Raw genomic sequence first — 57,671 nt, 5'->3', positions numbered from 1 at the left:
GTCCAAGCCGTAGGCCGGCCCGGTGAACATCCGCCCCACCGGCTGCTGCAGCAGCGGCACGATCGCGCCAAGTTCCTGTTTGGTCGCGGCCAGGGCCGGCAAGGCCGCGCCGATGTAGAGCACGTACAACCCGAGGCCGGCGATCCACAGCGGCAGCTTGATCCGGTCGCGGCGCAACATCAGCCGCACCAGGGTTCCGGTTCCTGTGTGCGGCCGCGCCGGTCCGGTGGCCCGGGCGGGGGAGAGGGTGGCGGTGGTCATCAGCGCACTTCCTCGAGGTCGGCCCGGTCGGCTCGGTCGCGGGCGGGGAGGTCATCGCCGTAGTGCCGCATCAGCAACTGTTCCAGCGTGGGCGGGTGGGCGACGATCGAGCGCAGCCCCAGGCCCGCGAGTTCGCGCAGCACCGGATCGACCCGGTCTCCGTCGACGTCCAGACGCACCTGATGGTCGTGGGCGCGCAGGTCGTGCACACCGGGAAGCCCGGCGAGGGAATCGGCGGGCCGGTCGGTCTCGGCGGTGATCGTGGTGCGGCTCATGTGCTGCATCTGCCGCAGGGTGCCGCTCTCGACAATGCGGCCCTTGCGGATGATCGAGATCTGGTCGGCGAGCACCTCGACCTGGGCCAGGATGTGCGACGACAGCAGCACGGTGGTGCCGGCCTGCTTGGCCTCGCGGATGCAGTCCTGGAAGACGACCTCCATCAGCGGGTCCAGCCCGGCAGTGGGCTCGTCGAGCAACAGCAGGTCGACCGGTGAGGCGAGCGCGGAGATCAGCGCCACCTTCTGCCGGTTGCCCTTCGAGTAGGTGCGCGCCTTCTTGCTCGGGTCGAGATCGAACCGGTCGCACAACTCGTCGCGACGGGCTTTGTCGAGCTTGCCGCGCAGCCGGGCGAAGAGGTCGATTGCCTCACCACCGGTCAGATTGGGCCACAGTTCGACATCGCCGGGCACATAGGCCAAACGTCGGTGCAGGCTGACCGCCTCGGTCCACGGGTCGGCGCCGAAGAGGCGGGCGGTGCCGCCGTCGGCGCGCAACAGACCCAGCAGGACGCGGATCGTGGTGGATTTGCCGGCGCCGTTGGGGCCGAGAAAGCCATGTACCTCACCCGATTCGACCCGTAGGTTCAGGCCTGCCAGGGCGGTGGTGGAACCGAACTTCTTGACGAGCTCGACGGTTTCGACAACCGGGCGGTCGTTGCTGGTGCCCTCGTTCATGGGGCGTCCTTTCGTGAAGGATTGGTTTGTGGGGCGACCGGTTGGTCGCCGTTGTAGTTGCCGTGGGGCAAGTGGCCCTCAGTGGCTGGGTTGGTTCCCAGGTGGGGTGCGAAGATCCTGGTAGGCCGTCTCGGCGATCACGCCGTCGGTGAGAATCTCCATTGCGGTGGACATGTAGGGCATCACGTCGCTGTTCTCGTCGAACAGGTCGACGCCCAGCAGGCGCGCCATGTGCTCGTGCAGCACCAGGCCGCCGAACATCCACAGCGTCAGGACGATCACCCGGGCCCGCGGGTTGGCGCTGGGTTTGACGTAGCCGAGTTCCTCGGCCTGGGCGGTGTAGCCGATCGAGCTCTCGATCAGGTCGTCCATCAACTGGTTGATCCGGGGGCTCCCGTCGCTGAGGGTGCGCGCCAGGTATCGCAGCGCGGGTCTGGATTCACGCATCAGCACGTCGAGCTCACCGGGCATCAGGGTGGGGCCGCCCTGGATGGTCTCGGTTTTACGGCTGTGGATCAGCTCGACGACGCGATCGTCACAGGCCTCGTGCAACTTGGCCTTACTGCCGAAATGGTGAATCACCAGGGCGGGGGACACTCCGGCCTGTTCGGCGATCGCGCGCACGCTGGTTGCCGCGACGCCCTGATGGCCGAAGAGATCGAGGGCGGCGTCCAGGATGCGTTCGCTACCGCCGGGAGCTGGGGGAGTTGCCGAGCTGACCATGTGTTCAGTCTCCCACTGAATGAACGTTCAGTCAACCTGGAAAGGCGGAGAAAGTGGTAGTCATCACACTCGGCGTCGACGGGTCGTTCAGCGGCCGTGGGGGCGGGTCGGCGGTGCTAGGGTCAATCCGATATACCAACCTTTAAGCCCTGTCCCGTGAGGCAGGAAAGGACGGTCATGCACAACCAGGACGCATTACTGGTGCTCGAAGACGGGCGCACCTTCCGGGGTAAGCGCTACGGCGCCGAAGGGGAAACCTTCGGGGAAGCGGTGTTTTCCACCGCGATGACGGGCTACCAGGAAACCCTCACCGACCCGAGCTTTCACCGCCAAGTGGTGATCGCCACCGCACCCCACATCGGCAACACCGGCTGGAACGACGAGGACGACGAGTCCCCTCGGATCTGGGTTGCCGGCTATGTGGTGCGCGACCCGGCCCGACGCGAGTCCAACTGGCGCTCGGTACGCCCCCTGGAAGCCGAACTGCGCGACCAGGGCATCGTAGGGATCTGCGAGATCGACACCCGTGCCCTGACCCGGCACCTGCGCGAACAGGGTGCGATGCGGGTCGGGATTTCGACCACCGAAACCGACCCCGAGAAACTTCTCGAGCGCGTGCTCGCCACCCCCTCCATGGCCGGGGCGCACCTGGCCGACGAGGTCACCGTCGAGGCCCCGCGGGTCGAGGCGGCCGAGGGTGAGACCAAGTACCGGGTTGCGGTGATCGACCTGGGTATCAAGTCGATGACCACCGGTCGGATGACCGAACGCGGTCTGGAAGTACACCTCTTGCCGTCCACCACCGACTTCGAGGCCCTCAAGGCCGTCGAACCCGATGCGGTGTTCTTCTCCAACGGTCCGGGCGACCCGGCCGCGGCCACCCACCAGATCGCCCTGCTGGAACAGGTACTCGAGGCACGGATGCCGTTCTTCGGTATCTGTTTCGGCAATCAGCTCTTCGGCCGCGCCCTCGGCTTCGACACCTACAAGCTGCGCTACGGGCATCGCGGGGTGAACCTGCCGGTCAAGGACCTGACCACCGGCAAGGTCGAAATCACCTCCCACAACCACGGCTTCGCCGTCGAAGCACCGATCGGCGAAGAAGTCGACACCCGCTTCGGCACCGCCACCGTGAGCCACATCTGCCTCAACGACAACGTGGTCGAGGGCCTGGAACTGCGCCGGGAGGGCAAACTGGTCGCCTTCGCCGTCCAGTACCACCCCGAGGCCGCGGCCGGCCCGCACGACGCCGCCTACCTGTTCGACCGCTTCGTCGACATCATCGAAGGGAGCGCTCGCTGATGCCGCGCCGTACCGACATCCAGTCGATCATGGTGATCGGCTCCGGGCCGATCGTGATCGGCCAGGCCTGTGAGTTCGACTACTCCGGCACCCAGGCCTGCCGGGTGCTCAAGGCCGAGGGGTTCCGGGTGATCCTGGTCAACTCCAACCCGGCCACGATCATGACCGACCCCGAGTTCGCCGACGCCACCTACGTCGAACCGATCACCCCCGAGTTCGTCGAACGGGTGATCGCCGCCGAACGTCCCGACGCCCTGCTGGCGACCCTGGGCGGACAGACCGCCCTCAACGCCGCGATCTCGCTGCACGAACGCGGGGTGCTGGCCGAATACGGGGTCGAACTGATCGGCGCCTCGGTGGACGCGATCCAGCGCGGTGAGAACCGGGAACAGTTCAAGGACATCGTCAAGTCGATCCGACTGCCCGGCTCGGACGAGCCCGCCGCCGACGTGGCGCGCTCGGAGATCTGTCACAGCATGGACGAGGTACTCGCCGCCGCCGACAACCTCGGCTACCCGGTCGTCGTGCGCCCGTCGTTCACCATGGGCGGCCTGGGCTCGGGCTTCGCCCACGACGAGACCGAACTCCGCGAGATCGCCGGCGCCGGCCTGGAAGCCAGCCCCACCACCGAGGTGCTGATCGAGGAATCGATCCTGGGCTGGAAGGAATACGAGCTGGAGGTGATGCGCGACTCGGCCGACAACGTCGTGGTGATCTGCTCGATCGAGAACCTCGACCCGATGGGCGTGCACACCGGCGACTCGATCACCGTCGCCCCCTCGCTGACCCTCACCGACCGCGAGTACCAGCAGATGCGCGATGTCGGCATCGCGATCATCCGTGAGGTCGGCGTCGACACCGGCGGGTGCAATATCCAGTTCGCGGTGAATCCCGACAACGGCCGGATGATCGTGATCGAGATGAACCCGCGGGTGTCGCGATCCTCGGCCCTGGCCTCCAAGGCCACCGGCTTCCCGATCGCCAAGATCGCCGCCAAGGTCGCGATCGGCTACACCTTGGACGAGATCCGCAACGACATCACCGAGGAAACCCCGGCCTCCTTCGAACCGACCCTCGACTACGTCGTGGTCAAGGTGCCCCGGTTCGCCTTCGAGAAGTTCCCCAACGCCGACGACACCCTGACCACCCACATGAAGGCGGTCGGTGAGGTGATGAGCCTCGGTCGCAACTTCACCGAGGCCCTCGGCAAGGCGCTGCGCTCGATGGAGGACCCGAAGGCGCCGTTCGACTTCGCGTCCGAGCCCCCGTCCGATGTCGACGAACTGCTGCGCATCGCCGCCCGTCCCCATGACGGCCGATTGCAGGTCGTGATGCAGGCCATTCGCGCCGGCGCCACGCTGGAGCAGATCTTCGAGGCCACCAAGATCGACCCCTGGTTCATCGACCAGTTGTTCCTGCTGCACGAGATCGAGGTCGAACTGCGTGAGTCCACCGAACTCACCGCCGACCTGCTGCGCAAGGCCAAGCGACACGGTTTCTCCGATGAGCAGATCGCCGGTATCCGGCACCTGTCGACCGACGTGGTGCGCGGGGTGCGCTGGGCACTGGGTATCCATCCGGTGTTCAAGACCGTCGACACCTGCGCCGCCGAGTTCGCCGCCCGCACCCCCTACCACTACTCGACCTATGACGAGGAGACCGAGGTCGCCCCGCGCGAGAAGCCGGCGGTGCTGATTCTGGGTTCGGGCCCGAACCGGATCGGTCAGGGCATCGAGTTCGACTACTCCTGTGTGCACGCCTCGATGGCGCTGGCCGAAGCCGGCTACGAAACCATCATGGTGAACTGCAACCCCGAGACGGTCTCCACCGACTACGACACCTCCGACCGGCTGTACTTCGAGCCGCTCACCCTGGAGGACGTGCTCGAGGTCTACCACGCCGAACTGAAGGCCGGGCCGGTGGCCGGGGTGATCGCCACCCTGGGTGGCCAGACCCCGCTGAAGCTGGCCCAGGCACTGAAGGACGCCGGGGTGCCGATCGTCGGCACCAGCCCCGAGGCGATCGACGCCGCCGAGGACCGGGCGCTGTTCGGACGGGTGCTCGCCGAGGCCGACCTGCCCGCACCTCGGCACGGGATGGCCCACTCCATCGACGACGCGATCGAGATCGCCACCGACATCGGCTTCCCGGTGATGGTGCGTCCCTCCTACGTGCTGGGTGGACGCGGCATGGAGATCGTCTACGACCAGGGCTCGCTGGCCGACTACATCGAGAAGGGTGAAGCCAGCGCCGAACACCCGGTACTGGTCGACCGCTTCCTCGACGATGCGGTCGAGATCGACGTCGACGCCCTCTTCGACGGCACCGATCTGTACCTGGGCGGGGTGATGGAGCACATCGAGGAGGCCGGGGTGCACTCCGGCGACTCGGCCTGCTCCCTGCCGCCGGTGACCCTCGGTGAGGAAGTCGTCGACCGGATCCGTATCTCCACCCGGGCGATCGCCGAAGGGGTCGGGGTGCGCGGCCTGATCAACATCCAGTACGCGCTGGCCTCCGATGTGCTGTTCGTGCTCGAGGCCAACCCGCGGGCCTCGCGCACCGTGCCGTTCGTGTCGAAGGCCACCGACACCCAGCTCGCCAAGGCCGCCGCCCGGGTGATGCTGGGCGAAACGATCGCGGAGTTGCGCCAAGCCGGTGTGCTGCGTCCGGACGGGGACGGGGCGACCGAGAACCGGGCCGCCCCGATCGCGATGAAGGAAGCGGTGATGCCGTTCAACCGCTTCCGCACCGTCGACGGCACCTTCGTCGATTCGATGCTCGGCCCCGAGATGCGCTCCACCGGTGAGGTGATGGGCCTGGACGCCGACTTCGGAGCGAGCTTCGCCAAGAGCCAGGCCGCAGCCGGCGGCGAACTGCCCACCAGTGGCACGGTGTTCGTTTCCGCTGCCAACCGTGACAAGCGGCACCTGATCTTCCCGATCAAGCGGCTCGCCGACCTGGGCTTCGATGTGATGGCCACCAAGGGCACCGCCTCGGTGCTGCGCCGCCATGGGGTGACCGTGACCGAGGTGCGCAAACACGCCGAGGGCCCCGGGCCCAACGGGGAGCCCACCGTGGTGCAACTGATCATGGCCGGCGAGGTCGACCTGATCGTGAACACGCCACACGGCATCAGCACCGGTGGACGCCCCCGCAACGACGGCTGGGAGATCCGCACCGCGGCGGTACACCACAACATTCCGTGTATCACCACCGTGCAGGCCCTCTCGGCCGCGGTACAGGGCGTCGAGGCGATCAAGGCCGGACGGATCGCGGTGCGGTCACTGCAGTCGTGGGCCGAGGGATTGCGGGCCGGGGCGGATGCATGAAGGCCGACTGGCTGCTCACCGGCTATCGCGGCTTCATCCGTCCGGGCCTGTTCCGGATCGGTGGGGGTGACCCCGAGGTCGCCCACGAAACGACGCTGAGAATGCTCTCGGCGGTGGCCGCCAACCCGATCGGACGGGCCGCGATGCGGCTGCTCGGTGACAGCGCCGGCGACCCGGTCACCGTCGCCGGGGTGCGGTTCGACAACCGGGTCGGGCTGGCCGCCGGCATGGACAAGAACGGGCACGCCCTCAGGGCTTGGCCGGCCCTGGGCTTCGGGCACATGGAACTCGGCACCGTGACCGCCCTGGCCCAACCCGGCAATCCGAAACCACGGATGTTCCGGCTGCCGAACTCCGGTGCGGTGATCAACCGGATGGGCTTCAACAACGACGGCTCCCACGCCTTGGCCCAACGCCTGGCCGACGCCGGCGTGCGCCGCGGCAACCGGGCCCTCGGCGTGCCGGTCGGAGTGTCCATCGGCAAATCGAAGGTCACCCCGCTCGAAGGTGCGGTACAGGACTACCTCACCTCACTGCGCGCGGTCGCCCCGCACGCCGACTACATCGCGATCAACGTCTCCAGCCCGAACACCCCCGGCCTGCGCGAACTGCAGGACCGTGCGGCGCTGACCGAGTTGGTCGACGCCCTGGTCGCCGAAGCCGCCGTCCTGGCCGGTGATCAGGCGCCGGTGCCGATCTTCGTCAAACTCGCCCCCGACCTGACCCGCCCGGCTCTGGACGAGTTGATCGAGGTGGCCACCGGCCACGGCATCAGCGGCCTGATCGCCACCAACACCACGCTGGCCCGCGACGCCCTGGCGCCCACCGACCAGAACCTGGCCGGTGAAGCCGGTGGCCTGTCCGGAGCACCGCTGCGGGCCCGCAGCCGCGAGGTGGTCGCCCACATCACCGCGTCCTGTGACCTGCCGGTGATTGCCTCCGGAGGCATCATGAGCGCCGACGACGCCCGCGCGATGCTCGACCTCGGTGCCGAGCTGGTGCAGGTGCTGACCGGCCTGATCTATGCCGGGCCAGGGCTGATCACCGCGATCAACACGATGGGGGAGCGATGAGTACCTGGGCCGACACCTTGGCCGACCGCACCCGCGAACTCGGCGCCCTGTGCGTCGGGATCGATCCGCACCCACAGTTGCTCACCCAGTGGGGTCTGGCCGACGATGTGGCCGGCCTCGAGGCGTGCGCCCTGGGACTGGTCGAGGCCCTCGGTGACCGGGTCGCGGTGTTCAAGCCACAATCGGCCTTCTTCGAGGCCCACGGTTCGGCCGGGGTACGGGTGCTGGAGAAACTGCTGGCCGCGATCCGGGAGGCCGGGGCGCTGAGCCTGCTCGACGTCAAACGCGGTGACATCGGCTCGACGATGGCCGGCTATGCCCGCGCCTACCTCTCCGACTCCTCGCCGCTGCGCGCCGACGCGATCACCGTCAGCCCCTACCTGGGAGTCGGCGCCCTGACCCCGGCGGTGGAGATGGCCGCCGACACCGGTCGCGGTCTGTACGTCCTGGCCCGCACCTCCAACCCCGACGGGGCCGGGGTGCAGCAGGCCCGCACCAAGGACACATCCGTCGCCCAACTGGTGGTCGACCAGGCCCAACGGATCAACAACGACACCGGCACCGCACTGATGGGGTTGGTCGTCGGCGGCACCCACGACGACATCGGGGTCGACCTGAGCAGCTTCACCGGCTCGGTGCTCGTGCCCGGTATCGGCGCCCAGGGCGCCCGGATCGAAGACCTGCCGCAACGCTTCGGCGCCGCGATCACCCGAGTACTGCCCACCACCAGCCGAGCGGTGATCGGGGCCGGGCCCGACCCCGAAGCGCTGCGCGCCGCCGCAGCCGCTAACGTGACGGCCATGCGCAAGATCATCGGGCCGGGCTCGTGACCATCCCACCGGCGAGCTCGGAGGCCCTCGCCCGCGCCCGCGCGGCCGCGGTCGAGGTGCGTCAGCGACGCAGCGAAATCAAGGACGCCATCAGGGCCCGCCGGATGACGGTGGGTGAGGTGCTGGACCTGTGCCGAAGCGACGACGTGGTCGCCCACATCCGCGTGTACGAACTGCTCAAGGCCGTGCCCCGAGTGGGTGACAAACGCGCACACGACATCATGGATCGTCTCGGCATCGCCGAAGGCCGCCGCCTGCGGGGCCTGGGCAAACACCAGATCGCCGGGCTGAAAGCGGAGTTCGAGTGAATCAACAGCACGCCGCGCCGGGTCGGGTGGTGGTGCTGACCGGCCCGACGGCAGTCGGTAAGGGCACCGTGGTATCCCGGGTGCGCGGAACCCCTGGCCTGTGGGTGTCCACCTCGGTGACCACCCGGCCGGCCCGTCCCGGTGAGGTGCACGGACAGCACTACTACTTCATCGACGAGGCCGAGATGGACCGGCTGATCGCCGACGACGGCCTGCTCGAGTGGGCCGAGGTACACGGCGCGGCCCGCTACGGCACCCCCCGCCGCGAAGTGGTCGAAGCCGTCAACCAGGGGCTGGTGGTACTGCTGGAGATCGACCTGCAGGGCGCCCGCCAGGTGCGCCGGACCTGGCCGGGGGCGACTTTCGTCTTCCTCGCCCCACCCAGTGAGGACGAACTGGTGCGCCGGCTGCAGGGCCGCGGCACCGAAACCCCCGAACAACAACGACGCCGCTTGCGCACCGCCGAGGCCGAGATCGCCGCAATGGGGGAGTTCGACCACGTCGTCGTCAACGACGATATCGACCGAGCGGCGAACGAGTTGCTATCATTGCTCGGATTGCGTTCGCACCCCAATACGTGAAGGGCTTCCCTTGATCGACCAGACCACCGTTTCCGGGATCATCAACCCGCCGATCGACGACCTGCTCAATGCCGTCGACTCCAAGTACAGCCTGGTGTTGTTCGCGGCCAAGCGTGCCCGTCAGATCAACTCCTACTACTCGCAGTTGGGCGAGGGCCTGCTGGAGAATGTCGGCCCGCTGGTGGACACCGGAATCCAGGAGAAGCCGCTGTCCATCGCGCTGCGTGAGATCGAGGCCGGGGTGCTCGAGTCGAAGCCCTTCGACCCCGACGCTGAGCCGGAGCAGCCGCTGGCCGACGTGGCGTCCTTCGACGATTACGCCATCGACGACGACGGCCCCACGCTGGCCTGAGTCATGGGCCGAGTAGTCGTCGGTGTCGCGGGAGGCATCGCGGCCTACAAGGCGTGTGAACTGGTTCGCCGGTTGCGCGCCGACAACCACGAAGTACGGGTGGTACCCACCCGCGCCGCGCTGAAGTTCGTCGGTGCCACCACCTGGGAAGCCCTGTCCGGAAACCCGGTGAGCACCGAGGTCTGGGACGACACCGACCAGGTCGCACACGTGCGGATCGGCCAGGAGGCCGACCTGGTCGTGATCGCGCCCGCCACCGCCGACCTGATGGCTCGCGCGGCGAGCGGACGGGCCGACGACCTGCTCACCAACGTGCTGCTCACCGCCCACTGCCCGGTGGTGATGGCCCCGGCGATGCACACCGAAATGTGGGAGCACCCCGCCACCCGGGCCAATGTCGCCACCCTGCGGGAACGCGGGGTCCTGGTGATCGACCCGGCCAGTGGGCGGCTCACCGGTGCCGATTCGGGGCCCGGACGCCTGCCCGAGGCGGTCGAGATCCACGACATCGCCGCCATGATCCTGGCCGAACCCGAAATCGCCCGATCGGCCACGGATCAGGACCTGCGCGGGATGCGGGTCGTGGTGTCGGCCGGCGGAACCCGGGAACACCTCGATCCGGTGCGCTACCTCGGCAACGCCTCGTCCGGCCTGATGGGCATCGCCCTGGCCCGGGCCGCGGCCCTGCGTGGCGCCGAAGTCACCCTGGTCGCGGGGCACATCGAACATCCGGTGCCCAGCGGGGTGGAGGTGCGCCACGTGATCAGCACCGGCGACCTGGCCGAGGCGATGACCGAACTCGCCCCGAACGCCGACCTGGTGATCATGGCCGCCGCACCGGCCGATTACACGCCGAAGGAGTTCTCCACCGGAAAGATCAAGAAGTCCGGTGACGACACCCTCGCGGTGGAGTTCGAACAAACCCCCGACGTGCTGGCCGGCCTGGTGCAGCAACGCGCCGAACGTGGCGATCAGCGGCAGGTGCTGGTCGGCTTCGCGGCCGAAACCGCCGGCAGTGCCGAAGCCCTGGTCGAACTCGGCACCGCGAAACTGCGCCGCAAGGGCTGTGATCTGCTGGTGTGCAACGACGTGTCGTCCGGACGGGTTTTCGGCGCCCCCGACAACACGATCACGGTACTGAACGCCGACGGCATCGTCGCCGAACACACCAGTGCCAAGTCGGTGGTGGCCCATGTGATTCTGGACGCCGCTCGCCGGGTTGGGCCGCGCCAGTAAGGTTCCCCTTGGCAACATCGGGCCCGATCGGCCCGCCGTGCAGCAGAGCAGGAGTATTCGTGACCCGTCGTCTCTTCACCTCCGAAGCCGTGACCGAAGGTCACCCCGACAAGATCGCCGACCAGATCAGCGATGCGATCTTGGACGCGATGTTGTCCCAGGATCTGCACACCCGCGCCGCGATCGAGACCCTGGTGACCACCGGATTGGTGATGGTCGCCGGTGAGGTGACCACCGAGTCCTATGCCGATGTGCACGCCCTGGTGCGCGAGACCATCCTCGGCATCGGCTACGACTCCTCCGACAAGGGCTTCGACGGCCGCTCCTGTGGCGTCACCGTGTCGATCGGGGCCCAGTCACCCGACATCGCCCAGGGCGTCGACACCGCCTGGGAGAACCGGCACGACGGTGCGGTCGACCCCTTCGACCTGCAGGGCGCCGGCGACCAGGGCCTGATGTTCGGCTACGCCTGCACCGAAACCGCGAACCTGATGCCGCTGCCGATCGACCTGGCCCAGCGGCTGGCCGAGCGGCTCACCCGGGTGCGCAAGGAGGGGATCATCCCCGAGCTGCGCCCCGACGGCAAGACCCAGGTGACGGTCGCCTACGAGAACGGGGTGCCGGCCGGCATCGAGACCGTGGTGCTGTCCAGCCAGCACTCCCGCGACCTCGACCTCGAGGGCTTCCTGGTGCCGCGGATCCGCGAGCATGTGATCATTCCGACCCTGAACGACTACGACCTGGCCCATGAGGATGTGCGTCTGCTGGTGAACCCCACCGGCATCTTCGAGATCGGTGGGCCGATGGGTGATGCCGGACTGACCGGACGCAAGATCATCGTCGACACCTACGGCGGCATGGCCCGCCACGGTGGTGGCGCCTTCTCCGGCAAGGACCCCTCCAAGGTCGACCGCTCGGCCAGTTACGCCCTGCGCTGGGTGGCCAAGAACGTGGTCGCCTCCGGGCTGGCCGATCGTTGCGAGGTTCAGGTCGCCTACGCGATCGGCACCGCCCGTCCGGTCGGTTTCTATGTCGACACCTTCGGTACCGGCAAGGTGCCCGACCACCAGATCGAAACCGCGATCAGCGAGGTCTTCGACCTGCGGCCGGCCGCGATCATCGAGGCCCTCGACCTGCTGCGGCCGATCTACCGCAAGACCTCCAACTACGGTCACTTCGGTCGGGAACTGCCCGAGTTCACCTGGGAGCGCACCGACCGGGCCGAGGCTCTGGCCGCGGCCGTCCGCGGCTGACCCCCCGGCGGCACCCGCCGAGGCGGGATTTGTCGGCGGCTGCTTCTAGGCTGGGCGGGTGATGGATGCCTTGGTCGACGCCGGCACCACCCGAATCGCCCGGGTGGCCGTCGACGTGCCCCTGCCGCATCTGGACCGGCTGTTCGACTACCGGCTCACCGACGAACAGGCCGAGGTCGCCCGGGTGGGTTGTCGGGTGCGGGTGCGGTTCAGCGGGCGACTGGTGGACGGCTACATCCTGGATTTGCCCACCGACAGCGACCACCAGGGCTCGCTGAGTGGCATTCACGCAGTGGTGTCCTCCGAGTCGGTGCTCACCGCCGAGGTGGCCCACCTGGTGCGCGCAGTGGCCGACCACTACGCAGGCACCTTCGCCGACGTGGTGCGCCTCGCGGTGCCACCGCGACACGCCAAGACCGAAAAGGCCACCCCCGCACTGCGTCCACCTGTCGACCTGACCGCGGCCGCCGCGCATCCCAACCCGTTATCCGCCTACCCAACCGGGGAGGGTCTGCTGCAGGCCCTGGCCGAAGGTGGGGTACCGCGGGCCGCCTGGCAGGCCGCCCCCACCGCCGACCCGATCGGTGACCTCGACCGGGGCCTGGTGGCCTGTGCCGTCGCCACCATGCAATCAGGCCGCGGAGCCCTCATCGTGGTACCGGACAATCGTGATGTGGCACGGATGGCCGCGATCTGCGATGAGGTGGTCGGCCCGAGCGGTTACGTCCGGTTGACCGCCGACCTGGGCCCGGCAGCCCGGTATCGGGCCTTCCTGGCCGCCCTGCGCGGCGATGTGCAGTTGGTGATCGGCACCCGGGCTGCGGCCTTCGCACCGGTACCCAATCTCGGATTTCTGGGCCTGTTGGACGACGGTGACGACCTGCACGCCGAACCCCGCGCTCCTTACCCGCATGCCCGCGAGGTGCTGGCCCTGCGAGCCGGGCTGGCACCGGCGGCGCTGGTGATCGGCGCCCGCACCCGCACCACCGAGGTCGAACAGTGGGTGCGCCGCGACTGGCTGCGACCCCTGATGCTGACCCCGGCCAAGACCCGGCGGCACAGCCCGCGGGTGGCGATCGCCTCGGCCGACGAGCGCGCCCCCGACCGGGATCCGGCCGCGCACAGCGCCCGGCTGCCGCACGATGTGTTCACCACCATCCGGGCCGCGCTGGCGTCCGGGCCGGTGCTGATCCAGGTGCCGAGGGCCGGCTACCAACTGTCCCTGCACTGCCAACGATGCCGGGCCCCGGTGCACTGCCCGGACTGTTCCGGGCCCTGTCAGGCAGGACGCAACGGCATCCTGTCCTGTGGCCGCTGCGGACGGGTGCACACCGACTGGGCCTGCCCCGAATGCGCCGGACGTACCTGGCGCGCCCCGATGGTCGGCGCCGAGCGCACCGCCGAGGAGATCGGCCGCGCCTTCCCCCAGGTACGGGTACGGCGCTCCAGCGGCGAACGGGTGCTCGACGATGTCACCGGCGAACCGGCCCTGATCGTGGCCACCCCCGGCGCAGAACCCCCGGTCACCGACGGCACCGGCTATGCGGCGGCGATCCTGCTGGACACCGACCTGCTGCTCAACCGGGCCGACCTGCGCGCCGCCGAAGAAGCCCTGCGCCGCTGGCTGGCCGCAACGGCCCTGGTGCGCCCGGGCGGCGACGGCGGCACCGTGATGGCGGTGGGTGATTCCGGCGACCGCACCCTGCAGGCCCTGGTGCGGCTCGACCCGGTCGGCTTCACCGAACGCGAACTGGACGAACGCGAACAAGCCGGCATGCCACCGGCCGTAGTGGCCGCCACGGTGACCGGCTCCCCGGAGGCGGTGCGCGACTACAGCGATGTGTTGCGGGTCGAACTGTCCCGGAGCGACACCGGCCCGGCCACCACCCCACCCGTCAACGAGCTCGTGCAGTGGTTGGGCCCGGTCGACCAGGCTGCGGTCGAACCGCGGGTGCGCACCGTGCTGCTGGCCGACCAACAGGCGCGCCACCCGGTGGTGGCGGCCCTGAAGTCCGCGGCCGCGATCCGCTCGGCCCGCAAGGATGAGGGCCCGGTACGGATCGTGGTCGACCCACGACACTTCGGTTGAGGACGTGCTGGGGATGAGTGCCAGAATGCCTGGCATGCGACTTGTTGTGGCCGGCACCCCCGAGGTGGCCCTACCGACCCTCGACGCCCTGCACGCCAGCGATCACGAGGTGATCGCCGTGCTCACCCGTCCCGACGCCCCCACCGGGCGGGGCCGACGGCTGCGGCCCAGCCCGATGGCCGGGCGGGCCGCCGAGCTGGGCATCGAGGTGCTCACCCCGAACCGGCCCCGCGACGAGGACTTCATCTCCCGCCTCACAGAGTTGGCCCCCGACTGCGTCCCGATCGTCGCCTACGGGGCACTCATTCCGGCCGAGGTGATCGCCCTGGCCCCGCACGGCTGGGTGAACCTGCATTTCTCGCTGCTGCCGCGTTGGCGCGGTGCCGCCCCGGTACAGCGGGCGGTTCTGGCCGGGGACACCGAAACCGGCGCGGTGACCTTCTCGCTGGTGCCCGAACTCGACGCCGGGCCGATCTACCGCACCCTGCGCACCCCGATCGGAGCCGAGGAAACCGCCGGCGACCTGCTGACCAGGCTCGCCGAGGTCGGTGCCGGGTTGATGGTCGAGACGATGGACGACATCGCCGCCGGCGTCCAACCCACCCCGCAACCGGACGAGGGCATCACCACCGCCGCCAAACTGGACGTCACCGGCGCGCAGATCGATTGGCAGGCGCCGTCCGACCGGGTCGATCGCCACATCCGTGGTCATTCCCCGGCCCCCGGGGCCTGGACCACGATGCCCGAGGATCTCGGCGGGGAACGCCTCAAGGTGCTGCGCTGCCGCCGCACCGAGGGTTCGGGTGCCCCCGGGGAGGTCACGATCACCAAACGGGCGGTGACCGTCGCCTGCGGTACCGGTGCGGTCGAGTTGGTCGAGGTGCAGGCCCACGGCAAGAAGCCGATGCGAGCCGTCGACTGGGCGCGCGGGCTGCGTGTCGAGGGTCCCTGGACGCTCGGACGATGAGCCGTCCGAGACAGCGTCGCCGTCGCCGCCCGGTCGACCCGGCCCGGCGGGTGGCCTATGACGCCCTGCGAGCGGTGCACGCCGATGACGCCTACGCCAACCTGGTGCTGTCCGACCTGCTGCGCGAACGCCGGATCGGCGGCCGCGATGCCGGCTTCGCCACCGAACTCCTGCACGGCACCTGCCGGGCCGAGGGCAGCTACGACCTGATCCTGGAAGCCGCCTCCGGCCGACCGGTCTCCGGACTGCAACCCGCGGTACTGGATGTGCTCCGCCTGGGCGTGCACCAACTGCTGGCGATGCGCGTACCGACCCATGCCGCGGTGGACGCCTCGGTCGACCTGGCTGCGGCCGCGGTGGGGGAGCGGGTCACCGGCTTGGTCAACGCCGTACTGCGCAAGGTTGCCGCCCACGACCGGCAGGCATGGAACGCGCGGATCACCGAAGGCATGTCCGCCCGAGACGCTCTGGCTGTCGAACACGACCATCCCCGGTGGATCGTGGACGCCTTCGCCGCCGCCCTGGCCGCCTGCCCGGCAGGGGAATCGAGTGATGAACTCGCCGAGCTGTTGGCGGCCGACAATGATCCAGCCAGTCCGACCCTGGTGGTGCGTCCGGGCTTGGCCACCCGCGACGAACTGGTGGCGGCATCCGGTGGACGGCCCACCGAACTGTCACCCTTCGGAGTTCACGCCACGGGGTATCCGGGCGACCTCGACGCGGTGCGCGCCGGTCGGGCCGGGGTGCAGGACGAAGGCTCCCAGTTGGTCTCCCGGGCCCTCACCGTGCCCGAGGCGCCGTCCGGTGCCTGGTTGGACCTGTGCGCCGGACCCGGCGGCAAATCGGCCCTGCTGCACGGTCTGGCCGCCGAACAGCACACCTGGGTGTTGGCCGCGGAACTACAACACCATCGCGCCCGCCTGGTCGCCCGCTCCCTGCGCGCCTATCCCGGTCTGCCGCGGGTGATCACCGCCGATGGCACCCGTCCGGCCTGGCGGGAGGGCAGCTTCGCCAGGGTGCTGGCCGACGTGCCTTGCACCGGTCTGGGGTCGCTGCGCCGACGTCCCGAATCGCGTTGGCGTCGCAGCAGCGGGGCGCTGTCGGACTTGGTGCCCCTGCAACGCACCCTGCTGCACCGGGCCCTGGACGCCGCGAAGCCCGCTGGTGCCGACACGCCGGGCGGTGTGGTCGCCTATGTCACCTGTTCCCCACACCCGGCCGAAACCGATGAGGTCGTCGCCGCGGTGCTGGCCGAACGCGACGACGTCACCGTACTGGATGCCCCGTCCGCTCTGGGAGATGTCGCCGGCGTGCGGCGCCGGGAACTCGCCCCGGGCGCCTGGTCGGCGCAGTTGTGGCCGCACCGACACGGCACCGATGCCATGTATCTGGCGTTGTTGCAGCGTCGCTGAAACCCCGCGATGCCCGTCCGTCGGGTGGTTAACCATCGGGGGCGTAGAGTCGGTGTGTACCGGCCGACACCGGGGGAGGAGTTCACCAAAATCTGCCACGATCGCAAGATGTGAGTTCGTCTTGGTTGATCGACGTGGCACAATGACGGAAGGCCCGCCTCTTGACAACAGGTCTGGTGGCGTGCGCCCGTAAACAGTTCGCAGCCGAGAGGTTCTTTGTGTCCGCACTCTCCGAAGACCGCAAGTCCACTACCGCCGAAGCGGAAACCGGGACTGCCAAGAGCACCCGGAGCCGCCGTACCACCGCCAAGGCGGGTACGGCCAAGAAGGCTCCGGCACGGCGAACCACGGCGAAGTCGAGCACCGCCTCGGCAGCCAAGGACGCACCCAAGGACACGGCCGAGGAGACCAAGCCGACCACCACCCGCCGCAGCACGAAATCCGCTACTGCGAAGGCCGCGCCGGCGAAGAAGGCCCCGGCCCGCAAGACCACGGCCAAGGACGACGCGGCCGAGGCGGGCGAGGAGAAGCCGAAGACCACCCGCCGCCGCACCACCGCCAAGAGTGCCGCGAGCAAGACCGCCGCGAAGGCCCCGGCGAAGAAGGTCGATGACGAAGGTCCGCTGATCCCGGCCGGTGCCGAGGTCAAGGCCACCTTGGAGGGCGACGACGTCGTCCTCACCGTGGGTGGCAAGAAGCGCAGCCTCGACGATGTCGACGAGAAGGACTTCAAGCCCGAGGCCGAGGCCAAGCTGGAGAAGGAACTCACCGAGGAACAGGGCTTCTCCCTTTCCGACGCCGACGACGCCGACGAGCCCGAGCAGCAGGTGATGGCCGCCGGCGCCACCGCCGACCCGGTCAAGGACTACCTGAAGCAGATCGGCAAGGTCGCGCTGCTGAACGCCGAGCAGGAGGTCGAACTCGCCAAGCGGATCGAGGCCGGCCTGTTCGCCGATGAGCAGCTCAACGACGAGGTCGGCACAGTCGCCGAGAACGACCGTGAGGACTTCGAGTGGATCGCCGAGGACGGACGCAAGGCCAAGAACCACCTGTTGGAGGCCAACCTGCGTCTGGTGGTGTCGCTGGCCAAGCGCTACACCGGCCGCGGCATGTTGTTCCTGGACCTCATCCAGGAAGGCAACCTGGGCCTGATCCGTGCGGTGGAGAAGTTCGACTACACCAAGGGCTTCAAGTTCTCGACCTACGCCACCTGGTGGATCAAGCAGGCGATCACCCGCGCGATGGCCGACCAGGCCCGCACCATCCGGATTCCGGTGCACATGGTCGAAGTGATCAACAAGCTCGCCCGGGTACAACGCCAGATGCTGCAGGACCTGGGCCGCGAACCCACCCCCGAAGAGTTGGCCAAGGAACTCGACATGACCCCCGAGAAGGTCGTCGAGGTGCAGAAGTACGGTCGCGAACCGATCTCGCTGCACACCCCGCTGGGTGAGGACGGCGACTCCGAGTTCGGTGACCTGATCGAGGACTCCGAGGCCGTGGTGCCCGCCGACGCGGTGAGCTTCACCCTGCTGCAGGAACAGCTCCACGACGTGCTGGACACCCTCTCGGAACGTGAAGCCGGTGTCGTGTCGATGCGGTTCGGGTTGACCGACGGCCAGCCGAAGACCCTGGACGAGATCGGCAAGGTTTACGGGGTGACCCGGGAACGGATCCGGCAGATCGAATCCAAGACCATGTCGAAGCTGCGCCACCCGTCGCGCTCGCAAGTCCTTCGCGATTACCTCGATTGATTCCGTCATTCTCCACGACCACCGTCGGTGGATCGTGGGGGAACGGCCGCTGCCGCCACGCTCGGATCGCACCGGGTCGGGGCTTGGTACTGTTGCCCGCGGTTGTCAGCCGAACACAGGAGCCCGATGTCCGAGGAACGAACCCACGACGAGTTGAACCGGTGTGCCGCGGCATATTCCGCGGTGGTGGCCGAACGCCAGGCCGCACTGGCCGGAATGCACGACGATTCGGGCTGGGATGTCGACCTGGGAGCGGGCACCCTCACCCTCGGTGACCTCACCGTGCAAGTCGCGGTGCTGGGTTCCTACGCCGAGGTGGACAACACCTGGCTGTGGGGCTGGGCCAATGAAACCCTGGGCGTCGACCTCGGCTCACCGATCTTCGATCCCGGCCGCTGGCTGCGCCGCCAGGCAGCCACCTACGGCATCTGGGAGCTCGACGAACCGGAGTTCGAACTGAGCGGTGTGCGCGATGTCGGGTTGGGCCCGGCCGGCACGGTCGCGATCGCCGCGGTGGGTCTGCTCGGTGCCCAGGCGATGTACGTCACCAACCGGCCCGGCGGCAAGCTGTACCTGGCCGTGCTCGACCAGCAGGTACCCGCCCCGGTGTCGAACAAACAGAACTTCGCCCAACGCCTGATGACCGGCACCAAGTTGTACCCGGGCCACGACCGGCTCGCGGTGCAGACCTACGCCAATGTGCACCGGCTCCAAGTCGCAAACGCCGATCGCACCCAGTTGATCACCTTCGCCGACGGTGCCCAGCTCGAAGTGCAGTACGACGACGCCGGCACGATCACCAACTTCGTCGACCTCGACGCCGAACCGGCCGGCACCGAGCCGGTCACGGGCCGGTAATCACTCGGCGGCATTCACCGGCGAGCAGTCACCAGCGCTCTGCCAGCGCCCGATAGGTGGCGATCTTCGGGGCGGCACCGTACGTCGACCCGGTCAGCATCAACTCCTGCACCCCGGTCGCCGCGATCAGGGCGTCCAGGTCGCCCAGCACCTCTTCGTGGGTGCCGACGTACTTCACCGCCGGCAGCAGCTTCAACTGCTCCAACTCCACGTCGGTGAAGCCGCGCTCGGCGGCAACCTCGGGGGAGACCACCCGGCGGGGGTTGCCCGAGCGCAGTTCCAGGGCCATCATCCGCGACGGTCCGGCCAGGAACTCGGCCTCCTCGCCCGTGTCGGCACTCAGCGCCGAGGTGCACACCATCGCGTGGGGCTCGTCCAGCACCGGTGAGGCCTCGAAGGACTCCCGGTACAGGTTCATCACCGCCGCCGGGTCGAGGGTGCCGAAGTGGTGGGCATAGCAATACGGCAACCCCAACACTCCGGCCAACTGCGCGGCATACCCACTCGAGCCGAGCAACCAGATCTCCGGGTAGGTGACCGCCTTGGGAGTGACCGACAGCCGTTCGGACAACGGTTCGGTCAACCGGTTGTCACCCAGCCAGCTCATCAGTTGCAGCACATGCTGGGGGAACTGCTCGACATCGTCATGTCCGGTACGGCGCAGCGCCCGAGCGGTGAACTGGTCGGTGCCGGGCGCTCGTCCGAGCCCCAGATCGATCCGGTTCGGGTACAGCGCCTCCAACATGGCGAACTGTTCGGCCACCACATAGGGGGCGTGGTTCGGCAACATCACCCCACCCGATCCGACCCGGATCCGTTCGGTGAGGGCCGCGATCGCGGCGATCAAGACCGGGGGATTGGTCGACCCGACCGAACCCATGTTGTGGTGTTCGGCCACCCACAACCTCCGGAACCCAAGTTCCTCGGCCACCCGGGCCACCTCGATGCTGTCGGCCAGAGCCTCGGCGGTGGTCTGGTCGACGTTCACGGTGGCCAACTCCAGGGCCGACAGGGGTGGGCGGGTCATGCACGTGGTCCTTTCCATAGCGGTGCGGGAACAAAAACGGCCCCGCCGCCCGAGGGCGACGGAGCCGTCGAGACCGGGCTCAGCTGAGCTTGTCGGACTCGTCGTGGATCTTGAGGGCTACCTGGTTCAGCTTGTCGGCATGGGCACGGCCATGGTGGGCACAGAAGAACAACTCACCACCGCTGTGCATCACTACCCGAAAGTAGGCTTGGGCGCCGCAACGATCGCAGCGGTCACCGGCGGTCAAGGTGTCATCGACAACGGTCGTGGTCATGGTGGCCCCTCTCTGTGTCTCAACGGGCATCACTATCTGCAACAGTCGAAGCAGTGTAATCATTCCCGTTTCGTCGAGAGTACCTGTTTCGAGGGACAACCGCTGGCGACACCCGCAATCACATCACCCGATCGCCGCCCGGAATCCGGGTAGGCTCAACGGGTGCCCAGCAAGACCGGTAAGACCACGCCCACGTTGCACGGGGAGTCCCGTGACTACGAAGCCCGCCACCTGCTCGTCCTGGAAGGACTCGAAGCGGTGCGCAAGCGACCCGCGATGTACATCGGGTCCACCGACACCCGGGGGCTGATGCACTGTCTGTGGGAGATCATCGACAACGCGGTGGACGAGGCCTTGGGCGGCTTCGGCACCAGCATCGATGTGGAACTGGGCGCCGACGGGTCGGTCGCTGTGCACGACCGGGCCCGGGGCATCCCGGTCGACATCGAACCACGCACCGGGCTGAGCGGGGTCGAAGTGGTGTTCACCAAGCTCCACGCCGGCGGCAAATTCGGGGCCGGGTCCTACAACGCCACCGGTGGCCTGCACGGCGTGGGTGCCTCGGTGGTCAACGCGCTGGCCTCCCGTCTCGACGTCGAGGTCGATCGTGACGGAGCCACCTGGGGAATGTCCTTCCGCCGCGGCCAGCCCGGCACCTTCGGCGGCGACGGGCCCGACGCCCCGTTCACCCCCGGCGGCGGGCTGAAGAAACTGCGGCGCGCCAAGAAGGGCGTCACCGGATCGCGGGTGCGCTACTGGCCCGACCGACAAATCTTCCTGGCCGATGCCGAACTGTCGCTCACCGATCTGCACAACCGGGCCCGCCAGACCAGCTTCCTGGTGCCGGGCCTGACCCTGACGGTCACCGACCACCGCACCGACCCGCAGGCCGAACCGGAGGTCTTCGTCCACGAGGGCGGCATCTCGGAGTTCTGCGAGTTTCTCGCCCCCGACGCCGGCGTCACCGAGGTGCTGCGGCTCAGCGGCACCGACCGGTTCACCGAAACCGTGCCGATGTTGGACGAGAACGGCACGATGACCGCCACCGACGTCGACCGCGACCTGGTGGTCGACATCGCCGTCCGCTGGGGCACCGGCTACGACACCGTGCTGAAATCCTTCGTCAACATCATCGCCACCCCCAAGGGCGGCACCCACGTCCAAGGCTTCGAACGGGGCCTGACCCGGGCGGTCAGCAAGGCGATGGAAGGCCGCCGCGGCCTGCTCAAGGCCGGCGAGGAGGTCACCAAGGACGACACCCTGGAAGGCCTCACTGCAGTGGTCACGGTGCGGTTGGCCGAACCACAGTTCGAGGGCCAGACCAAGGAAGTGCTCGGCACTCCGCCGGTGTCGCGACTGGTTGCCCGGGTCGTCGAATCCGAACTGACCTCCTTCTTCAACTCCACCAAGGCCAGCCTGAAGGGTCAGGCCCGCACGGTGCTGGAGAAGGTGGTCTCGGCCTCCCGCACCCGGGTGCAGGCCCGGGCCCACAAGGAGGCCCAGCGCCGCAAGAACGCGCTCGAATCGTCCTCGCTGCCGTCGAAGCTGAAGGACTGCCGCTCCACCGACGTCGACCGGTGCGAACTGTTCATCGTCGAGGGCCAGTCGGCCCTGGGTACCGCGATGCGGGCCAGGGATTCGGAGTTCCAGGCGCTGCTGCCGATTCGGGGCAAGATCCTGAATGTGCAGAAGGCCTCGGTCGGCGACATGCTGAAGAACGCCGAGTGTGCCTCGATCATCCAGGTGGTCGGTGCCGGTTCGGGACGCACCTTCGATCTGGATGCGGCCCGCTACGGCAAGGTCATCTTCATGGCCGACGCCGATTCGGACGGCGCGCACATCCGCACCCTGCTGGCCACCCTGTTCTTCCGGTACATGCGCCCGATGGTGGAAGCCGGCCGGGTCTACACCGCGGTACCGCCTTTGCACCGCTTCGAGATCACCAAACCGCGCAAGGGCCAGGCCAAGTACATCTACACCTACAACGAGGCCGAATACCGCCGCACCCTGGCCGAGCTGACCAAGCGCGGACAGGCCTTCGCCGACCCGCAGCGGTACAAGGGCCTGGGTGAGATGGACGCCGACCAGCTCAAGGAAACCACGATGGATCCGCAGCACCGCACCCTGCGCCGGCTCACCGTGGACGACCTGGAGGCGGCCGAGGAGGTCTTCGAAATCCTGATGGGCAACGAGGTGGCCCCGCGCAAGGAGTTCATCGTCGACGGTGCCTATGCACTGGACAGTGAACGAATCGACGCCTGAACCACGCCCGGGTGCACTACGTTGTGGCCCGTGAGCAATCTCAGCGAACCGCCACTGCCGACGGGGCCGTCGGAACCGCCCGCCGCCGATGACGGGCGCCGTCGCCGTCAGATCGTCTCGTGGAGTCTGTGGGACTTCGGGTCCAACGCGTACAACACGGTGATCCTGTCGTTCGTGTTCTCGGTGTACCTCACCACCGGGGTCGCGGCCAACGAGGAGCGCGGGCAGCAGGTCTTCGCCGATATGCAAACCGCCGCCGGCGTCCTGGTCGCCCTGTTGGCGCCCGCAGTGGGTGCCTGGGCCGACCGGGTGAAGAACCGACGGCTGATGCTGGCGGTCACCACGATGTTCGTGATCATCTGCGTGGCCGCGCTGTGGTTCGTCCGCCCCGAGGACTCCTTCCTGTATCTGGGCGCGGCGCTGATTGCGGCGGCGGGAGTTTTCCAGGAGATCGCGAATGTCTTCTACTACGCGATGCTGAACCTGATCTCGACCAAGGACAACATCGGACGGATCTCGGGCACCGCCTGGGCACTGGGCTACCTGGGCGGGGTGATCTGTCTGGTGGTGGCGCTGTTCGGGTTCGTCCAGAACGGCTTGGGTCTGCCGACCGACGATGCGGTCAACTACCGCGGTATCGCCCTGTTCTGTGCGCTGTGGCTGCTGGTGATGTCCTTGCCGGTGTTCTTCTGGGGCCCCAACGCCACCGATGCCAAGCCGGGCAAACTCAACCCGATCACCGCCTACCGTGAGGTCTTCGGTGAGATCGTCGACATGTGGCGGCAGCGGCGTTCCACGCTGCACTTTTTGGTGGCCTCGGCGGTGTACCGCGACGGCCTGGGGGCGGTCTTCGCCTTCGCCGGGGTGATCGCGGCGAACGCTTACGGTTTCAGCACCGAAGAGGTGATCGTCTTCGGTCTGGTCGCGAACGCCATCGCCGCCTTCGGTACCTGGGCCCTGGGCCGGGCCGATGACCGGTTCGGCCCGAAACCGGTGGTGATGGCCTGCCTGATCGCGATGGTGATCAGCGGGGCGATCATCATCGTGGCCAACAATGCACTGGTCTTCTGGATCGCCGGATTGTTCATCGCTTCCTTGGTGGGGGCGGTGCAGTCGGCCTCCCGGACGCTGCTGGTGCGGGCCGCACCCGATTCGGAGCAGAACGCGATCTTCGGCCTCTACGCCACGGTCGGACGTGCGGTGACCTTCCTGTCCCCGGCTCTGGTGGCGCTGTTCACCCGGATCGGTGGGGTGCGCTGGGGCATCATGGGCATCGTGGTCACGCTGCTGCTCGGGCTGCTGTTGTTCTGGCCCCTGAACATTCCGGGAGTGACCGACCGCAAGGCGGAACGCGCCGCCTGATTAGAACTCGGTTCAGATGACCTGTTTCAGCAGGCCGGTGTCGACGTCGTAGAGGAATCCACCGACCACACACCGTCCGTGGATCAGCGGGTGGCTTTCCAGCAGTTTCACGTCGTAACGCAGGCCGGCGGCCTGATCCGGGGTCGAGCCCAGAATCATGCCGGAGATGTCGGTGTCGGTCGCCTCGAGCACCTTCTCGGCGATGGCTGCATCATCGCCGGAGGCCATCGCGCACCGGGTGTGCGGAATCACCATCACCCGTTGCACATTCAGCAGGTGCACGCCGAGCAGACAGCCCACCAAGGCATCGCGGGTGATCCGGCCACCGGGGGTACGCAGAATCTTCGCATCCCCCAAATGCAGCCCCAACATCGCGAGCGGCTCGATGCGCGAATCCATGCAGGTGACCACCAGAACGCCCTGCTGGGCGATGCCGTCGAACCCACCGGAGTGGAAATCCTCGGCGTAGGTGCGGTTGTGTGCCAGAAGGTCGTCGAATTCACCGCTCATAGCCGAAAAGTCTAGTGCCGACGGCGATGGCGCTGTATCCGCGGTCACCCCGTGGCGGGGACCTCCGCACCGGCCGCCGAGGCGATACCGGTGATCGGTTGACTGCCGGGCACACCGGAGCCGTCACGTCGCGGATCGATCTCGGGCAACTCCACCGGCGACCCGCTGGCCGCACAGGCGATCGGGTGGGTACCGACGAAAGCCAGGTGCAGCGCAGCCTCACCCTTGAGGAAGCGGTGGGTGCGCACCCCACCGGTGGCCCGGCCCTTGGCCGGGAACTCCGCCAACGGGGTGACCTTCACCGAGCCGGCATCGGTGCCGGGCAACGCATCGGCCGATCCGGCGATGGTGACGACCTCGGCGGAGGTCGGGTCGGCGGCGAAAAATCCGATCGCGCGAGCGCCGGTGGCCAGTTTGATGCCGGCCACGCCGCCACCGGTGCGGCCCTGGGGACGCACCACCTCGGCGGGGAAGTGCAGCAGTTGGGCATCGGAGCTGACGAACACCAGGTGCACTCCGGCGGCGACGCGGGCCTCGTCCAGTTGCACCGCCCCGATCACCTGGTCGATGTCGTCGAGGCGGATCACCTCCCAGGCATCCCGGCTGAGCACTTCGTGATGTACCCGTTTCACCACCCCGGCCGCGGTGCCCAGGGCCAGGCCGCCGGCGTCCTCGGCGAGCGAGACCAGGCACAGGGCCTGTTCACCGCGCTCCAGGGAGATCAACTCGGTGAGCAGGGTGCCGCCACGCAGGTTCGGCGCCTGGGCGGTGACGGGGATGGTCGGCAGATCGAGCACATTCAGCCGCACCAGGCGTCCGGCACTGGTGACCACGCCGACCTCGCCGCGGGCGGTGGCCGGCACCGAGGACTGCACCACGTCGTGCGGGCTGCGCGAACCCAGGGCGGCCGGGGGCTCATCGGATTCGGTGCGCGCCACCAAGCCGGTGGCCGACAGCAGCACCCGGCAGGGGTCATCGGCGACCTCCAAAGGTGCGGTCACCGCGGTCTGGGCGACGCCGGAGGCAGCCAGCAGCACGGTGCGTCGCGGCGTGCCGTACTCCTTGGCGACCTCGGCCAGTTCATCGCCGACCACTTGGCGCAGCAAGCTGTCGGATTCGATGATCGCGGTGAGCTGTTCGATCCGGCGGCGCAGATCGTCACGCTCGGATTCCAACTCGATCCGGGAGAACTTCGTCAACCGGCGCAACTGCATATCGAGGATGTAGTTGGCCTGGGTCTCGGTCAGGTCGAACACGTTCATCAGCGCGGCACGGGCCTCGGCGGCATCCTCCGAACGCCGGATGATCGCGATCACGTCGTCGATGTCGAGAATCGCCAGCAGCAGGCCCTCGACCAGGTGCAGCCGATCCTCGGCGACCTTGAGGTGGTGCTTGGTGCGGCGCAGGGTGACCTCGAGGCGATGGTCGAGGTAGACCTGCAGCATCTCGCGCAACCCCATCGTGCGGGGCTGGCCCTCCACCAGGGCCACCGCATTGATGGCGAAGGAATCCTCCAACTTGGTCTGCTTGTACAACTGCTCCAGCAGCACCTCGGGGTTGAACCCGTTCTTGACCTCGATCACCAGTCGGGTTGCGTTGTTGATGTCGGAGAGGTCCTTCACATCAGCGATGCCGGTCAGTTTGCGCGACTGCACCAGCGACTTGATCTGGTCGATGATCCGCTCCGGGCCGACCATGTAGGGCAACTCGGTGATCACGATGCCCTGACGGCGCGGGGAAACCTTCTCGATCCGAGCGGTGGCACGGATCCGGAAGCTGCCCCGACCGCCGGCGTACGCGTCCCGGATGCCCTCGACACCGATGATCTTGCCCCCGGTGGGCAGGTCGGGGCCGGGCACGAAGCGCATCAGCTCGTCCAGGTCGGCGTCGGGGTGACGCAGCATGTGCCGCAGCGCCTGGACGACCTCCACCAAGTTGTGCGGCGGGATGTTGGTGGCCATCCCCACCGCGATACCGGTGGTGCCGTTGACCAGCAGGTTCGGGAAGGCCGCCGGCAGCACCGACGGTTCGCTGCCCTTGCCGTCGTAGTTGGATCGGAAGTCGACGGTGTCGGCGTCCAACCCGGCGGTCATCGCGGTCGCGGCAGAGGCCATCCGGCACTCGGTGTACCGCATCGCCGCGGGGCCGGCGTCCAGGGAACCGAAGTTGCCGTGTGGATCGATCAGCGGCAACCGCATCGCCCAGGGCTGACCCAACCGCACCAGGGCGTCGTAGATCGCCGAGTCACCGTGCGGGTGGTACAGGCCCATCACCTGGCCGACCACCCGGGCACATTTCACGTGCGGACGGTCGGGTCGCAGGCCCATTTCCTGCATCGAGTACAGAATGCGTCGCTGCACCGGTTTCAGACCGTCGCGGGCATCGGGCAGGGCCCGGGCGTAGATCACCGAGTAGGCGTACTCCAAGAAACTGGACTGCATCTCGGAGGTGACATCGATATCGACAATGTGTTCGGTCCAGTCGTCATCGGTGTCGGTCGTGCTGCGGCGTGCCATTGGGCCAGTGTGCCGTATTTTCGCCGCGTTACGGGCGCTGGGCCGGGGGTGTGTCCGAAGCCAGCAGGGCGTTCAGTCGCGGCCACAGCCCGTGACCGTCGGGGGCCTGCACCACATGGGCGTCCATGTCTTCGGGTTCGCCGTCGTCGATCGCGGTGGTCGTACCGTGGGCGAGCAACTGTTCCACCGGCGACAACTGCCGCAGCGCGATGGCCCGAACCTTGTCGGGGAACTTCGCCGCGAACTCCCGGTACAGCGCCGGGTCGTGCTGACCGTCGTCACCGACCAGCAGCCACTTCACCTCGGGCAGATCGATCGCCAACTGCCGCAACACCGTGCGCTTGTGCTCCTGCCCGGAGCGGAACCAACCGGTATTGGTCGGCCCCCAGTCGGTGAGCATCAGCGGGCCGGGCGGGAAGTCCTCATGTTTGAGGAAGCGGGCCAGGGTGCCGGCGGTGTTCCAGGCACCGGTCGAGACGTAGAACACCGGTGCATCGGGATGGTCGGCCAGCAACCGGCGGTACATCGTGGCCATCCCGGGTACCGGTTGGCGGGCACTTTCATGGGCCACGAAGGTGTTCCAGGCCGCGATCCAGATGCGCGGCAACATGGTGGAGATCACCGTGTCGTCGATGTCGCTGACCAACCCGAACTCGGTGTCCGGACGCACCACCATGATCGGCGCCGGCACCTGGCCGGTACGACAGTTGATCGTGACCTCGCGCCAGCCGGGCTCCAGGCCGGTTTCGATTCGCACATCCAGGTAGCCGTTGCGATCGACCAGGGCCGAGGTGGTGGTGCCGTTGACGCTCACCGACACCTTGGCATGGGCCACCGGGGCGGTGAAGAAGTTGCGCCAGCCACGACGGCGCATCAGCGGCTCCTGGGCGGCCGTCCCGGGGGTGGCGCCGGGCGGCACTAGCACCAGCCGGGCCATCACCCGGACGAAATCGGTCGTTCCGTAGCCGGTGTAGGGAATGACGGCTTCCCGCCATCCACGCCGACGAAGAATACGGCCGACGAAGGAATTGAACTTTTCTTCCAAGCGGGCGGCGAAGAACGGGCGAGCCATGGACGGCACACTATCGGCTGCAGGCGCAGGCTCGTAGTCTTGTCCCCGTGGCAGCACCCGAGAGCTATCCGTGGGAGTGGGAAGCCGACGTCGTCCTCACCGACGGAGGCACCGCACGACTGCGACCCATCCGCCCCGATGATGCCGATCTGCTGGTCGACTTCTACTCCCGGGTCTCCGACGAGTCGAAGTATCTGCGTTTTTTCGCCCCCTACCCGGTGCTCAGCGACGCCGACATCGAAAAGTTCACCGTTGTCGACTACCACGACCGGGTGGCGCTGATTCTGGTCGAACGCGACCGGATGATCGCGGTGGGACGCTACGACCGGGTGTCGGCGACCGACGCCGAGGTCGCCTTCCTGGTCGAGGACGGACACCAGGGCCGCGGGGTGGGCCAGTTACTGCTGGAGCACCTCGCCGAGGCCGCCCGGGAGCGGCAACTGACCCGGTTCACCGCCGAGGTGTTGCCGCAGAACCGCCGGATGGTGCGGGTCTTCGCCGATGCCGGCTACACCGTGAAGCGGGCCTTCGACGACGGCGTGATCGTGGTGGAGTTCCCGATCGAACCGACCGACACCTCGATGGCGGTGATGGAGCGGCGCGAGCACCGGGCCGAAGCGGCCTCCATCCGACGGCTGCTGCAACCCGAACGGGTGGTGCTGGTCGGCCCCGCCGCGCGGTTGCGCCGACTGGTGCACACCGTGCAGTCGGCCGGCTTCGGCGGCTCCCTGGAGGTGGTTGCGACCGACGGGGAAGAGGTCAGTGGGGTGCCGAATGTGGCCTCCGTGGACGAGTTGACCGGTGACATCGACCTGGTCTGTGCCGCGGTCGGGGCGTCCGAGGTGGCCGACCTGGTGTTGCGCGCCTCCGACCGTCACGCCTCGGGTGTGGTGATCCTGGCCAGCACCTCCGAACAGCACGACGTCCTCGACCCGGCCACCCTGGTCGGTCTGGCCCGCTCCCACGGGCTGCGGGCGTTGGGCCCGCAAGCACTCGGGCTGATCAACACCGACCACGAGGTACAACTCAATGTGTCCCCGGCACCGATGCCGCGTTCGGGGGTGATCGGCATCTACAGCCAGTCGGCCGCGGTCGGGGTGATCCTGTTGAGCCGGGCCCTGACCACCAACGTTGGGGTGTCGAACTTCCTCACCAGCGGCTCCTTCGCCGATGTCACCGGCAACGACGTGATGCAGTTCTGGGAGGACGATCCCGACACGCTGGTCTGCGTGCTTTCCCTGGACGCCCTGGGCAACCCGCGCAAGTTCACCCGGATCGCCCGTCGGCTGGCCAGCCGCAAACCGGTGGTGGTGTTCGCCCCCAGCCACGCCGAACGAGCCCATCACGCCGGAGTGCGCCATGACCTGCCCGAGGCCCCGGCCGCAGCGATCGACTCGTTGTTCCGCCAATCCGGGGTGATCGTGGTCGATCGACGCGACCACATGTACGACATCGCCCAGATCCTCGCCCGCCAACCCTTGCCCCGGGGGCGCCGGGTGCGGGTGGTGACCACCTCCTTGGCGCTGAGCCACCACGTCGTCGCCCACTGCATCCGCAACGGGCTGCAGCCCGACCCCGCCGTGGTGACCGCCACCGGTGACTGGCAGGCCGCCGTGGCCGCCGCCGAACGTGCGCTGGCCGACGACACGGTCGATGCGGTGGTGTGCACCATCGCCCTGCTGGAGGACGACTCGCCACTGCTGGCCCACGAAGCCCTGAGCGTGTTGGCCGCCACCAGCAGCAAACCCCTGATCGGGGTGTTTCTGGACTTCACCGCGGTCGAGGCCGAGGAAACCGGGCCGGATGGGCCCGGCCAACTGCCGACCTTCAGCAACTACGGCGAGGCGGTGCAAGCACTCGGCGAAATCACCAACTACGCACTGTGGCGAGGTGAGCAGGAGAACGCCCAGGTGGTGGAGCCCGAAGCCGACCTCGAGGCCGCCCAGGCCCTGATCGAACGGGTGCTGGCCGAAAGCCCGCTCGGCCGGCGCCTCAGCCACGGCGAATGCGAGGAACTGCTCGCCGCCTGCGGTATCTCGGTGGTGACCCACCGGCACGTCGAGACCGCGGCAGAGGCGATCGCCGCCGCCGAGGAGTACGGCTGGTCGGTGGTGCTCAAGGCGACCCGTCCCGGGGTGCGCGGCCGGCCCGACCTGGCCAGTGTCTTCCGCAACCTCGACTCGGCCGATGAGATGGAGGAGGCCTGGCAGGATCTGGGGCTTCTGGTGGCCGCCCTCGGCGTCGGCGGTGCCGATGATCAAGCACTCGCCCACCCGGTGGTGCAACCCCAGGCGCCACCCGGTGTGGCGTTGCGGTTGCGGGCCATCGAAGACCCGTCCTTCGGGCCGATGGTCAGCATCGGGGTGGACGGGTTGCCCTCCGAACTACTGGGTGACGTGTCCTGGGCTGTGCCCCCGCTGACCCGTACCGATGCGGTGCAACTGGTATCCCAACTCAAGGCCGCCCCGCTGCTGATGGGACGCGACGGGGCTGCCCCGGTGGACCTGGAACGGGTGTACGACCTGGTGCACCGGACGGTGGCGTTGAAGGACGCGCTGCCGCAACTGTCCGAACTGGTGCTGACCCCGGTGCTGGCCGGCGCCGACGACCTGTGGGTACTCGGTGCCCGGGCCCAGGTCGTCCCGGCCGGGCAGCGCGACGCCCAAGCCCGCACCCTGGGCTGAGCGGCGACGGTCGCGCAATCGGTTACCGGCGAGTCCGCTTTACCGGCCCGAACGTGTCATGATGACCCAATGCACAGGCCCCCGTTGAACCCAGGAGTCGGTTCCCACGCCCGACTGCGTGAGCAGATCGAGGCGTGCGGATATTTCCCCGACCTGGTTGAAGAAGCAGTGCACCTGGCCGTCGGCGATGAAGAGATCGTCGACTTCGTGGTGCATCACGAACCGACCTTCAACCGCGACGAGATCCACCGTCACCTGACGATCCTGGTGCAGACCCCGACCCGGCTGATCATCGGCCACACCGACGAGGCCAACGACGAGGCCACCGGAACCCTGCAGGCCGCCACCTCGACCGAAACCGTGCCGCTGGCCAAGCTCGGCGCAGTGGCACTCACCCGGGTGGTGACCCGGCCCGATGAGTACCGTCCCGGCGACAAGACCGTCACCGAAACCTGGCTCTCGGTCGGCTGGGGCACCGCCCGCCGGCTCGACCTGGAACCCGCCACCTGCGGCGACCCGAGTTGCGATGCCGACCACGGCTATTCGGGCTTGATGGTCGCCGACGACCTGACCGTGCGGATGAGCGTGGCTGCCGACGGTGAGGAGTCGGTGGCCCAACTGGTGGCCTTCGCCGCCCGGCTCCAGCGTGTGGCGGGTGTGGAGCGGTGAGTGCAGCACCGGTGCTACCGCGCTACGGCACGGACACCATCGCCGAGATTCTGCCTGCCATCGGGGAACGCCTCGGGGTCGGCCATACCGAGCACAACCCCCTGCCCGAGGGTGAGCGCTGGGTGTTGCTGATGGTGGACGGGTTGGGGTGGTACAACCTGCGCGACCATGCCGACGCCGCCCCCTTCCTGACCGAACTGGCCACCGCCCAGGAGCGGGCCTGGACCTCCGGGGTGCCGAGCACCACCGTCACCAGCCTCACCTCCCTGGGCACCGGCCTGCCACCGGGGGAGCACGGCATGGTGGGCTACTCCTCCCGGATGCCGCGCACCGGCGAACTGTTCAACGCCCTGATCTGGGATTCGGCGGTCACCCCTCGGGAATACCAGCCGCACCCCACCTGCTTCGAAACCTTCCGGGCCGCCGGTATCGACACCGCCAGCGTCGCACCCGCACGCTTCGAGGGCTCCGGGCTGACTTTCGCCGCCCTGCGTGGCCCGGTCTTCCACGGCATCCATGACGAACGCGACCAAGACCAGCGGGTCGAGCTGACCGTCGCAGCCGCTGTCAACGGCCCGAAGACCCTCACCTACGTCTACGAACGCGAACTCGACCACACCGGCCACACGGTCGGGTGCGAGTCACCGCAATGGCGCAATGAACTGATCCGGATCGACGGGCTGGTGGAACACCTCCGCGAAGACCTGCCCGACGACGTCCGGCTGGTGATCACCGGCGATCACGGCATGCTCGACATTCCGCAGCAGAACCAGATCATCATCGAATCGCATCCCGATCTGATGGCCGGGATCGACCTGATCGCCGGCGAGGGCCGGCTGCGACAGTTGTACGTCGACCAGGAACCACTCGAAGCAGTGGCCCGGCGCTGGCGCGACGTGTTGGGGGAGCGCGCCTGGGTACGCACCCGCGACGAGGCCTTCGACGAGGGCTGGTTCGGGCACGTCAGCCCCGAGGTCTCCCTGCGCTACGGACACCTGCTGGTTGCGATGGCCGACGAATCGGCACTGATGACCACCACCCAAATGCGGGAGCTGGGCCTGGTCGGCCAGCACGGTTCGCTGACCCCGGTCGAGGTGACCATCCCGCTGTTGGTCTGCTGAACGCGGGGGAGCATCGCCCGAATCCGGGCTACTCCTTGGTCGGGCCGCCGAACATGATCTCGTCCCAACTGGGCACCGCGGCACGCCTGCGCTGCTTGCGTTTCGGCGCGGGTGCCGGCGGCGGAGCCGGGCTGTCGTCCTCCAACAGCGAGGGCTGCTCCAAGTCACCGGCGGGTGCCTGCTCGGGTGCGGGTCGACCCACCGGGGTCGGCTGCTCGGCAGGGGATTGCTCGGCAGTGGACTGCTCGGAAGCCGGCTGTTCAGCAGGGTGCTGCTCGGGCGTCGGCTCCTCGAACGTGGGCGGCTCGGCTTCGGGGTCGCGTTTGCGTCCCCGTCGGCGCCGCCGAGTCTTGGGTTGGGCGGGCTCGGGGTCGGTCAGCCCGGCGTAAATGTTGACCGAATCCTCCTGGTGGCCGCGCAACATCGCATAGAGCGCGTCCAACTCGGATTCGGGCGTCGGGACGATGTCCTGCAGGTCGAAGGGGCCCGAGACCGTGTCCTCGTGGTCGTCGTCGGCATCCTCGTCATCAACGGCGTCCTCGTCCTGGATCACGTTGACGATGGCGAACTGGTCGGCGTAGTTGAGCGTCGGTTCGTCGTCGGAACTGCCCGGGTCGTCTTCCGGTTCGGGCTCGACCATCGTGCCGTCATCGTCGATGAGTTCCTTGGCGGCATCGTCCTGGGCCACCGCGAAGGTGCCGCGCACGTCGTAACCGAAGGTCGCCAACTGCTCATCTGCGCCCCAGCGCACCGTGACGGTCCAGAAGTGGCGATCCTCACCGCGGGTGGCATCCCAGGTCACCGTCTCGGGGTCGACCTGATGTTCGGCGAACCAGGCCTCCACGACTTCGCCCAGCAAGCGGTGGCTCCCCGACTCGCCGGTGCGACGCACCGAGTGCTCCCGGGCCTGTTCGGCCAGGTGTCGGCGTTCGTCGTAGACCGCGAGGGCGAAGCGCTCCACCCGATCGCGGGGCATGCCGGCAACCTCGGTGACCTCATCGAGCGACTGACCGGCACGGATCCGCTCCTGGATCTCCCGAGGCGTCAAACCGCTCTCCATGCCTACCTCCTGTCGGCTCACCTGTGCGCAAACCTACCCTGCCACTCGGGCGAAACCCCGATGGCAGGGCCGGGGGGTGTGCCGATCAGAGCGGATCGGCACGATCCTCACGGTGTTCGACCACCTCGCCGCGGGCGGCGGGGTCGGTGGTCGTGGTGGTACGCACCCGGCGGCGGCCACGCAAGGCGATGGCCAGAATGAGGGCAAGCAGGCCCGCGCCCATCAGAATCCAGCCGAGCATGTCGTCGTTCACGCCGGGAATATCAACATTGACGGCGAAGGTGAGAATCGCACCGACCGCCAACAGAAAGACCCCAAGACCGATGCCCATGGTGATGCCCTTCAAGTAGATAAATAGGTGAATCAACAATGGCAGGGGCGGGGGTGGGTGGCAAGCAACCGCGCCACGCCGCGGTCAGGAGATTCTGTCGCACGCATCGAAACTGTCGCGACATGAAACACTGCCGGTCATGTCCGAACTGCAGCCCTACGACGCGGTGCTCCTGGTCTCTTTCGGCGGCCCCGAAGGACCCGACGAAGTACTGCCTTTCATGCAGCGGGTCACCGCCGGCCGAGGCATCCCGGAAGACCGGCTGCGAGAGGTGTCCCGCCATTACCTCGACCACTTCGACGGCGTCAGCCCGATCAACGCCGCCAATCGACAACTGCTCGATGACTTGGCGTCCGAGTTCGCCCACCGGGGATGGGACCTGCCGATCGAGTGGGGCAACCGCAATGCGCCGCCCTTCCTGCCCGAAGCCCTGCAGGCTCTGGTCGATGCCGGACATCGCCGCGTCCTGGCGGTGCTGACCAGCGCCTATCCGTCCTACTCCTCCTGCCGGCAGTACCGCGAGAACCTGCATGACGCCCTGGCCGAGGTGCCCGACCCGCCGCAGGTGGATCTGGTCACCCCCTATGCCCATCGGCAGGGGTTCGCCCGCGCCCAGGCCGATGCCCTGCTGGCCGGCATCGAACGGGCCCGGCAACGGCCCCGGGTGGTGTTCGTGACCCATTCGATTCCCGAATCGATGGACTCCGCCTCCGGTCCCGACGGTGGGGCCTACCTGCGTTGGCACCTCGACCTGGCCGGTGACATCGCCCGGCGGGCCGGCGAGGCCCTGGGTGCCGAACTCACCTGGGAACTTGCTTTCTGCTCCCGTTCCGGGCCGCCCACGGTGCCCTGGCAGGAACCCGATATTAACGACCGGCTCCGCGAACTGGCCGAACAGGGGGAACGATCGGTGGTGGTGCTGCCCTTCGGGTTCATCTCCGACCACATGGAGGTGGTCTACGACCTCGACATCGAGGCCGCCGCCACCGCCGCAGAAGTGGGAATGGACTTCGTCCGGGCCGCCACAGTGGGCACCGACCCACGGTTCGTGGCGATGCTGTGCGACGCGCTGGCCGATCGAGCCCGGGTCGCGCGGGGGAGCGAACCCCGGCCGGATCTGATCGCCGGCGGGCAGACGTGGACGCCGTGTGCGGCCAACTGCTGTGCCAATCAGCGCAGCCCCGAGCGGGCCTCACTGGCCACCTGACGTCCGGCCGCTCGCAACCAACGCCGGGGATCGGCCATCTCCGACTCCGGGCCACCGGCCAGATCGCTGAGTGACAGCACCCGGGCATCCACCGACACCTGCTGATCGGCCCGGCCCGCAACCACCCACCGCCGGGCGGGCCCGGCCATCCGCAGCACCTGACCAACGACCTTGCCGGTGAGTGACTGCGCGTCGAAGGCGCCCTCACCGGTGATCAGCACATCGGCCCGGGCCAACTCCCGTGCCAGACCGGTGCGTTCGAACAACCAAGCCGCCCCGGGGCTCAGCCGCGCCCCCAGGCCCGCACTCAGCCCGAACCCGATGCCCCCAGCCGCCCCCGCACCGGGTTGCTCGGCCAGTTCGGGCGGCCTGCCCAGAGCGGTCCACAAACCGGCCCAATGCCGCAGGCCGGCATCCAGGTCGGCAACGGTGTTCGGGCCCGCGCCCTTCTGGGGCCCGAACACCTGCGCGGCCCCGGACGGTCCGTACAGCGGTGCGGTGACATCGGTGAGCACCAGCACCGGGGTGGGGGCCGACAGTGCCGATACGTCCAGTTCGGTGATCCGGTGCAGGTCACCGCCGCCACCGCGCAGTGGTCGTCGGTCGGCATCGATGGCGCTCAGACCCAATCCGCGCAAGACCCCGAGACCGCCGTCGGTGGAGGCCGACCCGCCGATCGCGAGCACCAGGGACGACACCGACGAGGCCCAGGCATGCCGAATGATCGTTGCCAGCCCGTCGCTGCGGGCGTCGCGAGCCGTCCGGGCATCGGGCCGATCGATCTGTTGCAGGCCACAACTGTCGGCCAACTCGACCAGGGCGGTGTCACCCAGGCGCACCCAGCGGCCGGGGCCGGGTCTGCCCAGGGGATCGGCAACGGGCTCGGGCACCGATATCTCTTCGGCCCCCGGCACCGCGTGCAGGATGGCGTCGAGGGTGCCCTCACCCCCATCGGCGAGCGGAAACTCCACGATGTCGTCGTCGGGTCGCTCGTCCCGCCAGCCCCCGGCCAGATGGGCGGCGACCTCCGTGGCCGGCGCGCTGCCCTTGAACGAATCCGGGCAGATCAGCACTCGCAACGCCCGATTCGGCGGCGACGTTGAATGGTCAATGGGGTGCATTGTCCTCCCAGCTGTGATATGCATGCGCTCGACATAGCGACAGTTGAGCTTGCAACGAAAGAAGGTTTGGGCCCAGATGGCGACCGATTACGACGCACCCCGCCAGACCGATGAGGAGATGAGCGAGGACAGCATTGAAGCGCTGAAAACGCGTCGTCACGACAAGAACTCCGGCAAAGTCGATGAAGACGAGGTCGAGGCTGCCGAGTCCTTCGAGTTGCCCGGCGCCGACCTCTCGCACGAGGAACTCACCGTCCGGGTGCTGCCGCGTCAGTCCGACGAGTTCACCTGCGCGGGTTGCTTCCTGGTGAAGCACCGCAGCCAGGTGGCCGAGACCAAGGGCGAACTGCACTACTGCGTCGACTGCGCCGGCTGACCGCAACAGAACGACCCCCAGCCGCCGGCGGCTGAATGCGCCGCGGCCGAGGGTCGCACGAAGTTCTGAGCGCTGTGGCTCGGAACGGATCGTCTTCAGAAGGAAACCTTGACCGCCTTGCCGGCCTTGCCCTTCTTCTTCTCCAACGGCGAGGCGCCCATTTCCTTCGCCCAATGCTGTTCGGCGAACCGCTTGGTCAGCAGTTGCGAGACCACCACGCCCACCGCCGAGGCGACGGCCCAGGTGAGGGCCTTCGAGGTCGGGGTGTCCGGATCCTGCGCGTCCGGCGGCTCCTCACCCGTGGCAACCTGCCAGCCCTTGGAGAGCAGCTTCGCGGTGAGAGCCGCGACAATCAGGCTGAACACGGTGCTGTAGATCTTCCAGATTGCCTTGCTGGTAACCCCCATGGGGTTGCTCCTCTCGCTCGGTTGCTCGGCCACCCCATCGTAATCACAAGGCAGTAGGTTGGGGGCGTGGAGTATCGAGAGACGGTGGCCGTGCCGCTGTGGTGGCTGATCGTTGGCGGGTTGTTCTGCATCAGCACCGCTTTGGTCTTCCTGGTCTGGAAGGGACCGGAGTGGGCAGTCCTGGTGCTTGTGGGCCTGACCGCACTGATCGGCACCTGGATGGCCTCGATGAGTTACCGCGTGCAGGTCGACCGGGACGGTATCCGGGTGGGACGGGGCCTGCTGGAGTGGCCCTGGGTCGGGGGCGCGGTCGCGCTGAGCCGGGCAGAAACCGAAGCCCAGTCCGGGCCCGAGGCCGACGTCCGGGCCTGGTTCCGGCTACCGCCCTATACCCAGCGGGCGGTACGCATCGAGATCGACGACCCACAGGATCCGCACCCGCACTGGCTGGTCGGCACCCGCCGTCCCGAGGAATTCGCCGCCGCGGTGCGCGCCGGAGTCGAGGAGTACCACCATGCCGAATGACCGGCCATCGCCGGCCGTGCCGCACATACCGATGCTGGAGGTGCAGTTGCGTCGACTCACCGACACGGCGGTGCTGCCCGGCTATGCCAAGCCCGGTGACGCCGGGGCCGACCTGAGTGCCGACGAGGACGTCACCCTGCAGCCCGGCGAGCGGGCCCTGATCGGCACCGGCATCGCGGTGGCGCTACCGGAAGGCACGGTCGGCCTGGTGCATCCCCGCTCGGGGCTGGCAGCGCGACACGGCATCACCATCGTCAACGCCCCGGGCACCGTCGATGCCGGCTATCGCGGCGAGATCAAGGTGTGCCTGCTCAACACCGACACCCGTGAGCCCTTCCGGGTGCGCCGCGGCGACCGGATCGCCCAGTTGGTGGTGCAACCGGTGATCCGGGCCGAGTTCGTGCAGGTCGACGAGCTCGATGTGACCGAACGCGGCACCGCAGGTCACGGTTCCACCGGCGGGTTTGACCCGGGCAGGGCTCAGTAGCACAGTGGGGGCGAATCGAGAGGGAGTACCAGCGCCATGATCTTCGGACGCCGTCGCAAGCGGGAACCGGAAGCCGAACCGGACGTCGACGCAACAGTCGACGGCCCGGACGACATCGACGACACCGCCGACACCCCGGTCGAGAAGGCCGATGGGGAACCCGACTGGGACGAACTCGACTCCCGGGAGTGGCGCGACCAGGGGCCCTTCGACATCGACGAAGTGCACATCGATGACGACGAGGTGCAGCGCCTCGACCTCGGGTCGCTGGTGCTGACCCCGATTCATGGATCCCAACTGCGGCTGCAGATCGACGAATCCACCCAGAAGGTGATCTCGGCGCTGGTGATGGTCGAGGATTCCGCCCTGGAACTGATGCTCTTCGCCGCCCCACGCAGTGGTGGGCAGTGGCCCGAGATGCGCGAGGGCCTGATCGCCGATGCACAGAGCAAGGGCGCCCAGGTCGGCTTGGCCGTCGGCCCCTTCGGCACCGAGGTGCGCCGTCTGATGCCGGCCAAGACCCCCGACGGTGAGGACGCCGTTCAGCCTTCGCGGGTGTTCGCCGCGGAGGGACCGCGTTGGATGCTGCGCGGCATGTTGATGGGCGCCGCGGCCATGGTGAACGGTGAGGAAGGCCCGGCCGGAGCACTGCTGGACGTGTTTCGCGATGCCGTGGTGCGCCGCGGTGACGAACCGATGGCACCCGGTGAGGTGATCGGTATGAAGCTTCCCGAATCGATGACGCCGCAGGGCTGACGATGTCCTGGTGGCGGCGCACGGTGCATCGCCTCACCGCGAGCACCGAAGAACTCGAATCCGAAGACCGGCTGCGTGAGGCGGTCGCCTCGGGTGCTGCCCCGATCGCGAGCGTTGAGGTGCGGCAACGGGTCGTGATTGCGGGCCGGATTCGCGAGGTGCGGTTGGCCACGGTGCGCCGGAGCAAGCGTTTCGAAGCCGAGGTGGACGACGGCACCGGCACGGTGACCCTCGTTTTTCTGGGGCGACGGGCGGTGGACGGGGTGGTACCCGGGGCCCACCTGAAGGCCACCGGACGGTTGTGCGACCTGGACGGGAAGAAAGCGATCTTCAATCCCCGCTACGAGTTGTTGACCTGCCGCTGAGGATCAATCCCAGCGCTCGACCGTGCCCTCGGCGGGCTCCTCCTGGACGGCCACGGTGCCCGAACCCAACGGGGTCGCCGGGGTTTCCGGGGGCACCACGACATTGCCCTGGGGCGACAACATCGACGTCACTTCTTGTTCGACGTCCTCGGTGATCACGAACAACACCTCGTCACCGTCGGTCAAGGTGTCGTCGAGGTCGGGTGCCTGGCCGACCCCGCCCCGGATCACCGCCACCAGCACCGCACCGGTGGGCCATTGCAGGTCACCGATCCGGCGCCCGAGCACCGGTGATTGCGGCGGCAGGGTCATCTCCACCAGCGACGTGCCGCCGGCGAAGGAGAACAGCCGCACCAGATCGCCGACCGACACCGCCTCCTCGACCAGGGCGGCCAACAGCCGTGGGGTGGACACCGCCACGTCCACGCCCCAGACCTCGTCGAACAGCCACTCGTTCTTCGGGTGGTTCACCCGACCTACGGTCCGCGGCACTCCGAACTCGGTCTTGGCCAACAGGCTGTGCACCAGGTTCGCCTTGTCATCGCCGGTGGCGGCGATGGTGACGTCGTAGCTGTCGAGTTCGGCCTCCTCCAGGGCCGACATCTCACAGGCATCGGCGAGCAACCATTCGGCATCGGGTACCGAATCCCGGGTGATGGCCGAGGGATCCTTGTCGATCAGCAGCACCTCGTGGCCACTGACCACCAGTTCGGTGGCGATGGACTTGCCGACATTGCCGGCTCCGGCGATCGCGATCCGCATGATCTCTCCTAACGCTTCGCCGGGGCCCGGCCGAGGATGTCCTCGACCTCGGGGGTGCGCTCGGTTTCCACCGCGGCATAGGCCAGGTCACCGTCCTGGAAGACGGTGCGGTCGTGGGTGACCAGCCCCTGACCCTGACGTTGCAACATCGGGATCGGGGTGGCTGCCGCTGCCTGCATCTCGCTGATCCGCCGACCGACCCAGTCGGGGTGCACCCGCACCTCGATCAGCCGTACCTCCCCGGACGGGTCACGCCACACCGGTTCGGAGCCCTCCGGCAGCAGCCGGCGCAACATCTGATCGGTGGTCCACCGCACCGTGGCGACGGTGGGAATCCCGAGTCGTTCGTAGACCTCGGCCCGTCCGGTGTCGTAGATCCGGGCCACCACGTTGTGCACATTGAAGGTCTCGCGCACCACCCGGGCGGCGAGAATGTTCGAGTTGTCCCCGCTGCTGACTGCGGCGAAACCGTCGGCCTCGACGATCGACGCTTTGGCGAGCACCTCCCGGTCGTAGCCGACACCCTTGATGCTGCGACCCCGGAAGTGCTGGCCCAGTCGACGGAAGGCGAGCGGGTCCCGGTCGATGATCGCGACACTGTGGCCGCGCTTCTCCAGGGCGAGGGCGAGCCCGGAACCGACTCGTCCGCAACCCATGATCACGATGTGCACGCTGCCCATTGTGGCCCCGAGGTGACCATTGCGGCCAGCGGGAAGGCCGTGACTCGGGTCACCGGCCATGCCCGGGTGGCAAGCTGGGGTGATGAGCGTGCTGGAGGTCATCGCATTGGACGCCGCCGACGCCGAGCGTGCCGAGGCCGGTGGCGCCGACCGGGTGGAACTGGTCGGCACGATGGACGATGACGGTCTCTCACCCGACCCACGCACCGTCGCGCGGGTGCGGGCGGTCACGTCGATCCAGGTGCGTCCGATGGTGCGACTGCGCGCCGGATTCGGCGGCGATGGGCAGAGTGTCCGGCTGCGGGAACTGATCTCGTCCTATCTGGACGCGGGTGCCGACGGGGTGGTGCTGGGCTTCCTCACCCCTGACAACCGGGTGGATCTCGACGTGATGGGTGATCTGGTGGGGGACGGGTCGTTCGCCTGGACCTTCCACCGCGCGATCGACCACTGCGCCGATTCCGATCGGGCTTGGGCCGAGATACGTTCGCTGCCGGGCCTGACCCAGGTGCTCACCGCGGGCTCGGCCTCCGGGGTCGGGGACGGTGTGGCGGCGCTGCTCAGCCGAAGCCGGGCCGATGCGCACATTGCTCGGCTGATCATGGCCGGCGGCGGCCTGGAGACCGCCCATGTGCCCAAGTTGGTGCGCGCGGGGGTGCGTGCCTTCCACATCGGGTCCCCGGCTCGTCCGGGAGGCTCGTTCAGCGAGGGCGTCGATGCCGACCTGGTGCGCACCTGGCGAGATCTCATCGACGCGGAGGCCGCGAACACCTGAGCGATCCCGGCCAGCGGGGAGTTTCGTGACCTGCATCACCCCCAGTGGGTACGTTGGAGGCTATGGACATCGCCGACGTTCCTAACGCTTCGCTCGCCGCAGTGCGCGATGGCGACAAAGAGGCCTGGCTCGCCCTGTTCACCGAGGATGCCGTCGTGGAGGATCCGGTCGGATCCGCGCCCTGGGACACCCCCTTGGGGCAGGAGCAAACCGGTAAGGAAGCCATCGGTTGGTATTGGGATGCCTTCACCCAGCCCCAGGAAGCGTTCGACTTCGAGATCCATTTCCAGGTGGTCGCCGGACGCGAAGTCGCGGCCTACGCCACCTTGCGCACGACCTTCGCCAATGGCAAGCAAGGCACGGTGGATTGCATCAGCATCTACACCGTCGACAACCAGGGGCTGGTGACCTCGCTGCGTTCCTACCGCGACAAGACCGGAGTGTGACCCGGATGAACATGGCCGATGTACCCCTCGCCTCGCTCACCGCGGTCAAGGAACGCAATAAGGAAGCCTGGCTGGCTCTGTTCGCCGACGATGCGGTGGTCGAAGACCCGGTCGGCCCCTTCGAATGGGACCCCGAAGGTGTCGGCCAGCGCGGCAAGGCCGCGATCAGTGATTTCTGGGACATGTTCAGCGCTCGCCAGCAGTCCTTCGACTTCGACATCAAGCACCTGGTGGCGATCGGTAAGGAAGCTGCCGTGCACGTCCGGCTGAACATGACCTATGCCGGTGGCGCCCAGGGCAGCGTGGACGCGATCAACCTCTACCGCGTCAACGACGAGGGCAAGGTTGAATCCCTGCGATCGTTCTGGACCCGCTGACCAGCGCCGACCCGGCCCGGTAGCGTGAACGGCATGTCCGAGTTCACGCCGCAACCGCTGCGCATCCGCGTTGGCGAGTTGATCTTCGACGCCTTGGTATCCGGCCCGCCGGACGGTGAGCCGGTGCTGTTGCTGCACGGTTTTCCGCAGACCATGGCGATGTGGCGGCCACTGCTGGACGACCTCGGCCGACAGGGGTACCGGTGTGTGGCCTTCAACCAGCGTGGCTACAGCCCGGACGCCCGTCCCGACGGCGTTGAGGCCTATCGCACCGACGAGCTGGCCGGCGATGTGGTCGACGTGCTCGATCACCTGGGCTGGGAGCGTACTCACCTGATCGGACACGACTGGGGAGCCGCAGTGGCCTGGCGGGTGGCCCTGGCCGCCCCCGAACGCCTGCGCACCCTCAATGTGCTCTCGGTGGGCCACCCCGAAGCTCTCAGTGAGGCGATCGGATCCGATGACGATCAACGTTCCCGCTCCGACTACATCGGCTTCCTGCGCCGGCCGGACGCCGCCGAGTTGTTGCTGGCCGATGATGCGGCCCGGCTGCGGGGATTCTTCGCCGATTCACCGGCCGCCGACGAACTCGGCGACACTCTCGAGGTCTTGGGCGAACCGGCAGGTCTGGACGCGGCCCTGAATTGGTATCGCGGCGCCGGCCGCACCGAACCCGGCGCACCGAAGGTCAACCTGCCGGTGCTCTTCCTCTGGTCGGACAACGACCCCGCCCTCGGCCGGGTGGCTGCCGAACGCACCGGCGACCACGTGGCCGGCCCATACCGGTTCGTGGTGCTGGAGGGGATCAGCCACTGGATCGTCCAAGAAGCTCCGGGACGGGTGCTGGCCGAGGTCAGTCGACACATCTCCGAGCACGGCTCGTGACCGATCCGAATGAGCGGGGCCAGAGCGAACAGGGCCCGAGCGAGCAGGGCCCGATCGAACTGACCATCGGCCCGATCGCCCACGGCGGACACTGGGTGGCCCGCCATGACGGACGGGTGGTTTTCGTCCGACATGTATTGGAGGGCGAACGGGTGGTCGCCCTACCGACCGACACCACGCGTGACCGGTTCTGGCGCGCCGACGCGGTTGAGGTGCTGCAACCCGCGCCGGAGCGGGTGACTCCGGTCTGCCCGATCGCCGGACGCTGCGGTGGCTGTGATTTCCAGCATGTCGACGCCCAAGCCCAGCGTGACCTGAAAACTGCGGTGCTGGCCGAACAACTCGACCGTTTGGCCGGGGTGCAGTGGGCCGGGACGGTGCAGGAGGTGCCCGGGGGCAGCACCGGGTGGCGCACCCGGATGCACTACCGCACCGACGAGCAGGGACGGCTCGGCATGCGCGCCCACCGCTCCCACGATCTCGTCCCGCTGCCCGATCAGGGCTGTGCCATCGCCGCTCGACAGTTGCCGCGCGATGGTTGGCCGCCGCATGCCGACGTCCGGGTGGTGGGGGAGTCGGTGCTGATCGACGGGGAGTTGCATCAGGGGCCCGAGACCCTCACCGAACACGCGGCCGGGCGTACCTGGCAGGTCGCCGCCGACGGCTTCTGGCAAGTCCACCCACATGCCGCCGACGTTCTCTCCGAAGCCGTGATCGGGGCACTCGATCCACAAACCGGGGAACGCGTCCTGGATCTGTACTGCGGGGTCGGTCTGTTCGCCGGCGTGCTGGCCGACCACGGGGTGACCGTCCAAGGGGTGGAGAACAACCGGGCCGCGGTCGAACTCGCCGGAAGCAATGTCCCCGAGGCTGAGTTCATCGCCGGACGGGTCGAGAGGACGCTGCCGAAAGTGTGGCGGCGGGCCGATGTGGTGGTGCTGGATCCACCCCGAGCCGGAGCCGGACGGGCGGTGGTCGATCAGATCGTGCGGCGCCGTCCGCGGGCGGTGGCCTATGTCGCCTGCGATCCGGCAGCGCTGGCCCGTGACGTGGCCCATTTCGCCGATCGGGGCTACCACTTGGCCGGGCTGCGGGCCTTCGACCTGTTCCCGATGACCCACCACATCGAGGCGGTCGCCCAACTGTTGCCCGCGAACTGACCCCTCCCACCCCAAGCGTTCCGTAGTAATGAAAGGATCGCCCAAGGCAGTGGTCAAGGTCGCCGCTTGATGGTATCTTGACTTCAAGACAACCGATCCGGGGAGCTGCGATGAGTGTGAACAGTCTGGGGGCGAAGGCCAACCTCGAGGTGGCCGGCCAGAACTACGAGATTTTCCGGCTGGATGCGGTGGAAGGCTCTGAGAGCCTCCCGTACAGCCTGAAGGTGCTGCTGGAAAACCTGTTGCGCAATGAGGACGGCGCCAACATCACCGCCGACGACATCAAGGCCCTGGGATCCTGGGACCCGAATGCCGAGCCGGACAAGGAAATCCAGTTCACCCCGGCCCGGGTGATCATGCAGGACTTCACCGGTGTGCCCTGTGTGGTCGACCTGGCCACCATGCGCGAGGCCATCGTCGAACTCGGTGGCGACGCCGCCCGGGTCAACCCGCTGTCGCCGGCCGAAATGGTGATCGACCACTCGGTGATCGCCGACGTCTATGGTTCGGCCGACGCGCTGACCCGCAACATCGACATCGAGTACGGCCGCAACCGGGAGCGTTACCAGTTCCTGCGCTGGGGTCAGACCGCCTTCGACGACTTCAAGGTCGTCCCGCCCAGCCAGGGCATCGTCCACCAGGTCAACATCGAGCACCTGGCCCGGGTGATCTTCCCCCGCGAGGTCGACGGTGTGCTGCAGGCCTACCCCGACACCTGTGTCGGCACCGACTCGCACACCACCATGGTCAACGGCCTGGGTGTGGTCGGCTGGGGTGTGGGTGGTATCGAGGCCGAGGCCGCCATGCTCGGCCAGCCGGTCTCGATGCTGATCCCGCGCGTGGTCGGCTTCAAACTCTCGGGTGAACTGCCCGAGGGTGCCACCGCCACCGACCTGGTGCTGACCATCACCGAGATGATGCGCGCCCACGGCGTGGTCGGTAAGTTCGTCGAGTTCTACGGCTCCGGGGTCTCCCAGGTGCCGCTGGAGAACCGCGCCACCATCGGCAACATGAGCCCCGAATACGGCTCGACCATCGCGGTCTTCCCGATCGACTCCAAGACCACCGACTACCTGCGCCTGACCGGCCGCACCGAGGAACAGATCTCCTTGGTCGAGACCTACGCCAAGGAGCAGGGCCTGTGGCACGACGACAACCGCGAACCGAAGTACTCCGAGTACCTCGAACTGGACCTGGCCACCGTGGTGCCCAGCATCGCCGGCCCGAAGCGCCCGCAGGACCGGGTGTCGCTGTCGGAGTCGAAGACCGCTTTCCGCGCCGCGCTGAAGGACTACGCCGGTGCCGAGGGCTCGCAGAGCGTTGAGGAGTCCTTCCCGGCCTCCGACGCCCCCTCGCACAACGCCACCGCCGCCGAGGTGAAGGGCCAGGAGCCGGTCGGTGCCGGTTCGTCCGAGGGCCGTCCCTCGAAGAAGGTGCCGGTCACCCTGGCCGACGGCACCAGCTTCGAACTCGACCACGGGCACGTCACCGTCGCCTCGATCACCTCCTGCACCAACACCTCCAACCCCTCGGTGATGCTGGGTGCTGCGCTGGTGGCCAAGAAGGCGGTCGAGAAGGGCCTGATGTCGAAGCCGTGGGTGAAGACCACCGTGGCCCCCGGGTCGAAGGTCGTCACCGACTACTACGCCAAGTCCGGGCTGCAGAAGTACCTGGACGAGTTGAAGTTCAACACCGTCGGCTACGGCTGCGTCACCTGCATCGGTAACACCGGCCCGCTGCTGCCGGAGATCTCCGAGGCGATCAACGACAACGACCTGTCGGTGGTCTCGGTGCTGTCGGGTAACCGCAACTTCGAGGGCCGGATCTCGCCGGACGTGAAGATGAACTACCTGGCCTCGCCGATGCTGGTGATCGTCTACGCCCTGGCCGGCACGATGGACATCGATCTGTTCAACGAGCCGCTCGGCCAGGACGCCGACGGCAACGACGTGTTCATGCGCGACATCTGGCCGACCGAGGACGAGATCCAGGCCGTGATCGCCGATTCGATCTCCCCGGAGATGTTCCAGGACCGCTACGCCGACGCCTTCGCCGGCGATGCGCAGTGGCAGTCGCTGCCCACCCCCGAAGGTGCCACCTTCGACTGGGATCCCGACTCCACCTACGTCCGCAAGGCCCCGTACTTCGACGGCATGCCCGAAAACCCCGAGCCGGTCACCGACATCGAGGGCGCACGGGTGCTGTTGAAGCTGGGCGATTCGGTCACCACCGACCACATCTCCCCGGCGGGTTCGATCAAGGCCGACAGTCCGGCCGGCAAGTACCTCACCGACAACGGTGTGGAGCGGGCGGACTTCAACTCCTACGGTTCGCGCCGTGGCAACCACGAGGTGATGATTCGTGGCACCTTCGCAAACATCCGGCTGCGCAACCAGATCGCCCCGGGCACCGAAGGCGGGTTCACCCGTGACTTCACCCGCGACGACGCCCCGGTGACCTCGGTCTTCGAGGCCTCGGAGAACTACCAGGCCGCCGGCATCCCGCTGGTGGTGCTCGGTGGCACCGAGTACGGCTCGGGCTCCTCGCGCGACTGGGCCGCCAAGGGCACCGCCCTGCTGGGGGTTCGTGCGGTGATCACCGAATCCTTCGAGCGGATCCACCGGTCGAACCTGATCGGCATGGGCGTCCTGCCGCTGCAGTTCCCTGCCGGCGAGAATGCCGACAGCCTGGGCCTGACCGGCGAGGAGACCTTCTCGATCACCGGCGTTACCGCCCTGAACGAGGGCACCACCCCCAAGACCGTCAAGGTCGTGGCCACCAAGCCGTCGGGGGAGACCGTCGAGTTCGACGCGGTCGTCCGGATCGACACCCCGGGTGAGGCCGACTACTACCGCAACGGCGGCATCATGCAGTACGTGCTGCGCAGTATCGCCAAGAAGGCCTGATCGCGGTCTGATCTGACCTGACACGAGGCCCCGGCGGCGGATTCGTTCCGCGCCGGGGCCTCGTGCTTGCCGGGGTGCCGACCACTCCTACGGGTGGACACCCGGGCCCGCTGCGGCTGGGTAGGCTGGGGGTCGTGGGGATCAAGATTCTGCCGTCGTTGTTGTCCGCCGACTTCGCCAACCTGCAACGAGACATCGAGAAGGTTGGTAGTGCCGATGGGTTGCACGTGGACGTGATGGACAACCATTTCGTCCCGAACCTCACCTTGGGCCTGCCCGTGGTGGAGTCGATCCGGCGGGTCACCGACAAGTTCATCGACATGCACCTGATGATCGAGGACCCCGACCGGTGGGCCCCCGCCTACGCCGAGGCCGGAGCCGAATCGGTCACCTTCCACGTCGAGGCCGCCCATGCCCCGGTGCGGTTGGCCCGCGAACTGCGCGCCCTCGGAGCCCGGGCCGGGATGGGGTTGAAGCCCGCCACCCCGATCGAACCCTACGAAGATCTCTTCCCCGAGCTGGACGTGCTGCTGCTGATGACGGTCGAGCCAGGCTTCGGCGGGCAGGCCTTCCTGGACGTGGTGCTGCCCAAGGTGCGGCGCACCCGAGAACTGTTGCGGCCCTACGGCACCGACATCTGGTTGCAGGTGGACGGCGGGATTTCGGAGAACACGATCGATCGGGCCATCGACGCGGGGGCCGACGTTTTCGTTGCCGGCTCGGCGGTGTACCGTGCCGACGACCCGGATGCGATGGTGCGCAGCCTGCGCTCTCGCGGTGAAGGTGTCACCCACGAGCTCCGGGCGATGCCCTGGGCACAACGAGCTTTGTCGGCAGGAGACCAGGCCTGATGCTGTACGTATCCACCCGAGGAGGCGGAGAGCCGCGCCACTTCAGCGACATTCTGCTGGAGGGTCTGGCCCCCGACGGCGGGCTGTTCCTGCCCCAGCGCTACCCGCGCGCCGATCTGCCCGGCTGGCGCGCCGCTTGGCGCGACGGGGGATACCCGGAGTTGGCCGCCGCAGTGTTGTCGGAGTTCATCGACGACATCCCGGCCGATGACCTCACCCGGCTGTGCCACGACACCTACACCGAGCAGACCTACCGCGACCCCCGGATCGCCCCGCTCAACCCGCTCGGCGAGCAGATGTACCTGCTCGGCCTGTCGAACGGCCCGACCCTCGCCTTCAAGGACATGGCGATGCAGTTGCTCGGGGCGTTGTTCGAGTACGAACTGGGCCGACGCAACTCCCACCTCAATATCCTCGGCGCCACCAGCGGCGACACCGGCTCGGCGGCCGAATACGCGATGCGAGGGCGCACCGGAGTTCAGGTGTTCATGCTCAGCCCGCACGGACGGATGAGCGCCTTCCAACAGGCCCAGATGTTCTCTCTGGACGACCCGAACATCCATAACATCGCGATCCGTGGCGTCTTCGACGACTGCCAGGATCTGGTCAAGGGCATCTCGGCCGACCTGCGGTTCAAGCGCGCCCACCACATCGGCACGGTCAACTCGATCAACTGGGCCCGGGTGGTGGCCCAGGTGGTCTACTACGTCGCCGGCTGGGTGCAGGCCACCGAGACCGACGATCAGCAGGTCACCTTCGCGGTGCCGACCGGCAACTTCGGCAACATCCTGGCCGGGCACATCGCCAAGCAGATGGGGCTACCGGTCAAGCGGCTGATCCTGGCCACCAACGAGAACAACGTGCTGGACGAGTTCTTCCGCACCGGCACCTACCGGCCCCGTCCGGCCAAGGAAACCCACGCGACGTCCAGCCCGTCGATGGACATCTCCCGGGCCAGCAACTTTGAACGTTTCGTCGCCGACCTGCTGGGCCGCGACGCCGACGCCCTGCGCAAACTGTTCGACGAGGTGCGCACCCACGGCTCCTTCGCGGTCGACGCCGACCAACTGGCCCGGTGCCGTGAGGAGTTCGGGTTCGTCTCCGGGAGCAGCACCCACGCCGACCGGCTCGCCACGATCAAACGGATCGATGCCGAACACGGCCGGGTGATCGACCCGCACACCGCCGACGCGGTGCACGTCGCCGACCAACACGCAGGGGACGAGCCGGTGATTGTGCTGGAGACCGCGCTGCCGGTGAAGTTCGCCGAAACGATCCGTGAGGCGATCGGGCGCGACCCCGAGATGCCCGAGGACTACCGAGGCTTGGAAGACCTGCCCCGCCACGTCGACGTCCTCGACAACGACCTGGAAGCCCTGCGCGACTACATCACCAGCCGAGTCTGACACGTCCACCGGGCTGGACCAGCGCCAAGAGGTGCCATGCAATCCGGCCCCGAAGGTGGCAGGGCTGGCGCTAGCGGGTGCTTCGGTTTCTCCACAGGAGCGCCGCAATGAGCGCGATGGCGGAAGGTGTGTACAGCAGGAGGCCGGCGACTCCCGTGTACTCGTCGTGGCCGCGCGAGCCGACCCAAATATGCGTTGCCGTGATCGCGGTCACTACCACGATGGTCACGATGGCGATTGCGGCCCAGATCAGCGGTCGGAGGGCGCGGCGCAGACGGCTCGGGGGTTGGGGAATGAATTCTTCGGGACGGGCTTTCTCCGGCACGACGAGTCTTGGTGGCACCATGTCGAGGACGTCGGCCACCAGTTGTGGCCCATCGCGCCAGATCGTGGGTTCGATGTTCAGGCGGGCTCCGTCACGACGGAACAGGGACACCCCACCGTCCTCGAAATGCACTGCTGCCACGATCTGTTCGGGCAGTATCGACAGCGTTTCTTCGTGGTCGGGGTCGTGGTATCGGATTCCATCACCCACCACCATCCGCTCCCGCTGGTCGATCCCGGGTCGGGGGCGGTAAGACTTACCAGTGATGTCGACCGGCGTGATCCGCTGGCTGTCGGTCAGGTCGTCGGAGGTGAGACCGGGCCCAGCCACGGTCAGCGACCGACGAATCCCTGCGGCTGCGGCGCGCACATCGTCAGCCGTGATCGACCGGAGGTCGGCAAGGTGCTCATCAACCGTACGCAGCGGCATGCCCAGCAGTTCGTTCTCAGCTTCACCGGCCGCCCAGCCGATTCCGGGTTCCAGCTCTTGCAAGTCGCGGAACTCCCGGTCGATCTCGCCGTGAGCGGGGCCGGAATCCGCCAGGGCGTCCAACTGCCGGCGCAACTCCCTGGCGATGTCGGGGGCCGTGCCGGCTTGAGCATCACACACGATGCCGACCAGCGCGTCGGTGCCCACGGTCAGGTACATCGGCTTGGCCCCATAGCTGATGCCTCGTTCCTGACGCACGTAGCGATTGAGTCGACTTGCCCACAAGGTGCTCAGTGCTCGGGCGGCGTAGGTGCGCTTCAGATGGCCGGTGGCGATGATCGTTTCGTCGTGAAGGCCGAATTCCATCGTGTGCGGGTACTTACCCCGGCGCGGCCGGAAACTCGGCACCGGGCGGAGCGGCCCCTCCGGCAACCGGACGTGGACCTCGAAGTCGGGCGGCGCGGCGATCGCCAACCTCGCATTGCCGGCGTTCACGTGGCGAACGGCGAACCGAACCACCTCGGCCACGGTCAACCGTGCCAAGCCGAAGTGGGGGGTCATCATGAGCCCCGGCCCGACCGGGCCGAATCGGTCGTAGACGGTCGCGGCGACCAGACCCCCGGTGGGTTCGGGTTCGTCGCGCAGCGCCGCAATCAAAGTAGCCAGGTCGCGCGGGTCCGGACTGCGCAACCTCCACAGCAATTCCTGCATCCGTTCGGCGGCAACCTCCGGATCGGCTTCCACCACCACGGTGGTGGTGGCCAGACCCCACTCGACCTGGATGGAGACGTCCGGCTCAATGGGAAAGGAATGCACCGCGTTGAGGACAAGAACGTCGAGGATCCCAGCCGTGGCGAGGTGTTGGTCGGCGATCCCCATCCGGATCACTGCCACTACCTGGACGGTCGGTTCATCACGCCCCACCCGATGTGCGGCAATCGGGACCCCGGTGCGCGCTGGCCCGATGCTCACCGGTTCCGCCGTAAGCGCTGTCGAAGACCCGGTCGGCCGGGTATCAGATCCACGTCGCGACCCGGCTGCCACAACAACTGTCGGGGCGGAGTGACCTGATCGATGCGTCGCACCAGCAGGTCACCGCGGCGCCACAGGTTCGGCTCGATTGCCATGGCGTACCCGTCATGACGAATCACCTCACGCAGCCCATCCGGCCAAGCCAGCACCGCCGCACAGTCGGCAAGGTCAATCGTCATCCGATGTTGGTCGCGCAGGTGCGCCCAGTGCAATTGCGAGCCTGCCATGGTGATCAGCTCCGGTGCGGCAAGGGCCGGAAAACGCGCACCGGACAACTCCGGGTCTTCGAGTCGTGGTCGTTGGAGCCAGTGAGGGACACCCTGCTCACTGACTGCGCCGACCAGCAGACTGTCCAGCATTCTCTGCGCCACGGCGGCGACCTCCTCCGGACGCGTCGCTTCGATTTCCTCACGCAGTTCCGGGGCTCCGAGGGGCTGACCGTTCACGAGCAGGGATTCGGCACGCATCCACGGTTCGGCGTTTCCCGCTCTGCGTCCGGCCAAGAACCGGATGCCAGCGCGCTTGATGGCTCCCAGCTCCTGGTCGTCAACACCCTGGTCGGCGACATGATGAGCAGCCCGCAGCAGCGCTTCCGAACACATCTGCACCTGTTGTTCGGAGGCGCTGCACGACATCATCATCAGGGCTTCATCGGCGGTGACGTGTTCAGCCACGCAGTCGGTGTCACGCGGCAGTCCGGTGGATGTGCGCACCTCGTCCCACCCCCTTCGGCTCAGTGCCATCGCGGCGAGCCGGGCCGACAGGCCTCGCGGGACCAGGCCCTGCAACACGACTCCACTGGGTTCCCGATACCAAGAGTTCGGCGGAGCCACCGCACGATACTGCGGCACCGGTATCCGCTTCCCGGGAGGCAGCCCTGCCAGGGACAGTGTGTCCGGCACCGGCCCGTCGATGGCCAGGGCGGCGTTTCCGGTCGTGAAGTACCGCTGCACGACCGCTGCGAGAGCGTCGGGCTCGGCGGACATCAGACCGACCTCACCGAAGCCCAGTAATCCGATCCCCTGGGCACCGAACCGCTCGAGGAACGCTCGGGTCACCAAATTTGGCCCCTTGGTGCGTGCCTCGGCACGTAGAACGTTTCGCTCATGGGTAATCCGTTCCGAATCCATTCGGGTCAGGGCTGCAACGATTCCCCGCAAGGCCAGACCAACCTGTTCCGATTGGCCCCGTACGTCCAAGGTGGTCAGTAAGGGTCCGACCGACCCGTTGACCTGCACCAGCGGGTACTGGGCTGATTCCAGGACGGCATGCTCGATCAGATGGAGCCATCCGGCGGTCGGCAGGGTCTCGTCGACCCGACCGGCCCGAAACATCAAGCTCGCAGTGACCTTCGAAGTGGTCGCCGGGCGCTCGAAAACGGCCACACCATCGAGCATCTGCACGCCGCACACGTTAGTGCACCCCGACCGAGCCGCTTGGCATTTCCCGCCGCCGCCCCCGACGACCGTTCAGCCGGACGCAAGGCGTATCGAACCGTGCGGCGACACGGCCGGAACGGTCAGGCCTCGCGGCGGCGCAGATAGCGTTCGAACTCGGCGGCGATCGCGTCCCCGGAGGCCTGGGGGAGTTCGGCCTCGTCCTGCTCCTCGGCCAGCGCGGCGACGTACTCGGAGATCGCCGGATCGGATTCGGCCACTTCGTTGGCGCTGCGCTCCCAGGCTCGGGCCAGTTCGGGCAGATCGGCCAGATCGAGGTGCAGTTCGCTGATGTCCTCGACATGGCGCAACAGGGTCAGCGCGGCCTTCGGGTTCGGTGTCGACGCCACGTAGTGCGGTACCGACACCCACGCCGAGGCCACCGGAATGCCGGCGAGTTCCAGGCGGTGGCTGAAAATGCCGGTGATCCCGGTCGGCCCCTCGTAGTCGGACCCGATCAGCCCGTGGGCGCGTTGCAGGTCGGGGTTCTGGGAGGTCACCGACGACGGCAACGGACGGTTGTGCAACACATCGGCCAGCAAGGCCCCCAACATCAGGGCAAGCTTCGGACGGGCGGGCGCGAGCATCTCGGTGAGTACTCGGCAGAACCCGTCCCACCGGTACGACGGCTCCGGGCCAGCGACCAGGATCACGTCCCGGTCGGCGATCCGGGTGGCCATCACCTCGGTGGTGGGCCAGGTGAACCGGGCTTCGCCGCCGGACCGGGTGACCACCGGGCGGGTCACCTGGAAGTCGTAGAAATCATCGGGGTCCAGGGCGAACACCTGCTCGGCGTTGTAGGTCTCGGCCAGATGATCCACGGCGTCGCTGGCGGCAGTTCCGGCATCGCTCCAGCCACTGAACGCGGCCACCACGATCGGTTCGTGCAGGCTGCGCAGCACCGAGGACGGATTCACCATGCCCGACACTGTAGCCGTCCGGACGCAACAGCAAAGCTCTGTGCAGCACCTTCGGCCTGAGGTTCGGACGATGCGGTAGTACAGGCGCGCGCTGCCTATCCTGTCCCAATGACCAAATTGCTCGTTGCTCCCGATCAGCTCAGCGCAGTTGACCGTGCCCGCGCCCTGCGCGAGGCACTCGCCACCCGCGTCGTGGTGGCCGATGGGGCGATGGGCACCATGTTGCAGAACTACGACCTCGACCTGGACGAGTTCCGAGGCTTGGAAGGCTGCAACGAGATGCTCAGCCTGACCCGTCCCGATGTGATCGCCGAGATCCACGACGCCTACTTGGCCGCCGGCGCCGATTGTGTCGAAACCAACACCTTCGGCACCAACCTGGCCGCTCTGAACGAGTACGGCATCGCCGACCAGCTCGAAGAACTTGCCGAGGCGGCCGCCCGCATCGCCCGCGAGGCCGCCGACCGGCACAGCACGCCGGAGCGTCCCCGCTGGGTGCTCGGCTCGGTCGGCCCGGGCACCAAACTGCCCACCCTGGGTCACGTCCGCTTCGCCGAACTGCGCGACGCCTTCGGTCGGCAGGTCAGCGCGATGCTCGCCGGCGGTATCGACGCGGTGCTGATCGAAACCAGCCAGGACCTGTTGCAGACCAAGGCCGCGGTGATCGGGGCCAAGCGGGCCCTGGCCGCCGCCGACCGCACCGAGGTTCCGATCATCGCCCAGGTCACCGTCGAGACCACCGGCACCATGCTGATGGGCTCGGAGATCGGGGCGGCGTTGACCACTCTGGAGGCTCTCGGTATCGACCTGATCGGCCTGAACTGCGCCACCGGCCCGGCCGAGATGGCCGAACACCTGCGCCACCTGGCCCGCAATGCCCGGGTGGGCATCTCGTGCATGCCGAATGCCGGCCTGCCCGAACTGACCTCCGAGGGTGCCCGTTACCCGCTGCAGGCCAACGAACTGGCCGATGCCCTGGAACGCTACGTCGACGACTTCGGCCTGGCCCTGGTCGGTGGCTGCTGCGGCACCACCCCGGAACACATCCGACAACTGTCCGAACGGGTGGGCGGGCGGCCGCTGGCCGAACGCACCCCGGCGCCGGTGCCGTCGGTGTCCTCGCTGTACCACGACGTACCGCTGACCCAGGACACCTCCTACCTGTCCATCGGCGAGCGCACGAACGCCAACGGCTCGAAGGCCTTCCGGGAGGCGATGCTGGCCGAGAAGTGGGACGAATGCGTCGACATCGCCCGGGAACAGACCCGCGAGGGCGCGCACCTGATCGACCTGTGTGTCGACTACGTGGGCCGCGACGGGGCCGCCGACATGGACCAACTGGCCTTCCGGCTGGCCACCTCGTCCACCCTGCCGGTGGTGCTCGACTCGACCGAACCCGAGGTGCTGCGGGCCGGGCTGGAACGCCTCGCCGGCCGATGCGTGATCAACTCGGTGAACTACGAGGACGGCGACGGGCCCGACTCGAGGTTCGCCAAGATCATGCCGATGGTGCGCGAACACGGCGCCGGGGTGGTGGCCCTGACCATCGACGAGGAGGGGCAGGCGCGCACCGCCGATTGGAAGGTGCGGGTCGCCGAGCGGCTGATCACCGACCTCACCCAGAACTGGGGCATGCGTGAATCCGACATCATCGTCGACTGCCTGACCTTCCCGATCGCCACCGGCCAGGAGGAAACCCGCCGCGACGGCATCGAGACGATCGAGGCGATCCGCCGGATCAAGGCCGCCCACCCCGAAGTGCACACCACCTTGGGCGTGTCGAATGTGTCCTTCGGGTTGAACCCGGCCGCCCGCCGGGTGCTGAACTCGGTGTTCCTGCACGAGTGCGTCGAGGCGGGCCTGACCTCGGCGATCGTGCACACCGCCAAGATCCTGCCCATGAACCGGATTCCCGAGGATCAACGGCAGGTGGCCCTGGACCTGGTCCACGACCGCCGGGCCGACGGCTACGACCCGCTGACCACCTTCCTGGAGATGTTCGAAGGCGTCACCACCGCCGACGCCAAGGCCGAGCGGGCCGCCGAACTGGCCGCGCTGCCGGTGACCGAGCGGCTGCAGCGCCGGATCATCGACGGCGAGGCCAAGGGCCTGGAGGACGATCTGGCCGAGGCGCTGGGTGAGAAGGGCGCCCTGGCGATCGTCAACGACGACCTGCTGGCCGGGATGAAGGTGGTCGGTGAACTGTTCGGCTCGGGCCAGATGCAGTTGCCTTTCGTGCTGCAGTCGGCCGAGGTGATGAAGCAGGCGGTGGCCTACCTGGAACCGCACATGGAGAAGACCGATTCGGCCGGCAAGGGCACGATCGTGCTGGCCACGGTGAAGGGCGACGTCCACGACATCGGCAAGAACCTGGTCGACATCATCTTGACCAACAACGGGTACGCGGTGGTGAACCTGGGCATCAAGCAACCGGTCACCACGATCATCGAAGCCGCCGAGGAACACCGGGCGGACGCGATCGGCATGTCCGGCCTGTTGGTGAAATCGACCGTGGTGATGCGCGACAACCTGACCGAACTCAACGAGCGAGGTCTGAGCAAGTACCCGGTGCTGCTCGGTGGGGCCGCGCTGACCCGCGCGTTCGTGGAGAACGACCTGCAGGAGTTGTATGCCGGCGACGTGCGCTACGCCAAGGACGCTTTCGAGGGTCTGCGTCTGATGGAGGCTGTGATGGCGGTCAAGCGCGGTGAACCCGGTGCAGCCCTGCCGGCCCCGCGCAAGCGGCGGGTGCGTCCGGTCGACCGGCCCGCAACCCCCGAGGCGCCACTGCCGGCCCGCTCGGATGTGGCCGAGGATGTCGACGTGCCCACCCCGCCGTTCTGGGGATCGCGGGTGGTCAAGGGCGTGGCCCTGAAGGACGTCGTCGGTTGGTTGGACGAACGCGCCACCTTCCTGGGCCAGTGGGGGCTGAAGAGTGCTCGCGGCGGACCCAGCTACGAAGAACTCGTCGAAAGCGAAGGTCGGCCCCGGTTGCGGATGTGGCTGGACCGGCTGCACACCGAATCGATCACCGAGATGGCCGTGGTCTACGGCTACTGGCCGGTGTGGTCCGAAGGTGACGATCTGGTGTTGGCCGACCCGGACGCCCAGGACACCGAGATCGCCCGGTTCACCTTCCCGCGCCAGTCGCGGGGACGGCACCTGTGCCTGTCGGACTTCTTCCGGTCCAAGGAACTGATGGAGGCCAAGGGCCCCGACGTGCTGGCGATGCAGTTGGTGACGATGGGCCAGACGGTGTCGGAGAAGACCGCCGAACTGTTCGCGGCCAACTCCTACCGCGATTACATGGAACTGCACGGACTGTCGGTACAGCTCACCGAGGCCCTGGCCGAGTACTGGCACTCGCGGGTGCGCAGCGAACTCGGCCTGTCGGGCACCGACGCCGATGTGGAGTCGATGATCCGCGATCAGGCCTACCGCGGTTCGCGCTACTCCTTCGGCTACCCGGCCTGCCCCGACCTGGAGTACCGCCGCACCCTGGTGGATCTGCTGGATCCGTCGCGGATCGGGGTGGAGCTCAGCGAGGAACTGCAGTTGCATCCGGAGGAGTCGACCGATGCCATCGTGGTGCACCACCCCGAGGCGAAATACTTCAATGCCCGATGAGGGCGTTGAACGATGGCGCAGCAATGCCCGATGAGGGCGTTGAACGATGGCGCAGCAATGCCCGATGAGGGCGTTGAACGACGGTGCAGCAATGCCCGGTAAGGGGGTTGCGTGAGGGCGCGGCTATGCCTGCGTCCGGGGTGGTCGTGGATGACACAATGGCATTCATGACCAAAACCCCGGCCGCAGTGTTGTGGGATTTCGATGGCACCCTGATCGACTCCGAACCGCTCTGGCAACG

52 protein-coding genes (2 of these 52 running past the window's edge) are annotated in these 57,671 nt (G+C 67.8%); 35 read left to right on the top strand and 17 right to left on the bottom strand.

Annotation, left to right across the window (positions count from 1 at the left end; translation table 11 throughout):
- From ACR4XW_RS13585 to ACR4XW_RS13575, 3 genes are all read right to left on the bottom strand, one after another.
- Positions 1-261, bottom strand: the start of a protein-coding gene (locus ACR4XW_RS13585) for an ABC transporter permease (RefSeq protein WP_434761097.1). Its footprint begins 1,386 nt before the window's first position; the window shows 261 of its 1,647 coding nt (coding positions 1-261); it begins with the start codon at positions 259-261; the stop codon falls past the left edge of the window.
- Entirely contained in the window at positions 261-1,214 is a 954-nt protein-coding gene (locus tag ACR4XW_RS13580) for an ABC transporter ATP-binding protein (protein WP_434761096.1), read from the bottom strand. Before ACR4XW_RS13580 ends, ACR4XW_RS13585 begins: the two co-directional genes overlap by 1 nt.
- 78 nt (positions 1,215-1,292) lie before the next feature.
- Positions 1,293-1,937 (bottom strand): TetR/AcrR family transcriptional regulator, encoded by a 645-nt coding sequence (locus tag ACR4XW_RS13575; RefSeq protein WP_434761095.1) that lies wholly within the window; start codon positions 1,935-1,937, stop codon positions 1,293-1,295.
- 177 nt (positions 1,938-2,114) lie between these two features.
- Between ACR4XW_RS13575 and carA the strand changes: the two genes are divergently transcribed.
- From carA to ACR4XW_RS13505, 14 genes are all read left to right on the top strand, one after another.
- Positions 2,115-3,239 (top strand): glutamine-hydrolyzing carbamoyl-phosphate synthase small subunit, encoded by a 1,125-nt coding sequence (gene carA, locus ACR4XW_RS13570; RefSeq protein WP_434761094.1) that lies wholly within the window; start codon positions 2,115-2,117, stop codon positions 3,237-3,239.
- Positions 3,239-6,568, top strand: coding sequence for a carbamoyl-phosphate synthase large subunit (carB, locus tag ACR4XW_RS13565; protein WP_434761093.1), 3,330 nt, complete (start codon positions 3,239-3,241; stop codon positions 6,566-6,568). The genes carA and carB overlap by 1 nt, the downstream gene beginning before the upstream one ends.
- The gene (locus ACR4XW_RS13560) at positions 6,565-7,641 is read left to right on the top strand and encodes a quinone-dependent dihydroorotate dehydrogenase (protein ID WP_434761092.1); all 1,077 of its coding nucleotides are present in this window, start codon (positions 6,565-6,567) and stop codon (positions 7,639-7,641) included. The genes carB and ACR4XW_RS13560 overlap by 4 nt, the downstream gene beginning before the upstream one ends.
- Positions 7,638-8,471, top strand: coding sequence for an orotidine-5'-phosphate decarboxylase (pyrF, locus tag ACR4XW_RS13555; protein ID WP_434761091.1), 834 nt, complete (start codon positions 7,638-7,640; stop codon positions 8,469-8,471). Before ACR4XW_RS13560 ends, pyrF begins: the two co-directional genes overlap by 4 nt.
- Positions 8,468-8,779, top strand: coding sequence for an integration host factor, actinobacterial type (gene mihF, locus ACR4XW_RS13550; RefSeq protein ID WP_434761090.1), 312 nt, complete (start codon positions 8,468-8,470; stop codon positions 8,777-8,779). Before pyrF ends, mihF begins: the two co-directional genes overlap by 4 nt.
- Entirely contained in the window at positions 8,776-9,360 is a 585-nt protein-coding gene (gene gmk, locus ACR4XW_RS13545; RefSeq protein WP_434761089.1) for a guanylate kinase, read from the top strand. Before mihF ends, gmk begins: the two co-directional genes overlap by 4 nt.
- 13 nt (positions 9,361-9,373) lie before the next feature.
- The gene (gene rpoZ / locus ACR4XW_RS13540; protein WP_434761187.1) at positions 9,374-9,712 is read left to right on the top strand and encodes a DNA-directed RNA polymerase subunit omega; all 339 of its coding nucleotides are present in this window, start codon (positions 9,374-9,376) and stop codon (positions 9,710-9,712) included.
- Between the two features lie 3 nt (positions 9,713-9,715).
- Positions 9,716-10,948, top strand: coding sequence for a bifunctional phosphopantothenoylcysteine decarboxylase/phosphopantothenate--cysteine ligase CoaBC (gene coaBC / locus ACR4XW_RS13535; protein ID WP_434761088.1), 1,233 nt, complete (start codon positions 9,716-9,718; stop codon positions 10,946-10,948).
- 59 nt (positions 10,949-11,007) lie between these two features.
- A complete protein-coding gene (metK, locus tag ACR4XW_RS13530) occupies positions 11,008-12,201 on the top strand; it encodes a methionine adenosyltransferase (protein WP_434761087.1) in 1,194 nt (397 codons plus the stop codon).
- Positions 12,202-12,262: 61 nt separating this feature from the next.
- Positions 12,263-14,290, top strand: coding sequence for a primosomal protein N' (locus ACR4XW_RS13525; RefSeq protein WP_434761186.1), 2,028 nt, complete (start codon positions 12,263-12,265; stop codon positions 14,288-14,290).
- A gap of 34 nt (positions 14,291-14,324) precedes the next feature.
- Positions 14,325-15,257, top strand: a complete 933-nt coding sequence (gene fmt, locus ACR4XW_RS13520; RefSeq protein ID WP_434761086.1) for a methionyl-tRNA formyltransferase — start codon at positions 14,325-14,327, stop codon at positions 15,255-15,257.
- Positions 15,254-16,669: an RsmB/NOP family class I SAM-dependent RNA methyltransferase gene (locus tag ACR4XW_RS13515; protein WP_434761085.1), complete on the top strand. Its 1,416-nt coding sequence runs from the start codon at positions 15,254-15,256 to the stop codon at positions 16,667-16,669. The genes fmt and ACR4XW_RS13515 overlap by 4 nt, the downstream gene beginning before the upstream one ends.
- A gap of 218 nt (positions 16,670-16,887) precedes the next feature.
- Complete coding sequence (locus ACR4XW_RS13510) at positions 16,888-18,423, top strand: RNA polymerase sigma factor (RefSeq protein ID WP_434761084.1); 1,536 nt, start codon at positions 16,888-16,890, stop codon at positions 18,421-18,423.
- A 126-nt stretch (positions 18,424-18,549) separates the two neighbouring features.
- Complete coding sequence (locus ACR4XW_RS13505; protein ID WP_434761083.1) at positions 18,550-19,281, top strand: DUF6882 domain-containing protein; 732 nt, start codon at positions 18,550-18,552, stop codon at positions 19,279-19,281.
- A 28-nt stretch (positions 19,282-19,309) separates the two neighbouring features.
- Here the strand turns inward: ACR4XW_RS13505 and ACR4XW_RS13500 are convergent, their stop codons facing one another.
- The gene (locus tag ACR4XW_RS13500) at positions 19,310-20,308 is read right to left on the bottom strand and encodes an LLM class flavin-dependent oxidoreductase (protein ID WP_434761082.1); all 999 of its coding nucleotides are present in this window, start codon (positions 20,306-20,308) and stop codon (positions 19,310-19,312) included.
- Positions 20,309-20,387: 79 nt separating this feature from the next.
- The gene (locus tag ACR4XW_RS13495; RefSeq protein ID WP_434761081.1) at positions 20,388-20,582 is read right to left on the bottom strand and encodes a DUF7455 domain-containing protein; all 195 of its coding nucleotides are present in this window, start codon (positions 20,580-20,582) and stop codon (positions 20,388-20,390) included.
- 162 nt (positions 20,583-20,744) lie between these two features.
- Between ACR4XW_RS13495 and ACR4XW_RS13490 the strand changes: the two genes are divergently transcribed.
- Entirely contained in the window at positions 20,745-22,844 is a 2,100-nt protein-coding gene (locus ACR4XW_RS13490; RefSeq protein WP_434761080.1) for a DNA gyrase/topoisomerase IV subunit B, read from the top strand.
- Between the two features lie 30 nt (positions 22,845-22,874).
- Positions 22,875-24,206: an MFS transporter gene (locus ACR4XW_RS13485; RefSeq protein ID WP_434761079.1), complete on the top strand. Its 1,332-nt coding sequence runs from the start codon at positions 22,875-22,877 to the stop codon at positions 24,204-24,206.
- A 12-nt stretch (positions 24,207-24,218) separates the two neighbouring features.
- On the opposite strand, the gene ACR4XW_RS13480 is transcribed toward ACR4XW_RS13485, so the two are convergent.
- Genes ACR4XW_RS13480 through ACR4XW_RS13470 form a run of 3 tightly spaced genes read right to left on the bottom strand, consistent with a single transcriptional unit; the run spans position 24,219 to position 28,304 of the window.
- Positions 24,219-24,716 (bottom strand): beta-class carbonic anhydrase, encoded by a 498-nt coding sequence (locus tag ACR4XW_RS13480; protein ID WP_434761078.1) that lies wholly within the window; start codon positions 24,714-24,716, stop codon positions 24,219-24,221.
- A gap of 44 nt (positions 24,717-24,760) precedes the next feature.
- Complete coding sequence (locus tag ACR4XW_RS13475; protein ID WP_434761077.1) at positions 24,761-27,232, bottom strand: DNA gyrase/topoisomerase IV subunit A; 2,472 nt, start codon at positions 27,230-27,232, stop codon at positions 24,761-24,763.
- 28 nt (positions 27,233-27,260) lie between these two features.
- Positions 27,261-28,304, bottom strand: a complete 1,044-nt coding sequence (locus ACR4XW_RS13470; RefSeq protein ID WP_434761076.1) for an App1 family protein phosphatidate phosphatase — start codon at positions 28,302-28,304, stop codon at positions 27,261-27,263.
- Between the two features lie 47 nt (positions 28,305-28,351).
- Here ACR4XW_RS13470 and ACR4XW_RS13465 point away from each other — a divergent pair, with 47 nt between their 5' ends.
- From ACR4XW_RS13465 to ACR4XW_RS13455, 3 genes are all read left to right on the top strand, one after another.
- Positions 28,352-30,988, top strand: a complete 2,637-nt coding sequence (locus ACR4XW_RS13465; RefSeq protein ID WP_434761075.1) for a GNAT family N-acetyltransferase — start codon at positions 28,352-28,354, stop codon at positions 30,986-30,988.
- Between the two features lie 84 nt (positions 30,989-31,072).
- The gene (locus ACR4XW_RS13460) at positions 31,073-31,657 is read left to right on the top strand and encodes a DUF5998 family protein (protein WP_434761074.1); all 585 of its coding nucleotides are present in this window, start codon (positions 31,073-31,075) and stop codon (positions 31,655-31,657) included.
- The gene (locus tag ACR4XW_RS13455; RefSeq protein WP_434761073.1) at positions 31,654-32,778 is read left to right on the top strand and encodes an alkaline phosphatase family protein; all 1,125 of its coding nucleotides are present in this window, start codon (positions 31,654-31,656) and stop codon (positions 32,776-32,778) included. Before ACR4XW_RS13460 ends, ACR4XW_RS13455 begins: the two co-directional genes overlap by 4 nt.
- Before the next feature lie 28 nt (positions 32,779-32,806).
- Here ACR4XW_RS13455 and sepH read toward each other — a convergent pair whose 3' ends face one another.
- Positions 32,807-33,859: a septation protein SepH gene (gene sepH, locus ACR4XW_RS13450; RefSeq protein WP_434761072.1), complete on the bottom strand. Its 1,053-nt coding sequence runs from the start codon at positions 33,857-33,859 to the stop codon at positions 32,807-32,809.
- Between the two features lie 64 nt (positions 33,860-33,923).
- The gene (locus ACR4XW_RS13445; RefSeq protein WP_434761071.1) at positions 33,924-34,169 is read right to left on the bottom strand and encodes a DUF6458 family protein; all 246 of its coding nucleotides are present in this window, start codon (positions 34,167-34,169) and stop codon (positions 33,924-33,926) included.
- A 139-nt stretch (positions 34,170-34,308) separates the two neighbouring features.
- Between ACR4XW_RS13445 and ACR4XW_RS13440 the strand changes: the two genes are divergently transcribed.
- Complete coding sequence (locus ACR4XW_RS13440) at positions 34,309-35,376, top strand: ferrochelatase (protein ID WP_434761070.1); 1,068 nt, start codon at positions 34,309-34,311, stop codon at positions 35,374-35,376.
- Here the strand turns inward: ACR4XW_RS13440 and ACR4XW_RS13435 are convergent.
- Positions 35,340-36,449, bottom strand: a complete 1,110-nt coding sequence (locus tag ACR4XW_RS13435; protein ID WP_434761185.1) for a glycerate kinase — start codon at positions 36,447-36,449, stop codon at positions 35,340-35,342. The genes ACR4XW_RS13440 and ACR4XW_RS13435 overlap by 37 nt on opposite strands.
- 124 nt (positions 36,450-36,573) lie before the next feature.
- Between ACR4XW_RS13435 and ACR4XW_RS13430 the strand changes: the two genes are divergently transcribed.
- Entirely contained in the window at positions 36,574-36,873 is a 300-nt protein-coding gene (locus ACR4XW_RS13430; protein ID WP_434761069.1) for a DUF4193 domain-containing protein, read from the top strand.
- Positions 36,874-36,968: 95 nt separating this feature from the next.
- On the opposite strand, the gene ACR4XW_RS13425 is transcribed toward ACR4XW_RS13430, so the two are convergent.
- The gene (locus ACR4XW_RS13425) at positions 36,969-37,280 is read right to left on the bottom strand and encodes a DUF4235 domain-containing protein (RefSeq protein WP_434761068.1); all 312 of its coding nucleotides are present in this window, start codon (positions 37,278-37,280) and stop codon (positions 36,969-36,971) included.
- A 66-nt stretch (positions 37,281-37,346) separates the two neighbouring features.
- Between ACR4XW_RS13425 and ACR4XW_RS13420 the strand changes: the two genes are divergently transcribed.
- Genes ACR4XW_RS13420 through ACR4XW_RS13405 form a run of 4 tightly spaced genes read left to right on the top strand, consistent with a single transcriptional unit; the run spans position 37,347 to position 39,413 of the window.
- A complete protein-coding gene (locus ACR4XW_RS13420; protein WP_434761067.1) occupies positions 37,347-37,805 on the top strand; it encodes a DUF3093 domain-containing protein in 459 nt (152 codons plus the stop codon).
- A 31-nt stretch (positions 37,806-37,836) separates the two neighbouring features.
- Positions 37,837-38,292, top strand: a complete 456-nt coding sequence (dut, locus tag ACR4XW_RS13415; protein ID WP_434761184.1) for a dUTP diphosphatase — start codon at positions 37,837-37,839, stop codon at positions 38,290-38,292.
- 36 nt (positions 38,293-38,328) lie between these two features.
- Positions 38,329-39,048, top strand: coding sequence for a DUF3710 domain-containing protein (locus tag ACR4XW_RS13410; RefSeq protein ID WP_434761066.1), 720 nt, complete (start codon positions 38,329-38,331; stop codon positions 39,046-39,048).
- Positions 39,049-39,050: 2 nt separating this feature from the next.
- Complete coding sequence (locus tag ACR4XW_RS13405) at positions 39,051-39,413, top strand: OB-fold nucleic acid binding domain-containing protein (RefSeq protein WP_434761065.1); 363 nt, start codon at positions 39,051-39,053, stop codon at positions 39,411-39,413.
- Between the two features lie 3 nt (positions 39,414-39,416).
- Here the strand turns inward: ACR4XW_RS13405 and ACR4XW_RS13400 are convergent, their stop codons facing one another.
- Both ACR4XW_RS13400 and ACR4XW_RS13395 read right to left on the bottom strand, forming a co-directional pair.
- Positions 39,417-40,175 carry a potassium channel family protein gene (locus ACR4XW_RS13400; protein ID WP_434761064.1) on the bottom strand — a complete coding sequence of 253 codons (759 nt, stop codon included), beginning with the start codon at positions 40,173-40,175 and terminating at the stop codon, positions 39,417-39,419.
- An 8-nt stretch (positions 40,176-40,183) separates the two neighbouring features.
- Positions 40,184-40,855: a potassium channel family protein gene (locus ACR4XW_RS13395; protein ID WP_434761063.1), complete on the bottom strand. Its 672-nt coding sequence runs from the start codon at positions 40,853-40,855 to the stop codon at positions 40,184-40,186.
- Between the two features lie 82 nt (positions 40,856-40,937).
- Between ACR4XW_RS13395 and ACR4XW_RS13390 the strand changes: the two genes are divergently transcribed.
- The 8 genes from ACR4XW_RS13390 to thrC all read left to right on the top strand — a co-directional run bounded on the left by ACR4XW_RS13390 (position 40,938) and on the right by thrC (position 49,661).
- Entirely contained in the window at positions 40,938-41,630 is a 693-nt protein-coding gene (locus ACR4XW_RS13390; RefSeq protein WP_434761062.1) for a copper homeostasis protein CutC, read from the top strand.
- Between the two features lie 62 nt (positions 41,631-41,692).
- Entirely contained in the window at positions 41,693-42,076 is a 384-nt protein-coding gene (locus ACR4XW_RS13385; RefSeq protein ID WP_434761061.1) for a nuclear transport factor 2 family protein, read from the top strand.
- 11 nt (positions 42,077-42,087) lie between these two features.
- Entirely contained in the window at positions 42,088-42,453 is a 366-nt protein-coding gene (locus ACR4XW_RS13380; RefSeq protein ID WP_434761060.1) for a nuclear transport factor 2 family protein, read from the top strand.
- Between the two features lie 33 nt (positions 42,454-42,486).
- Entirely contained in the window at positions 42,487-43,338 is an 852-nt protein-coding gene (locus tag ACR4XW_RS13375) for an alpha/beta fold hydrolase (protein ID WP_434761059.1), read from the top strand.
- On the top strand, positions 43,335-44,498 hold the full coding sequence (locus ACR4XW_RS13370; RefSeq protein WP_434761058.1) for a class I SAM-dependent RNA methyltransferase: 1,164 nt from the start codon (positions 43,335-43,337) through the stop codon (positions 44,496-44,498). Before ACR4XW_RS13375 ends, ACR4XW_RS13370 begins: the two co-directional genes overlap by 4 nt.
- 110 nt (positions 44,499-44,608) lie before the next feature.
- Positions 44,609-47,404, top strand: coding sequence for an aconitate hydratase AcnA (acnA, locus tag ACR4XW_RS13365; RefSeq protein WP_434761057.1), 2,796 nt, complete (start codon positions 44,609-44,611; stop codon positions 47,402-47,404).
- Between the two features lie 134 nt (positions 47,405-47,538).
- Positions 47,539-48,255, top strand: coding sequence for a ribulose-phosphate 3-epimerase (gene rpe / locus ACR4XW_RS13360; RefSeq protein ID WP_434761056.1), 717 nt, complete (start codon positions 47,539-47,541; stop codon positions 48,253-48,255).
- Complete coding sequence (gene thrC / locus ACR4XW_RS13355) at positions 48,255-49,661, top strand: threonine synthase (protein WP_434761055.1); 1,407 nt, start codon at positions 48,255-48,257, stop codon at positions 49,659-49,661. Before rpe ends, thrC begins: the two co-directional genes overlap by 1 nt.
- A 70-nt stretch (positions 49,662-49,731) precedes the next feature.
- On the opposite strand, the gene ACR4XW_RS13350 is transcribed toward thrC, so the two are convergent.
- The 3 genes from ACR4XW_RS13350 to ACR4XW_RS13340 form a co-directional block, all read right to left on the bottom strand.
- Positions 49,732-51,309 carry a peptidase M16 family protein gene (locus ACR4XW_RS13350; protein WP_434761054.1) on the bottom strand — a complete coding sequence of 526 codons (1,578 nt, stop codon included), beginning with the start codon at positions 51,307-51,309 and terminating at the stop codon, positions 49,732-49,734.
- A 74-nt stretch (positions 51,310-51,383) separates the two neighbouring features.
- Entirely contained in the window at positions 51,384-52,850 is a 1,467-nt protein-coding gene (locus tag ACR4XW_RS13345) for a peptidase M16 family protein (protein ID WP_434761053.1), read from the bottom strand.
- A gap of 116 nt (positions 52,851-52,966) precedes the next feature.
- Positions 52,967-53,803, bottom strand: coding sequence for a PAC2 family protein (locus ACR4XW_RS13340; protein WP_434761052.1), 837 nt, complete (start codon positions 53,801-53,803; stop codon positions 52,967-52,969).
- A 108-nt stretch (positions 53,804-53,911) separates the two neighbouring features.
- Here ACR4XW_RS13340 and metH point away from each other — a divergent pair, with 108 nt between their 5' ends.
- Together metH and ACR4XW_RS13330 are read left to right on the top strand one after the other, a co-directional pair.
- Positions 53,912-57,430, top strand: coding sequence for a methionine synthase (metH, locus tag ACR4XW_RS13335; protein WP_434761051.1), 3,519 nt, complete (start codon positions 53,912-53,914; stop codon positions 57,428-57,430).
- 167 nt (positions 57,431-57,597) lie between these two features.
- Positions 57,598-57,671: the beginning of an HAD family hydrolase gene (locus ACR4XW_RS13330; protein ID WP_434761050.1), read on the top strand. It continues 598 nt past the right edge of the window; the window shows 74 of its 672 coding nt (coding positions 1-74); its start codon is at positions 57,598-57,600; its stop codon lies off the right edge, out of view.

Source organism: Pseudenemella bisphenolivorans, assembly GCF_051133435.1.
GTDB lineage: Bacteria > Actinomycetota > Actinomycetes > Propionibacteriales > Propionibacteriaceae > JAAYAO01.
This window is presented reverse-complemented; position numbering and strand designations above follow the sequence as displayed.

What these genes read in the sequence shown, in the direction of transcription:
- ACR4XW_RS13425 (WP_434761068.1), bottom strand. Translation starts at nt 37,280, where the DNA reads ATGGGGGTTACCAGCAAGGCAATCTGGAAGATCTACAGCACCGTGTTC.
- ACR4XW_RS13385 (WP_434761061.1), top strand. Translation starts at nt 41,693, where the DNA reads ATGGACATCGCCGACGTTCCTAACGCTTCGCTCGCCGCAGTGCGCGAT.
- metH (WP_434761051.1), top strand. Translation starts at nt 53,912, where the DNA reads ATGACCAAATTGCTCGTTGCTCCCGATCAGCTCAGCGCAGTTGACCGT.
- ACR4XW_RS13495 (WP_434761081.1), bottom strand. Translation starts at nt 20,582, where the DNA reads ATGACCACGACCGTTGTCGATGACACCTTGACCGCCGGTGACCGCTGC.
- ACR4XW_RS13475 (WP_434761077.1), bottom strand. Translation starts at nt 27,232, where the DNA reads ATGGCACGCCGCAGCACGACCGACACCGATGACGACTGGACCGAACAC.
- carB (WP_434761093.1), top strand. Translation starts at nt 3,239, where the DNA reads ATGCCGCGCCGTACCGACATCCAGTCGATCATGGTGATCGGCTCCGGG.
- ACR4XW_RS13500 (WP_434761082.1), bottom strand. Translation starts at nt 20,308, where the DNA reads ATGACCCGCCCACCCCTGTCGGCCCTGGAGTTGGCCACCGTGAACGTC.
- ACR4XW_RS13560 (WP_434761092.1), top strand. Translation starts at nt 6,565, where the DNA reads ATGAAGGCCGACTGGCTGCTCACCGGCTATCGCGGCTTCATCCGTCCG.
- dut (WP_434761184.1), top strand. Translation starts at nt 37,837, where the DNA reads ATGCTGGAGGTGCAGTTGCGTCGACTCACCGACACGGCGGTGCTGCCC.
- ACR4XW_RS13340 (WP_434761052.1), bottom strand. Translation starts at nt 53,803, where the DNA reads ATGGTGAATCCGTCCTCGGTGCTGCGCAGCCTGCACGAACCGATCGTG.
- fmt (WP_434761086.1), top strand. Translation starts at nt 14,325, where the DNA reads ATGCGACTTGTTGTGGCCGGCACCCCCGAGGTGGCCCTACCGACCCTC.
- ACR4XW_RS13505 (WP_434761083.1), top strand. Translation starts at nt 18,550, where the DNA reads ATGTCCGAGGAACGAACCCACGACGAGTTGAACCGGTGTGCCGCGGCA.
- ACR4XW_RS13395 (WP_434761063.1), bottom strand. Translation starts at nt 40,855, where the DNA reads ATGGGCAGCGTGCACATCGTGATCATGGGTTGCGGACGAGTCGGTTCC.
- ACR4XW_RS13390 (WP_434761062.1), top strand. Translation starts at nt 40,938, where the DNA reads ATGAGCGTGCTGGAGGTCATCGCATTGGACGCCGCCGACGCCGAGCGT.
- ACR4XW_RS13525 (WP_434761186.1), top strand. Translation starts at nt 12,263, where the DNA reads ATGGATGCCTTGGTCGACGCCGGCACCACCCGAATCGCCCGGGTGGCC.
- ACR4XW_RS13375 (WP_434761059.1), top strand. Translation starts at nt 42,487, where the DNA reads ATGTCCGAGTTCACGCCGCAACCGCTGCGCATCCGCGTTGGCGAGTTG.
- coaBC (WP_434761088.1), top strand. Translation starts at nt 9,716, where the DNA reads ATGGGCCGAGTAGTCGTCGGTGTCGCGGGAGGCATCGCGGCCTACAAG.
- carA (WP_434761094.1), top strand. Translation starts at nt 2,115, where the DNA reads ATGCACAACCAGGACGCATTACTGGTGCTCGAAGACGGGCGCACCTTC.
- ACR4XW_RS13480 (WP_434761078.1), bottom strand. Translation starts at nt 24,716, where the DNA reads ATGAGCGGTGAATTCGACGACCTTCTGGCACACAACCGCACCTACGCC.
- ACR4XW_RS13515 (WP_434761085.1), top strand. Translation starts at nt 15,254, where the DNA reads ATGAGCCGTCCGAGACAGCGTCGCCGTCGCCGCCCGGTCGACCCGGCC.
- ACR4XW_RS13440 (WP_434761070.1), top strand. Translation starts at nt 34,309, where the DNA reads ATGTCCGAACTGCAGCCCTACGACGCGGTGCTCCTGGTCTCTTTCGGC.
- thrC (WP_434761055.1), top strand. Translation starts at nt 48,255, where the DNA reads ATGCTGTACGTATCCACCCGAGGAGGCGGAGAGCCGCGCCACTTCAGC.
- ACR4XW_RS13580 (WP_434761096.1), bottom strand. Translation starts at nt 1,214, where the DNA reads ATGAACGAGGGCACCAGCAACGACCGCCCGGTTGTCGAAACCGTCGAG.
- ACR4XW_RS13430 (WP_434761069.1), top strand. Translation starts at nt 36,574, where the DNA reads ATGGCGACCGATTACGACGCACCCCGCCAGACCGATGAGGAGATGAGC.
- acnA (WP_434761057.1), top strand. Translation starts at nt 44,609, where the DNA reads ATGAGTGTGAACAGTCTGGGGGCGAAGGCCAACCTCGAGGTGGCCGGC.
- ACR4XW_RS13400 (WP_434761064.1), bottom strand. Translation starts at nt 40,175, where the DNA reads ATGCGGATCGCGATCGCCGGAGCCGGCAATGTCGGCAAGTCCATCGCC.
- ACR4XW_RS13380 (WP_434761060.1), top strand. Translation starts at nt 42,088, where the DNA reads ATGGCCGATGTACCCCTCGCCTCGCTCACCGCGGTCAAGGAACGCAAT.
- pyrF (WP_434761091.1), top strand. Translation starts at nt 7,638, where the DNA reads ATGAGTACCTGGGCCGACACCTTGGCCGACCGCACCCGCGAACTCGGC.
- ACR4XW_RS13470 (WP_434761076.1), bottom strand. Translation starts at nt 28,304, where the DNA reads ATGGCTCGCCCGTTCTTCGCCGCCCGCTTGGAAGAAAAGTTCAATTCC.
- ACR4XW_RS13405 (WP_434761065.1), top strand. Translation starts at nt 39,051, where the DNA reads ATGTCCTGGTGGCGGCGCACGGTGCATCGCCTCACCGCGAGCACCGAA.
- ACR4XW_RS13410 (WP_434761066.1), top strand. Translation starts at nt 38,329, where the DNA reads ATGATCTTCGGACGCCGTCGCAAGCGGGAACCGGAAGCCGAACCGGAC.
- ACR4XW_RS13445 (WP_434761071.1), bottom strand. Translation starts at nt 34,169, where the DNA reads ATGGGCATCGGTCTTGGGGTCTTTCTGTTGGCGGTCGGTGCGATTCTC.
- ACR4XW_RS13575 (WP_434761095.1), bottom strand. Translation starts at nt 1,937, where the DNA reads ATGGTCAGCTCGGCAACTCCCCCAGCTCCCGGCGGTAGCGAACGCATC.